General features: G+C 67.7%; 49 protein-coding genes, 3 rRNA genes, 1 pseudogene and 2 riboswitches (2 of these 55 cut by a window edge). Of the genes and pseudogenes, 31 read left to right on the top strand and 22 right to left on the bottom strand.

Annotated features, from left to right (window positions below):
* The 3 genes in view from JOE53_RS08080 to JOE53_RS08070 are tightly spaced (at most 38 nt apart) and all read right to left on the bottom strand, a layout consistent with a single transcriptional unit that may run on beyond the window.
* Positions 1-831 carry the 5' portion of an ABC transporter ATP-binding protein gene (locus tag JOE53_RS08080; protein WP_204947366.1) on the bottom strand. It extends 216 nt beyond the left edge of the window, so the window shows 831 of its 1,047 coding nt (coding positions 1-831); its start codon is at positions 829-831; the stop codon falls past the left edge of the window.
* Positions 828-2,357 (bottom strand): ABC transporter permease, encoded by a 1,530-nt coding sequence (locus JOE53_RS08075; protein WP_082784285.1) that lies wholly within the window; start codon positions 2,355-2,357, stop codon positions 828-830. Before JOE53_RS08075 ends, JOE53_RS08080 begins: the two co-directional genes overlap by 4 nt.
* Positions 2,358-2,395: 38 nt before the next feature.
* Complete coding sequence (locus JOE53_RS08070; RefSeq protein ID WP_204947365.1) at positions 2,396-3,454, bottom strand: iron ABC transporter substrate-binding protein; 1,059 nt, start codon at positions 3,452-3,454, stop codon at positions 2,396-2,398.
* A gap of 116 nt (positions 3,455-3,570) precedes the next feature.
* Here JOE53_RS08070 and ychF point away from each other — a divergent pair, with 116 nt between their 5' ends.
* Entirely contained in the window at positions 3,571-4,644 is a 1,074-nt protein-coding gene (gene ychF / locus JOE53_RS08065; RefSeq protein WP_204947364.1) for a redox-regulated ATPase YchF, read from the top strand.
* Positions 4,645-5,109: 465 nt separating this feature from the next.
* Here ychF and JOE53_RS08060 read toward each other — a convergent pair.
* Positions 5,110-5,586 (bottom strand): annotated as a pseudogene (locus JOE53_RS08060) (helix-turn-helix domain-containing protein); the annotation flags it as partial.
* A gap of 812 nt (positions 5,587-6,398) precedes the next feature.
* Here JOE53_RS08060 and JOE53_RS08055 point away from each other — a divergent pair.
* The 5 genes from JOE53_RS08055 to JOE53_RS08035 all read left to right on the top strand — a co-directional run bounded on the left by JOE53_RS08055 (position 6,399) and on the right by JOE53_RS08035 (position 13,957).
* Positions 6,399-7,921 (top strand): 16S ribosomal RNA (locus JOE53_RS08055).
* Positions 7,922-8,308: 387 nt separating this feature from the next.
* Positions 8,309-11,415: ribosomal RNA gene (locus tag JOE53_RS08050) — 23S ribosomal RNA — on the top strand.
* Between the two features lie 107 nt (positions 11,416-11,522).
* A 5S ribosomal RNA gene (rrf, locus tag JOE53_RS08045) occupies positions 11,523-11,639 on the top strand.
* The 16S, 23S and 5S rRNA genes sit together here, the layout of an rRNA operon.
* Positions 11,640-11,711: 72 nt before the next feature.
* Entirely contained in the window at positions 11,712-12,920 is a 1,209-nt protein-coding gene (locus JOE53_RS14715; RefSeq protein ID WP_233449514.1) for a hypothetical protein, read from the top strand.
* Positions 12,920-13,957: an HAD-IIA family hydrolase gene (locus JOE53_RS08035; protein WP_204947363.1), complete on the top strand. Its 1,038-nt coding sequence runs from the start codon at positions 12,920-12,922 to the stop codon at positions 13,955-13,957. The genes JOE53_RS14715 and JOE53_RS08035 overlap by 1 nt, the downstream gene beginning before the upstream one ends.
* A gap of 102 nt (positions 13,958-14,059) precedes the next feature.
* Here the strand turns inward: JOE53_RS08035 and JOE53_RS08030 are convergent, their stop codons facing one another.
* Entirely contained in the window at positions 14,060-14,416 is a 357-nt protein-coding gene (locus JOE53_RS08030; protein WP_233449513.1) for a hypothetical protein, read from the bottom strand.
* A 73-nt stretch (positions 14,417-14,489) separates the two neighbouring features.
* Between JOE53_RS08030 and JOE53_RS08025 the strand changes: the two genes are divergently transcribed.
* Positions 14,490-15,176: an alpha/beta fold hydrolase gene (locus JOE53_RS08025; RefSeq protein WP_204947362.1), complete on the top strand. Its 687-nt coding sequence runs from the start codon at positions 14,490-14,492 to the stop codon at positions 15,174-15,176.
* A 195-nt stretch (positions 15,177-15,371) separates the two neighbouring features.
* Complete coding sequence (locus tag JOE53_RS08020) at positions 15,372-15,515, top strand: hypothetical protein (RefSeq protein ID WP_157533899.1); 144 nt, start codon at positions 15,372-15,374, stop codon at positions 15,513-15,515.
* Positions 15,516-15,568: 53 nt separating this feature from the next.
* Here the strand turns inward: JOE53_RS08020 and JOE53_RS08015 are convergent, their stop codons facing one another.
* A complete protein-coding gene (locus tag JOE53_RS08015) occupies positions 15,569-17,047 on the bottom strand; it encodes a DHA2 family efflux MFS transporter permease subunit (RefSeq protein WP_204947361.1) in 1,479 nt (492 codons plus the stop codon).
* 107 nt (positions 17,048-17,154) lie between these two features.
* On the opposite strand from JOE53_RS08015, the gene JOE53_RS08010 reads away from it, so the two are divergent.
* On the top strand, positions 17,155-17,808 hold the full coding sequence (locus tag JOE53_RS08010; protein ID WP_204947360.1) for a DUF1345 domain-containing protein: 654 nt from the start codon (positions 17,155-17,157) through the stop codon (positions 17,806-17,808).
* Positions 17,809-17,857: 49 nt separating this feature from the next.
* The gene (locus JOE53_RS08005; RefSeq protein WP_204948197.1) at positions 17,858-19,762 is read left to right on the top strand and encodes an ABC transporter ATP-binding protein; all 1,905 of its coding nucleotides are present in this window, start codon (positions 17,858-17,860) and stop codon (positions 19,760-19,762) included.
* Positions 19,763-19,768: 6 nt separating this feature from the next.
* Here JOE53_RS08005 and JOE53_RS08000 read toward each other — a convergent pair whose 3' ends face one another.
* Genes JOE53_RS08000 through JOE53_RS07970 form a run of 7 tightly spaced genes read right to left on the bottom strand, consistent with a single transcriptional unit; the run spans position 19,769 to position 26,688 of the window.
* A complete protein-coding gene (locus JOE53_RS08000) occupies positions 19,769-19,969 on the bottom strand; it encodes a hypothetical protein (protein WP_204947359.1) in 201 nt (66 codons plus the stop codon).
* Positions 19,970-19,994: 25 nt separating this feature from the next.
* Entirely contained in the window at positions 19,995-20,957 is a 963-nt protein-coding gene (locus JOE53_RS07995) for a glycosyltransferase family 2 protein (RefSeq protein ID WP_204947358.1), read from the bottom strand.
* Positions 20,954-22,132 (bottom strand): cysteine desulfurase family protein, encoded by a 1,179-nt coding sequence (locus tag JOE53_RS07990; protein WP_204947357.1) that lies wholly within the window; start codon positions 22,130-22,132, stop codon positions 20,954-20,956. The genes JOE53_RS07995 and JOE53_RS07990 overlap by 4 nt, the downstream gene beginning before the upstream one ends.
* Positions 22,133-22,143: 11 nt before the next feature.
* On the bottom strand, positions 22,144-23,028 hold the full coding sequence (gene nadC, locus JOE53_RS07985) for a carboxylating nicotinate-nucleotide diphosphorylase (RefSeq protein ID WP_204947356.1): 885 nt from the start codon (positions 23,026-23,028) through the stop codon (positions 22,144-22,146).
* Complete coding sequence (nadB, locus tag JOE53_RS07980; RefSeq protein ID WP_204948196.1) at positions 23,022-24,614, bottom strand: L-aspartate oxidase; 1,593 nt, start codon at positions 24,612-24,614, stop codon at positions 23,022-23,024. The genes nadC and nadB overlap by 7 nt, the downstream gene beginning before the upstream one ends.
* An 8-nt stretch (positions 24,615-24,622) precedes the next feature.
* Positions 24,623-25,945, bottom strand: coding sequence for a quinolinate synthase NadA (gene nadA, locus JOE53_RS07975; protein ID WP_204947355.1), 1,323 nt, complete (start codon positions 25,943-25,945; stop codon positions 24,623-24,625).
* Positions 25,942-26,688 carry an NUDIX hydrolase gene (locus JOE53_RS07970; protein WP_204947354.1) on the bottom strand — a complete coding sequence of 249 codons (747 nt, stop codon included), beginning with the start codon at positions 26,686-26,688 and terminating at the stop codon, positions 25,942-25,944. The genes nadA and JOE53_RS07970 overlap by 4 nt, the downstream gene beginning before the upstream one ends.
* A gap of 149 nt (positions 26,689-26,837) precedes the next feature.
* Between JOE53_RS07970 and JOE53_RS07965 the strand changes: the two genes are divergently transcribed.
* The 4 genes from JOE53_RS07965 (at position 26,838) to gcvP (ending at position 32,702) form a co-directional block, all read left to right on the top strand.
* The gene (locus JOE53_RS07965) at positions 26,838-28,022 is read left to right on the top strand and encodes a MarP family serine protease (RefSeq protein ID WP_204948195.1); all 1,185 of its coding nucleotides are present in this window, start codon (positions 26,838-26,840) and stop codon (positions 28,020-28,022) included.
* 57 nt (positions 28,023-28,079) lie between these two features.
* Positions 28,080-28,186: riboswitch (glycine riboswitch) on the top strand.
* Between the two features lies 1 nt (position 28,187).
* A riboswitch (glycine riboswitch) is annotated at positions 28,188-28,289 on the top strand.
* Between the two features lie 53 nt (positions 28,290-28,342).
* Positions 28,343-29,452 (top strand): glycine cleavage system aminomethyltransferase GcvT, encoded by a 1,110-nt coding sequence (gene gcvT / locus JOE53_RS07960; protein WP_204947353.1) that lies wholly within the window; start codon positions 28,343-28,345, stop codon positions 29,450-29,452.
* Complete coding sequence (gcvH, locus tag JOE53_RS07955; protein ID WP_039415831.1) at positions 29,449-29,832, top strand: glycine cleavage system protein GcvH; 384 nt, start codon at positions 29,449-29,451, stop codon at positions 29,830-29,832. Before gcvT ends, gcvH begins: the two co-directional genes overlap by 4 nt.
* 56 nt (positions 29,833-29,888) lie before the next feature.
* Positions 29,889-32,702 (top strand): aminomethyl-transferring glycine dehydrogenase, encoded by a 2,814-nt coding sequence (gene gcvP, locus JOE53_RS07950; RefSeq protein ID WP_233449911.1) that lies wholly within the window; start codon positions 29,889-29,891, stop codon positions 32,700-32,702.
* A 134-nt stretch (positions 32,703-32,836) separates the two neighbouring features.
* Here the strand turns inward: gcvP and JOE53_RS07945 are convergent, their stop codons facing one another.
* Positions 32,837-33,775 (bottom strand): hypothetical protein, encoded by a 939-nt coding sequence (locus JOE53_RS07945; protein ID WP_271171014.1) that lies wholly within the window; start codon positions 33,773-33,775, stop codon positions 32,837-32,839.
* 274 nt (positions 33,776-34,049) lie between these two features.
* Positions 34,050-34,838: a CPBP family intramembrane glutamic endopeptidase gene (locus JOE53_RS07940; protein ID WP_204947350.1), complete on the bottom strand. Its 789-nt coding sequence runs from the start codon at positions 34,836-34,838 to the stop codon at positions 34,050-34,052.
* A gap of 155 nt (positions 34,839-34,993) precedes the next feature.
* Here JOE53_RS07940 and JOE53_RS07935 point away from each other — a divergent pair, with 155 nt between their 5' ends.
* From JOE53_RS07935 to JOE53_RS07925, 4 genes are all read left to right on the top strand, one after another.
* Positions 34,994-36,781, top strand: coding sequence for an ABC transporter family substrate-binding protein (locus JOE53_RS07935; protein WP_061681423.1), 1,788 nt, complete (start codon positions 34,994-34,996; stop codon positions 36,779-36,781).
* Positions 36,782-36,938: 157 nt separating this feature from the next.
* Positions 36,939-37,745, top strand: a complete 807-nt coding sequence (locus JOE53_RS15240) for an ABC transporter permease family protein (protein WP_233449512.1) — start codon at positions 36,939-36,941, stop codon at positions 37,743-37,745.
* A 12-nt stretch (positions 37,746-37,757) separates the two neighbouring features.
* Entirely contained in the window at positions 37,758-38,444 is a 687-nt protein-coding gene (locus tag JOE53_RS15235) for an ABC transporter permease (protein ID WP_271171013.1), read from the top strand.
* Positions 38,444-39,502, top strand: coding sequence for an ABC transporter permease (locus JOE53_RS07925; RefSeq protein WP_204947349.1), 1,059 nt, complete (start codon positions 38,444-38,446; stop codon positions 39,500-39,502). The genes JOE53_RS15235 and JOE53_RS07925 overlap by 1 nt, the downstream gene beginning before the upstream one ends.
* A 12-nt stretch (positions 39,503-39,514) precedes the next feature.
* On the opposite strand, the gene JOE53_RS07920 is transcribed toward JOE53_RS07925, so the two are convergent.
* A complete protein-coding gene (locus JOE53_RS07920; RefSeq protein ID WP_135949037.1) occupies positions 39,515-40,123 on the bottom strand; it encodes a PH domain-containing protein in 609 nt (202 codons plus the stop codon).
* 62 nt (positions 40,124-40,185) lie between these two features.
* On the opposite strand from JOE53_RS07920, the gene JOE53_RS07915 reads away from it, so the two are divergent.
* Both JOE53_RS07915 and typA read left to right on the top strand, forming a co-directional pair.
* The gene (locus JOE53_RS07915; RefSeq protein ID WP_039415815.1) at positions 40,186-41,928 is read left to right on the top strand and encodes an ABC transporter ATP-binding protein; all 1,743 of its coding nucleotides are present in this window, start codon (positions 40,186-40,188) and stop codon (positions 41,926-41,928) included.
* Between the two features lie 99 nt (positions 41,929-42,027).
* A complete protein-coding gene (gene typA, locus JOE53_RS07910) occupies positions 42,028-43,935 on the top strand; it encodes a translational GTPase TypA (RefSeq protein WP_036284930.1) in 1,908 nt (635 codons plus the stop codon).
* 15 nt (positions 43,936-43,950) lie between these two features.
* Here the strand turns inward: typA and JOE53_RS07905 are convergent, their stop codons facing one another.
* The gene (locus JOE53_RS07905) at positions 43,951-44,292 is read right to left on the bottom strand and encodes a DUF2200 domain-containing protein (RefSeq protein ID WP_204947348.1); all 342 of its coding nucleotides are present in this window, start codon (positions 44,290-44,292) and stop codon (positions 43,951-43,953) included.
* Between the two features lie 60 nt (positions 44,293-44,352).
* On the opposite strand from JOE53_RS07905, the gene JOE53_RS07900 reads away from it, so the two are divergent.
* The 7 genes from JOE53_RS07900 (at position 44,353) to ddaH (ending at position 49,445) form a co-directional block, all read left to right on the top strand.
* Positions 44,353-45,051 carry an AzlC family ABC transporter permease gene (locus tag JOE53_RS07900; RefSeq protein WP_204947347.1) on the top strand — a complete coding sequence of 233 codons (699 nt, stop codon included), beginning with the start codon at positions 44,353-44,355 and terminating at the stop codon, positions 45,049-45,051.
* A complete protein-coding gene (locus JOE53_RS07895) occupies positions 45,048-45,362 on the top strand; it encodes an AzlD domain-containing protein (RefSeq protein ID WP_036314955.1) in 315 nt (104 codons plus the stop codon). The genes JOE53_RS07900 and JOE53_RS07895 overlap by 4 nt, the downstream gene beginning before the upstream one ends.
* Positions 45,363-45,371: 9 nt before the next feature.
* Positions 45,372-45,788 carry a hypothetical protein gene (locus tag JOE53_RS07890; RefSeq protein ID WP_061681431.1) on the top strand — a complete coding sequence of 139 codons (417 nt, stop codon included), beginning with the start codon at positions 45,372-45,374 and terminating at the stop codon, positions 45,786-45,788.
* Between the two features lie 9 nt (positions 45,789-45,797).
* Positions 45,798-46,118: a ferredoxin gene (gene fdxA / locus JOE53_RS07885; protein ID WP_036314968.1), complete on the top strand. Its 321-nt coding sequence runs from the start codon at positions 45,798-45,800 to the stop codon at positions 46,116-46,118.
* Positions 46,118-47,227 carry a succinyldiaminopimelate transaminase gene (dapC, locus tag JOE53_RS07880; protein WP_204947346.1) on the top strand — a complete coding sequence of 370 codons (1,110 nt, stop codon included), beginning with the start codon at positions 46,118-46,120 and terminating at the stop codon, positions 47,225-47,227. Before fdxA ends, dapC begins: the two co-directional genes overlap by 1 nt.
* Before the next feature lie 98 nt (positions 47,228-47,325).
* Complete coding sequence (locus JOE53_RS07875; RefSeq protein ID WP_005053689.1) at positions 47,326-48,621, top strand: citrate synthase; 1,296 nt, start codon at positions 47,326-47,328, stop codon at positions 48,619-48,621.
* 62 nt (positions 48,622-48,683) lie between these two features.
* The gene (ddaH, locus tag JOE53_RS07870; protein WP_005053687.1) at positions 48,684-49,445 is read left to right on the top strand and encodes a dimethylargininase; all 762 of its coding nucleotides are present in this window, start codon (positions 48,684-48,686) and stop codon (positions 49,443-49,445) included.
* Between the two features lie 114 nt (positions 49,446-49,559).
* Here the strand turns inward: ddaH and ppk2 are convergent, their stop codons facing one another.
* Positions 49,560-50,345, bottom strand: coding sequence for a polyphosphate kinase 2 (gene ppk2, locus JOE53_RS07865; protein ID WP_005053685.1), 786 nt, complete (start codon positions 50,343-50,345; stop codon positions 49,560-49,562).
* Positions 50,346-50,391: 46 nt separating this feature from the next.
* Positions 50,392-51,345 carry a 2,3,4,5-tetrahydropyridine-2,6-dicarboxylate N-succinyltransferase gene (gene dapD / locus JOE53_RS07860; RefSeq protein ID WP_204947345.1) on the bottom strand — a complete coding sequence of 318 codons (954 nt, stop codon included), beginning with the start codon at positions 51,343-51,345 and terminating at the stop codon, positions 50,392-50,394.
* 44 nt (positions 51,346-51,389) lie between these two features.
* Here dapD and dapE point away from each other — a divergent pair, with 44 nt between their 5' ends.
* The 3 genes from dapE to JOE53_RS07845 all read left to right on the top strand — a co-directional run bounded on the left by dapE (position 51,390) and on the right by JOE53_RS07845 (position 53,954).
* Positions 51,390-52,466, top strand: coding sequence for a succinyl-diaminopimelate desuccinylase (gene dapE / locus JOE53_RS07855; protein ID WP_005053680.1), 1,077 nt, complete (start codon positions 51,390-51,392; stop codon positions 52,464-52,466).
* Positions 52,448-53,692: a hypothetical protein gene (locus JOE53_RS07850; RefSeq protein ID WP_204947344.1), complete on the top strand. Its 1,245-nt coding sequence runs from the start codon at positions 52,448-52,450 to the stop codon at positions 53,690-53,692. The genes dapE and JOE53_RS07850 overlap by 19 nt, the downstream gene beginning before the upstream one ends.
* Positions 53,693-53,780: 88 nt before the next feature.
* On the top strand, positions 53,781-53,954 hold the full coding sequence (locus tag JOE53_RS07845; RefSeq protein WP_005053677.1) for a DUF3117 domain-containing protein: 174 nt from the start codon (positions 53,781-53,783) through the stop codon (positions 53,952-53,954).
* An 87-nt stretch (positions 53,955-54,041) separates the two neighbouring features.
* Here the strand turns inward: JOE53_RS07845 and JOE53_RS07840 are convergent, their stop codons facing one another.
* Positions 54,042-54,683 carry an O-methyltransferase gene (locus JOE53_RS07840; RefSeq protein WP_005053675.1) on the bottom strand — a complete coding sequence of 214 codons (642 nt, stop codon included), beginning with the start codon at positions 54,681-54,683 and terminating at the stop codon, positions 54,042-54,044.
* A 74-nt stretch (positions 54,684-54,757) separates the two neighbouring features.
* Here JOE53_RS07840 and JOE53_RS07835 point away from each other — a divergent pair, with 74 nt between their 5' ends.
* Positions 54,758-55,135, top strand: coding sequence for a Sec-independent protein translocase family protein (locus JOE53_RS07835; RefSeq protein ID WP_005053672.1), 378 nt, complete (start codon positions 54,758-54,760; stop codon positions 55,133-55,135).
* A 10-nt stretch (positions 55,136-55,145) separates the two neighbouring features.
* Here the strand turns inward: JOE53_RS07835 and JOE53_RS07830 are convergent, their stop codons facing one another.
* Both JOE53_RS07830 and JOE53_RS07825 read right to left on the bottom strand, forming a co-directional pair.
* The gene (locus JOE53_RS07830; protein ID WP_005053669.1) at positions 55,146-56,336 is read right to left on the bottom strand and encodes a P-loop NTPase; all 1,191 of its coding nucleotides are present in this window, start codon (positions 56,334-56,336) and stop codon (positions 55,146-55,148) included.
* Positions 56,333-56,747, bottom strand: the 3' portion of a protein-coding gene (locus JOE53_RS07825; protein WP_005053667.1) for a DUF1003 domain-containing protein. Its footprint extends 125 nt past the window's final position; the window shows 415 of its 540 coding nt (coding positions 126-540); its start codon lies beyond the right edge, outside the window — the gene reads right to left on this strand; its stop codon occupies positions 56,333-56,335. Before JOE53_RS07825 ends, JOE53_RS07830 begins: the two co-directional genes overlap by 4 nt.

Genomic DNA, 56,747 nt, shown 5'->3' with positions numbered 1-56,747 from the left:
CACCATGGCGACGCTCGTCGAGGCGCCGTCGGAGAAGTCGGCATCCACGGTGAGCGTGCCGAGCGGGCAGCGGAACCCACCGGTCGCGGTCTTCGCGCCCGCAAGCAGGACCGTGTCGCCGAGCAGACGCGCCACGGATGCGGAGACAGGACGCGAGAACACGTCCGCGCACACACCGGCCTGCTGCAGCCGTCCGTCGTCGAGGACGGCGACGGAGTGCCCGAAGGCGAGTGCCTCTTCGGGGTCGTGGGTCACGAGGACGCTCGTGACCTGCGCCCGCGTCAGCGCATCGACGACCTGTGTGCGCACCTGCGCGCGCAGTTCGGTGTCGAGCGCGCTGAAGGGCTCGTCGAGCAGAAGCACGCGCGGGTGCGGGGCGAGAGCGCGAGCGAGAGAGACGCGCTGCTGCTGACCCCCGGAGATCTCGTGGGGATAGCGCTCGAGGAGCTCGGGCTCGATGCCGGCGAGCGCTGCGGCGGCCGCGACCGCACCGGCGCGCTCGCCGCTCGCTGAGCCCCGGAGCCCGAAGGCGATGTTGCGTCGTGCGGTGAGGTGCGGGAAGAGAGCGCCGTCCTGCGCGACGTAGCCGATCCGTCGCCGATGCGGGGACAGGTGGCGTGTCGCCGTGGCGGCGACCTCGTCGCCCAGACGGATCTCGCCGGCCGCGATGCGCTCGAACCCGGCGATCGCGCGCAGCAGTGTGGACTTGCCGCTTCCCGACGGGCCCACGATCGCGAGTCTCTCCCCGTCGGGGACGGACAGGTGCACGCCGGCGAGTACGAGATCCCCACCGAGGCGCACACCGGCATCCGTGACCGTCAACGAGGTCATCGATCGCTCCGCCGTCGGGCATCGGCGAGAAGGAGGGCGACGCTCGGGACCGACAGCACGATGAGCATGATCGCATACGGGGCACCGGCGACGAAGTCGGCGTTCGAGGTCTCCGACCAGAACTGGGTGGCGAGGGTGCGCGTTCCGCTGGGTGCCAGCAGGAGGGTCGCCGTCAGCTCGTTCGCGCAGCCGAGGCCCACGAGGGCCAACGCCGCACCGAACGACGATGCCATCAGCGGCGCCGTCACCTCGACCGTCGCCGCGAACCGCGTGCGGCCGAGGGTCTGCGCTGCTTCCTCGAGGCGCGGGGGCACCTGCGCCAAGCCGCTGCGGAGGCTCACCAGTGCACGGGGGAGGAACACGATGACGTAGGCCGCGATGACGGTTGCGGGAGTCTGGTACAGCCCGGGCACGACGCGAAGAGTCACCGTGACCAGCGCGAGCGCGACGATGATCGTCGGCAGGCTGCTGGCCAGGTACATCGCGCCCTCGATGCCGCGGGCGAGGCGGCTGGGGTGCCGCACGCTCAACCAGGCGCAGGGGAGGGCGACGACGGTCGCGGCGAGCGCTCCGCCGCCCGACAGCAGAAGGGTCTGGGTGAGTGCCGGCAGCAGATGGATGCTCTGCCAGCCCTCGGGGCGCAGCGCCCACCGCAGCAGGCTCGCGCCGGGAATGCCGACGGCGAGGATCAGGATGCCGCTGAGCGCCGCCGTGACGGGGATCGCCGCCCGACCCAGCCGGTAGGGGACGGCGGGCCGCGCGGCGCCGCGTCCGATCCGCGCGTACCGCAGCCGACCGCGAGCGCTCGCTTCACCGACGAGCAGCACGAGGCAGAGGGCCGCGAGGACGACGCCGAGCGCGTTGGCTGCGGGGCCGGCGAAGCTGGACTGGAACTGGCTGACGATCGCCGTGGTGAAGGTGTCGAAGCGCAGCAGCGCGAAGGCGCCGTACTCGGCGAGCAGGTGGAGCGCGACGACGAGTCCGCCGCCGAGGATCGCCACGCGCAGTTGGGGGAGGACGACCCGCCAGAAGGTTGCGAGCGGACTGAGTCCGAGCGAGCGGGCCGACTCCTCGAGCGCCGGATCGAGGCGTCGCAGCGTGGCCAGGGCCGGGAGGTAGACGAGCGGATAGTAGGCGCCGACCGCGATCAGCACTCCACCGCCGAGTCCCTGAAGAGAGGGCACGGCGGAGATCCAGCCGTATCCGCCGACGAAGGCGGGCATCGCCAACGGGGAGGCGAGCGCGATCGCCCAGATCTTCCGGCCGGGCAGGGCCGTGCGTTCCACGGCCCAGGCCGCGCCGACGCCCACCGCGACGCACAGCGGCGCGGCGAGAACGAGCAGACCGAGGGTGTTGGCGAGCAGCTCGCCGACCCGGGGGCGGAACACCTGGGTGCTCAGCTGCGACCAGCCCTCCGAGATGGCGACCCACACGACGAAGCCGACGGGGACGAGCAGCAGCGCCGCCGCGATGACGGCGAGCGCCAGCAGCGGCACCGGCGTGGTGAGCACGCGGTGCCGCTGCACGGGTGGGCTGACCGCAGGGCGGTCGGCGGTGGCGAGGCTCAGATCAGCCCCGCGGCCGTCATGAGGTCGGTGACCTTCTTGCTGTTCAGCGTCGAGGGGTCGATCGCCGGCGGCTGCAGAGAGCTCAGCGGCGGCATAGCCGGGTTGGAGGCGACGTCGCTGCCGATCGCATACTCGAAGCTCGTGCCGTCGCGGAGAACCTGCTGTCCGTCCGGGCCGGTGATGAAGGCGAGGAACTGCTGCGCGGCGGCGGCGTCCTTGCTCGAGGCGAGCACTCCTCCGCCCGAAACGCTGACGAACGCCCCCGGGTCCTGGGGGCCGAAGTAGGCCAGTTTCGTGTTGGCGCTGTTCTCCTTCGTCTTGGACTGATCGATGAACCAGTAATAGTGGTAGATCACGCCGAGCGGGATCTCGCCGGCGTTGACGGCCTTCATGACGGTGCTGTTGCCCTTGTACGCAGAGGCGTTCTCTTTCATGGCGGTGAGCCACGCGGTCGTCGCGTCCTCGCCCTTCTCCTGCAGGATGGCGGAGACGATCGCCTGGAAGTCCGCTCCGGTGGGCGACGCCGCCCACCGTCCCTTCCACTCCGGCTTCTGCAAGTCCATGATCGATGTCGGCAGCTGGTCTGAGGAGATGAGTGACGGGTTGTAGACCATCACCGTCGACCGTGCTGCGATCCCTGTCCAATCGCCACTGGCGGGGCGGTACTGCGTGGGGACGTTTGCCAGCGTCGCGGCGTCGACCGGGGCGAGCAGCCCCGCGTTCTCGACGAGGGACATGGCGGGGGAGTTCTCGGTGAGGAAGACGTCGGCCGGTGAGGCGGACCCCTCCTGAACGATCTGGTTTCCGAGCTCGGAGTCGCTGCCGTTACGCAGAACCACCTCGATGCCGGTCTTCTTCGTGAAGGCGTCCGCCCACGCTTGGGTGAGTTCTTCGTGCTGCGCGTTGTAGACGGTGATCGACGTGCCGCTGAGGCTGGACGAATCCGTGGAGGAGGACGCGCCGGGCGCGGTGGAACCCGCGCAGGCGGACAGACCCAGCGCGGCGATGACGAGAACGGATGCCGCCGCGAGGCGGCGAGGGACAGTCACAGGCATAACGGCACTCTCTTTTGAAGATAGGTAACCCTTACTTTACTCGGGAGTCTGATGTGGTGACGAACCAGGGCGGCGCGGGAGAGGAGGGTGTGCTCAGCCCCGTAGACTTGACCCCCGTGGCTCTTACCATCGGAATCGTGGGTCTTCCCAATGTCGGCAAGTCGACTCTGTTCAACGCACTGACGAAGAACCAGGTGCTCGCTGCGAACTATCCGTTCGCGACGATCGAGCCGAACGTCGGAGTAGTGAACCTTCCCGATCCGCGGCTGGACAAGCTCGCTGAGGTCTTCGGCAGCGAGCGCACCCTTCCGGCCGCCGTCTCGTTCGTCGACATCGCGGGCATCGTGCGCGGCGCGAGCGAGGGCGAGGGCTTGGGAAACAAGTTCCTGGCGAACATTCGTGAAGCCGATGCCATCGCACAGGTGGTGCGCGGCTTCGCGGACTCCGACGTGGTGCACGTGGACGGCAAGGTCGACCCGGCATCCGACATGGAGACCATCAACGCCGAGCTCCAGCTCGCCGACCTCGAGACGCTCGAGAAGGCGATCGTCCGCTACGAGAAGGAAGTGCGCGGCAAGAAGCTCGACCCGGCCGTTCTCGAAGCCGCCGTCGCGGCGCGTGACGCACTGCAGCGCGGCGTGCTGCTCTCGGCATCCGGGATCGACCTCGCCCCTATCAAGGAGCTGGGCCTGCTCACCGCGAAGCCGTTCATCTTCGTCTTCAACGTCGATGAGGCGGTGTTGACGGATGCCGCCCGCAAGGCCGAGCTGGCCGCGCTCGTCGCGCCGGCGAAGGCGGTGTTCCTCGACGCGAAGATCGAGTCGGAGCTGATCGATCTCGACCCCGACGAGGCGGCGGAGCTGCTTGCCTCCACCGGGCAGGACGAGTCGGGCCTCGACCAGCTGGCGCGCATCGGTTTCGACACGCTCGGGCTGCAGACGTACTTGACGGCGGGTCCGAAGGAAGCGCGGGCGTGGACGATCGGCAAGGGGTGGAAGGCGCCGCAGGCCGCCGGGGTGATCCACACCGATTTCGAGAAGGGCTTCATCAAGGCCGAGGTGATCTCGTTCGACGACCTCGTCGCGCTCGGGTCTGTCGCCGAAGCGCGCGCGAAGGGCAAGGCGCGCCTGGAGGGCAAGGACTACGTCATGCAGGACGGCGACGTCGTGGAGTTCCGCTTCAACGTCTGACCCGGGACGGATCAACTGCGACGACACCGCCGCTGCCGGTCGTGAGCGCATGAACTCCGCCGCACCGGCGCCCGATGTCGGTCAGCCGCGCGCGGGAGTGACCTGGGCGCTCCTCGGCGGGTCCTCCCGAAGATTTCGGCGTGGGGGTGGCGGGTCGCGTTCGGGCTGGGTGCGCTCGCGGGAGTCATGACGTTGGTTCTCGCCCGACGGATGCCGAGCGAGCGAACGCGTCCTGCGGCGGCGGGGCTCGCGGATCTGTTTCGTGACGGCTGGCGACCGTTGTTGTGGGTCGTGCTGATGACGTCGGGTGGCACGGCGGCGTTCTACACGTTCACGGTGACGGTGCCGTCCGTGTCGCGTGAGGCGGCGTTCGCTGCCGGAGGGTCGGATGCCGAGCGCGCGAGCACGACGGCCATCCTCATCGCGATGATCGTCCTGATGCTGCTCCAGCCCGTGGGCGGCGAAGGCGCGCCAGCCGCCGCCATCAGGGATCCGGCCTTGCTTCTTGATGTCGACGTGGATCAGCTGGCCCGGTCTTGCGACCTCGTACCGCTTCGGCGTCGGCTTGCGGACTGGCAGCCCGGTGGCCTGATCGATGTTCACGAGCTTCGGCATCCCATACCTGGCCAGCACCCGGCCGACCGTCGAGCGGGCAAGGCCCAGGTGATACGCGATCCGGTGCGGACCCCACCGGCGGGTGAACCGCAACGACACGATCCTCCGTTCCGTCTTCCGCGGGAGCCGGTTCGGCGAGGTCTGCGGCCTGAAGCTGCGGTCCGTCAACGGCAGCCCGGCCCGATACCGGTCGACCCACCGTTTCGCCGTCGCGGGCGAGCACTGGAACCGTTCCGCTGCCCGCCGCAACGACCAGCCCCGATCCACGACGAGGACAGCAAGACGACGACGCCCTACCGGCGTCAAAGGCGCGTTAGCGTGAGACACGAAGACCTCCGTGGTCAGGATGCGAGTGTGGTAACCCACATCCTGCCCGGAGGTCTTCGCCTACCTCACCCGTTCACAACCTCCCGGGGAAGTACATCTAGGACTCGGAGCTACGGCGGTTCCGTCGTGCGGATGGCGCCGCAGATCACACACGACCATGCGACGAGGAATCGCTCGTCGTCCAGAATCTCGAAACCGAGGCGGTCGCCGCACAGAGGGCACCGTGGGCCTGCATCGGGGAGCATGCGCATGGAGGCAGTATCTCGCCGGAAGGAAGGAGGTGGTCAGGTAGCCTGGCAGCGCGACACGCCCGGGACGCGGGTGTGATTTGCTCGATGGTGTCGTGGCGCGTAAGTTATTACTTGTTCGCCCCACAGGGAAGAGCGAAGGGCCGGAAGGTCTTGCCCCCTCAAGTGGAGAACGTAATCCCGTCCCGAACCTCTCGGTAGAGAGAAGAAGGCTTCTGGTCTAGGATGGGAATCCTCTCGCGGAGGACGTCGTCGGTCGCCACTGTGGATCTGAGATCCCGAAGCGCCGACTTGACAAGCTGCGCGAGATGGATAAGATTGTGAAGTTGCCCTGCGGGCGAGGCTGGAAGGCTGAGCTGCGGGAGCGTCCGATCCTTGAGAACTCAACAGCGTGCACTTGTCAAATGCCAAATTACCTCGTCCCTGCCTTTTGGTGGGGTGAGATTCCTTTGGATCAAGTCCGGCACTTTGGTGTCGGCATTATGGATTGTCAGTGATGGCATCCTTTTGGTCAGTTTCGAACTCGCTGCATTGTCGTTTTCCCGATGGTGTATGCATTTTTTCTTTTTGGAGAGTTTGATCCTGGCTCAGGATGAACGCTGGCGGCGTGCTTAACACATGCAAGTCGAACGGTGAAGCCCAGCTTGCTGGGTGGATCAGTGGCGAACGGGTGAGTAACACGTGAGCAATCTGCCCCTGACTCTGGGATAAGCGCTGGAAACGGCGTCTAATACTGGATACGAACCGTGGAGGCATCTTCAACGGTTGGAAAGATTTTTTGGTCAGGGATGAGCTCGCGGCCTATCAGCTTGTTGGTGAGGTAATGGCTCACCAAGGCGTCGACGGGTAGCCGGCCTGAGAGGGTGACCGGCCACACTGGGACTGAGACACGGCCCAGACTCCTACGGGAGGCAGCAGTGGGGAATATTGCACAATGGGCGCAAGCCTGATGCAGCAACGCCGCGTGAGGGATGACGGCCTTCGGGTTGTAAACCTCTTTTAGCAGGGAAGAAGCGAAAGTGACGGTACCTGCAGAAAAAGCGCCGGCTAACTACGTGCCAGCAGCCGCGGTAATACGTAGGGCGCAAGCGTTATCCGGAATTATTGGGCGTAAAGAGCTCGTAGGCGGTTTGTCGCGTCTGCTGTGAAATCCCGAGGCTCAACTTCGGGTCTGCAGTGGGTACGGGCAGACTAGAGTGCGGTAGGGGAGATTGGAATTCCTGGTGTAGCGGTGGAATGCGCAGATATCAGGAGGAACACCGATGGCGAAGGCAGATCTCTGGGCCGTAACTGACGCTGAGGAGCGAAAGGGTGGGGAGCAAACAGGCTTAGATACCCTGGTAGTCCACCCCGTAAACGTTGGGAACTAGTTGTGGGGTCCATTCCACGGATTCCGTGACGCAGCTAACGCATTAAGTTCCCCGCCTGGGGAGTACGGCCGCAAGGCTAAAACTCAAAGGAATTGACGGGGACCCGCACAAGCGGCGGAGCATGCGGATTAATTCGATGCAACGCGAAGAACCTTACCAAGGCTTGACATATACGAGAACGCTGCAGAAATGTAGAACTCTTTGGACACTCGTAAACAGGTGGTGCATGGTTGTCGTCAGCTCGTGTCGTGAGATGTTGGGTTAAGTCCCGCAACGAGCGCAACCCTCGTTCTATGTTGCCAGCACGTAATGGTGGGAACTCATGGGATACTGCCGGGGTCAACTCGGAGGAAGGTGGGGATGACGTCAAATCATCATGCCCCTTATGTCTTGGGCTTCACGCATGCTACAATGGCCGGTACAAAGGGCTGCAATACCGTGAGGTGGAGCGAATCCCAAAAAGCCGGTCCCAGTTCGGATTGAGGTCTGCAACTCGACCTCATGAAGTCGGAGTCGCTAGTAATCGCAGATCAGCAACGCTGCGGTGAATACGTTCCCGGGTCTTGTACACACCGCCCGTCAAGTCATGAAAGTCGGTAACACCTGAAGCCGGTGGCCCAACCCTTGTGGAGGGAGCCGTCGAAGGTGGGATCGGTAATTAGGACTAAGTCGTAACAAGGTAGCCGTACCGGAAGGTGCGGCTGGATCACCTCCTTTCTAAGGAGCACTGCGCTCTTCGGAGTGACAGAGCCCTGATCAGAGCGAATGTCTCTGCAGGGAGCTCATGGGTGGAACATTTGATGGGGTGTCGGGGATTGAGTTTCTGGTGAGTACGGCCTTCGGGTTGGGAAAGCTGGGGGTGATTGCGTCGGCACATGCACGCTGTTGGGTCCTGAGGGACCGGATGCGCTTTCATCTTCGGATGGGGAGCAGACGAACCTCAGGACTCTTTCTGTTGCCGGCTGGTGCTGGTGCGGGGAGGGTACCGCCCGTACTTTGAGAACTACACAGTGGACGCGAGCATCTTCGAGATGATTTTTCATCTCGTGAAGATGATCTTAAAGATCATTAGTCAATTTTGATTGACGATTCGAACTCATGTGATTTCAAGTCTTTAAGAGCAAACGGTGGATGCCTTGGCATCTGGAGCCGAAGAAGGACGTAGCAATCTGCGATAAGCCTCGGGGAACTGATAAGCAAGTTTTGATCCGAGGGTGTCCGAATGGGGAAACCCCGCCAGGGCGCGTGCGTACCTGGTGACTCCCGCCTGAATATATAGGGCGGGTAGAGGGAACGTGGGGAAGTGAAACATCTCAGTACCCACAGGAAGAGAAAGCAACCGCGATTCCGTTAGTAGTGGCGAGCGAAACCGGAACAGGCTAAACCTAGCGTGTGTGATAGCCGGCAGGCGTTGCACGTTGGGGGTTGTGGGACTTTTCAGACATGTCTGCCGATGTGTCGGCGTTACAAGAAGGTATAGACGAACCGCATTGAAAGGCGGGTCATAGAGGGTGCCAACCCCGTAGTCGAAATGCTTCTCTTGGCGCGAAGAGTATCCCAAGTAGCACGGGGCCCGAGAAATCCCGTGTGAATCTGTCAGGACCATCTGATAAGCCTAAATACTCCCAGATGACCGATAGCGGACAAGTACCGTGAGGGAAAGGTGAAAAGTACCCCGGGAGGGGAGTGAAATAGTACCTGAAACCGTTTGCTTACAAACCGTTGGAGCCTCCTTAGTAGGGGTGACAGCGTGCCTTTTGAAGAATGAGCCTGCGAGTTAGCGATACGTGGCGAGGTTAACCCGTGTGGGGTAGCCGTAGCGAAAGCGAGTCTGAATAGGGCGATTCAGTCGCGTGTCCTAGACCCGAAGCGAAGTGATCTATCCATGGCCAGGCTGAAGCGACGGTAAGACGTCGTGGAGGGCCGAACCCACTTAGGTTGAAAACTGAGGGGATGAGCTGTGGATAGGGGTGAAAGGCCAATCAAACTTCGTGATAGCTGGTTCTCTCCGAAATGCATTTAGGTGCAGCGTTGCGTGTTTCTTGCCGGAGGTAGAGCTACTGGATGGCCGATGGGCCCTACAAGGTTACTGACGTCAGCCAAACTCCGAATGCCGGTAAGTGAGAGCGCAGCAGTGAGACTGTGGGGGATAAGCTTCATAGTCGAGAGGGAAACAACCCAGACCACCAACTAAGGTCCCAAAGCGCGTGCTAAGTGGGAAAGGATGTGGAGTTGCCTTGACAACCAGGAGGTTGGCTTAGAAGCAGCCACCCTTGAAAGAGTGCGTAATAGCTCACTGGTCAAGTGATTCCGCGCCGACAATGTAACGGGGCTCAAGCACGCCACCGAAGTTGTGGCATTGACATTTTTGGTAGGCCTTCGTGGTCCAGCCGTGTTGATGGGTAGGAGAGCGTCGTGTGGCCAGCGAAGCGGCGGTGTGAACCAGCCGTGGAGGCTACACGAGTGAGAATGCAGGCATGAGTAGCGAAAGACGTGTGAGAAACACGTCCTCCGAAAGACCAAGGGTTCCAGGGTCAAGCTAATCTTCCCTGGGTAAGTCGGGACCTAAGGCGAGGCCGACAGGCGTAGTCGATGGACAACGGGTTGATATTCCCGTACCGGCGAAGAACCGCCCAAGCTAATCCAGTGGTGCTAAGTGCCCGAATCCTGTCGTATCGATCCCTTCGGGGTGAGAGCTTCAGGGCTAGCGCACGACCCCATGCTGGTGCGGTTAGCGTATTAACAGGTGTGACGCAGGAAGGTAGCCCAAGCCAGGCGATGGTTGTCCTGGTGCAAGTGCGTAGGCCGAGTCATAGGCAAATCCGTGACTCGTTACGGCTGAGACACGATGCGGATAAAAAGTGGGTGATCCTATGCTGCCAAGAAAAGCATCGACGCGAGGTTCTAGCTGCCCGTACCCCAAACCGACTCAGGTGGTCAGGTAGAGAATACCAAGGAGATCGAGAGAATCGTGGTTAAGGAACTCGGCAAAATGCCCCCGTAACTTCGGGAGAAGGGGGGCCATCCGCTTATATGAGCTTGCCTCAAAAAGGGTGTGGTGGCCGCAGAGACTAGTGGGTAGCGACTGTTTATTAAAAACACAGGTCCGTGCCAAGTCGCAAGACGATGTATACGGACTGACGCCTGCCCGGTGCTGGAAGGTTAAGAGGACCGGTTAGCCGCAAGGCGAAGCTGAGAATTTAAGCCCCAGTAAACGGCGGTGGTAACTATAACCATCCTAAGGTAGCGAAATTCCTTGTCGGGTAAGTTCCGACCTGCACGAATGGCGTAACGACTTCCCAACTGTCTCAACCGCGAACTCGGCGAAATTGCACTACGAGTAAAGATGCTCGTTACGCGCAGCAGGACGGAAAGACCCCGTGACCTTTACTACAGCTTGGTATTGGTGTTCGGTGTGGCTTGTGTAGGATAGGTGGGAGACTGTGAAGCGGTGACGCTAGTTACCGTGGAGTCGTTGTTGAAATACCACTCTGGTCACTCTGGATATCTAACTTCGAACCGTGATCCGGTTCAGGGACAGTGCCTGGTGGGTAGTTTAACTGGGGCGGTTGCCTCCCAAAAAGTAACGGAGGCGCCCAAAGGTTCCCTCAACCTGGTTGGCAATCAGGTGGCGAGTGTAAGTGCACAAGGGAGCTTGACTGTGAGACTGACAGGTCGAGCAGGGACGAAAGTCGGGACTAGTGATCCGGCAGTGGCTTGTGGAAGCGCTGTCGCTCAACGGATAAAAGGTACCTCGGGGATAACAGGCTGATCTTGCCCAAGAGTCCATATCGACGGCATGGTTTGGCACCTCGATGTCGGCTCGTCGCATCCTGGGGCTGGAGTAGGTCCCAAGGGTTGGGCTGTTCGCCCATTAAAGCGGTACGCGAGCTGGGTTTAGAACGTCGTGAGACAGTTCGGTCCCTATCCGCTGCGCGCGTAGGAAATTTGAGAGGATCTGACCCTAGTACGAGAGGACCGGGTTGGACGAACCTCTGGTGTGCCAGTTGTTCCGCCAGGAGCACCGCTGGTTAGCTACGTTCGGGATGGATAACCGCTGAAAGCATCTAAGCGGGAAGCCGGCCTCAAGATGAGATTTCCATACCTTCGGGTGAGAGGCTCCCAGCCAGACTACTGGGTTGATAGGCCGGATGTGGAAGCGTGGCAACACGTGAAGCTGACCGGTACTAATAAGCCGATGACTTGATAACACACCGTTTTGGTGCTTGCGTCCACTGAGTGGTTCTCGATGTACGGTCGAGAACACACACAAACATCATTTTTGATCGTTGTGTGCTTGATGAAACATCAATAGTGTTTCGGCGGCCATAGCGTGAGGGAAACGCCCGGTCACATTCCGAACCCGGAAGCTAAGCCTCACAGCGCCGATGGTACTGCAGGGGGGACCCTGTGGGAGAGTAGGACACCGCCGGACTTCTTTTCAGGAAATGGCCACCCAACGCTGGGTGGCCATTTCCCGTTAACACGACTGAAAGGAACTCCTTCGATGGCACAGGAGCGCGATCCCGAGAACCCGGATGCGACACCCGAGCGCCGCCGGAGGTCTTCCGATGGAACCTCGTCGGCACGATCGGGCGCTGGCCCTCGCGACGGCCAGCGTCCGCGCGATGGTGAGCGTAAGCCGTACGTCAAGCGTGACGGTGAGCGTAAGCCGTACGTGAAGCGTGACGGTGAGCGTAAGCCGTACGTGAAGCGTGACGGTGAGCGTAAGCCGTATTCGCCTCGCGATGGTGAGCGCAAGCCGTACGCTCCTCGCGATGGTGAGCGTAGGCCCTACGTGAAGCGCGATGGCGAGCGGAAGTCGTTCGCTCCTCGCGACGGCGAGCGTAAGCCGTACGTGAAGCGCGACGGTGAGCGTAAGCCTTACGCACAGCGCGATGGCGAGCGCAAGTCTTACGCACAGCGCGGTGGCGATCGAACCTCCCGTGTGCCCGGTCGCAGTTCCCGGCCGCCGCAGGGCTCGGAGCGTCGCACGGGCCCCACGGGGCCGCAGCTGCCCGACGATGTCACACCCCAGGACCTGCCGGCGTCCGCGCGCAATGAGCTCAAGACGCTGTCGAAGGAGAACGCCGAACAGGTCGCCCGTCATCTGGCCATGGCGGCGCGCCTCATCGACGATGACCCCGAGCGCGCACACGCGCACGCCCTCGCCGCGTCCCGTAGCGCCGGCCGTATCGCCATCGTGCGGGAGACTGTGGCGATCACCGCGTACGCGCTGGGCGACTTCGCTCTCGCCGTGCGCGAACTGCGCACATATCGCCGCATCTCCGGCCGTGACGACCAGATCGCTCTCCTCGTCGACAGTGAGCGCGGGGTCGGCCGGCCCGATCGCGCCCTCGAGGTGGGGCGCGCGGTGGATCGCTCCACGTTGACGACGGACGTCCGGGTCGAGCTGGCGATCGCCATGTCGGGCGCGCGGCTCGATCTCGGCGAGACTGAACGCGCACTCAGCGAATTGGACATCCCGGAGCTGGATCCCGATCGGGCCTTCTCGTGGAGTCCGGGTCTGTTCGCCGCCCGCGCCGCGGTGCTCGAAGAGCTCGGGCGCCTCGACGAGGCCCAGCAGTGGCAGCGACGCGCCGAGGTGGCCGCGGAGGCTATCGGCGCCGTCGATGCGGATCTCGAGGTGATCGAGGTCGACGAGATCGACGAGATCGACGAAGCCTCCTCTCCGGTGGAGGAGGTGACCGACTGATGGCGCTGTTCTCGAAGCGCACGGCGCCGACTCCGCTCGACGGTGTCGATGTGGTGCTCGCAGACCTCGACGGGGTCGTCTACGCCGGTCCGGGCGCCCTCCCGTATGCCGTCGACAGTCTGAATGCCGCCGCCGCCTCGCGACGTCTGGGGTACATCACCAACAACGCGTCGCGCCGGGATGCCGTCGTGGCGGAGCACCTCCGCGCTCTCGGACTGACATCGACACGTGCCGAAGACGTGGTGACCAGTCCGCAGGCTGCGATGCGGTTGCTACGTGGGCGCGTAGCTCCGGGTTCGACGATCCTCGTCGTCGGGGGAGACGGACTCGTGTTCGAGATCGAGAAGGCGGGCTATGTCGTGACCCGCAGCGCCGACGACGCGCCCGCTGCCGTCGTCCAGGGGTTCGCACCCCAGGTGGGGTGGGAGCAGCTCGCCGAGGCTGCATACGCCCTGGCCACACCGGAGGATTCCGGGGGCATCCCATGGATCGCGACGAACACGGATTGGACGATCCCACAGGCACGTGGGATCGCGCCGGGCAACGGCACGCTCGTTTCCGCCGTGCACACGGCCGTCGGCCGGCTTGCCGTCGTCGCCGGCAAGCCCGAGCGTCCGATCTTCGATGAGGCGGTCGACCGCTTCGGTGCGCACAGGGCGCTCTTCATCGGCGACCGGCTCGACACCGACATCGCCGGCGCTCAGGCAGCCGGCCTCGCCTCGGTGCTGGTACTGACCGGGATCGACCGACCCAAGCACGTGCTCGCCGCTCCGCCGACGGCGCGGCCCACCTTCATCCTCGGCGATCTGCGGGAGTTGCACGAGGAGTACCCGGAGACGGTCGTCCAGGGAGAGGTGACCTCCGTCCGTGATGCGGCCGTGCGGATCGACGGCGCCGACATCCACGTCGTGTCGGAAGGGTCCCGTCCGATCGATCTCGTACGCGCGGGCGCCGCAGCCATCTGGGCCACCGGGCGCGCCATCTACGGGTTCCGCGTGCCAGAGCGGCTGTACGCGGATCCCTTCCACCGCCCGTGAACTTCTGTTCTCACTGACCGCGCCGAGAAGGCCCGTGCACGCTCGCGGAAAGTCGTCGACAAGGCGGCAAAGAAGCTCGGCGTCTGAGACGCGGTGCCCGCCTCACTCCCAGCCGAAGGTGTTGAACCACTCGGCGCGAGCGGCGGACTCGGCGACATCCTCGGTGCCGCGAAATCGGTCATGGGAGCCCAGGCGGCCGTCGACCAACGGCACGAAGGCATCGCACCCGAGGCACCGCGCCCGCCCATCGGGAAAACCGGCGGCGGGGGAGTCGTCTGCCAGGCGTGGCGCGCTGATGGCCTCGGTACCGGAGGCCGGGCACGTCGGCGGGTCGGCGTCGACGTCCGACCACATCTGCGACGTGCCGACGCGGTTGTGCAGTCCCGCATGCCCGGACGCTCGCGTGCACAGGGCGCTCCCTCGCCGGTTGCGGCACCACCGTGCCGTGGGATACGTCACCGTTCCAGCTTAGGCATCCTCGCGGGGACGGAGATGCTCCGTGCATACTCGCCGCCGCCTAGGATGGAGGATCGTGACCGAGAACCTTCGACAGATCTTCGATGCCGACGTTCGCGACATCAGCTACCTCGATGAGGGCACCGGCCCCGCCATCGTCCTGCTGCCTGAGGCGGGGCTGGACTTCGCCTACTTCGGCGCTCTGGCGAGCATCCTCGTCGAAGAGGACTTCCGGGTGGTGCGCATCGCCGCGCGACGCTCCCACGCGCAGACGTTGCACGAGCTCGCCCAGGACGTGGTCGACGTCCTGGAGCACCTGGGCATCTCGGAGGCATGGATCGGCGGGCACGGATTCGGCGGCGCTGTCGCGCGGACCGTCGCGATCGACCATCACGAACGAGTGAGCGGGGTGCTGCTGCTGGGTGTCACGCGTGACGCTCCGTACGGTGAGGATTTCGACGCGGAGGTACGCGCCGTGTTCGGGGACTCGTTCTCGCCGCAGACCGATGTGCGTCAGATGCAGGCGGATGCGCTCGCGGCGACGGACGGCGCGGCCTGGCAGCCCGTCGCGGATGCCACGCCCGTGCTCGTCGTCCAGGGATCCGCGGACCGCGTCACGCCGGTCGAGGGCGGAGAGTTGCTGCGTGAGGCCGCGCCGGGGCTGGTCAGCGTGAAAGCGGTCGACGGCGCCGGCCACTTCTTTCCCCTGACCCACCCCGGCGAGACGTCGTGGTTCATCGAGGACTACCTCGACTGGGACTGAGAGCCGTCCCGCTCAGGCGGTCGGGCCGTCGTGCTGCCCATCGCCGATCTCCTCGACGAGCTTTCCCGTGAACGCGGCGTGGTCGGCGGGGGAGATCATCACCGCCGTGACGCGGTATCCGTCACCGCCTGCCAGGGTGCGGTCAGTTCGCCGTCCTCGAGGCCGCTCGTCGCGACAGCGACGTATGATCGACGGATGACCACCTCTCACCAGCCCCAGGTCGCTGTCGACGACGACGCTTCGAGCGCTCAGGGTGCCATCACGCTTCTTCCGCTCGTGGACGCGAGCGTCGACGCATCCGCATCGTGCTGCGGTGGCGGGTCCTGCAGTATCGGCTGAACGTCCCGAGCTCTGCCGTCCGATTCGCGCAGGGTCGCCGCGCGTCAGCTCGCTCAGTGCGCGGGTGGCCCGTCCGGTACGTCATCCGGCTTTCTGATGAGGAAAGCACTGATCAACAGGGGCGTGCCGATAATCGCCGCGAGCAGGAACGCCGCTCGGGCACCTGCAGCTCCGGCGGGCGCCTCGGCCACTCCGCTCCGCGCCGCCGCCGCAGCCGCAGACGACATCACAGAGATCAGCAGGGCGATCCCGGCCGCACCGGCGACCTGCTGGATGGTCGAGACCATCGCGCTGCCGTAGGAGTAGAACCGCGGCTCCAGCGAGCCCAAGGATGCCGTGAACAAGGGTGTGAACGACATCGCCAGTCCGATCGACAACAGCGTCTGGGTGACGACGAGGATCCACACGGGGGTCGATTCGGTGAGGAGCGTGAAGCTCCACAGGATCGTCAGCACGACGATGGTGCCGGGAAGCAGAAGCACGCGGGTGCCCCAGCGATCGTAGATGCGCCCGATGACCGGGCCGAGAAGACCCATCGCAAGTGCGCCCGGCAGGACGACGAGACCGGACGCACTCGCCGACAGCCCCAGCGTGTTCTGCAGGTACAGCGGGAGAGCGGTCAGCGTCCCGAAGAATGCCAGCGACATCACCGCGAAATGCGCGACCGAAAGGGAGAAGTTGCCCGAGCGGAAGATCCGCAGATCCAGGAGCGCCTCATCGCGCTTCTGGAGCATCAGCTGACGCCAGGCGAACAGGCCGAGGGCGACGAGTCCGATGCCCAGCGCGACGACGAGAGTCGTGGTCGCCGCCTCCGCGGCGGCGACATCCGTCCCGTGGCCACCGATCTGGCTGAGCCCGAAGACCACCCCGCCGAACCCGACGGCGGACAGGAGCACGGAGAGGATGTCGATCGGCGTGTGCGTGCTGTCTCCCAGATTGTGGATCCAGCGCACCCCCACGACCAGGGCCACCAGCGCGATCGGAAGGACGATCGCGAAGATCCACCGCCACGTCAGATTGTCGAGCACGATGCCCGCCATCGTCGGTCCGATGGCGGGGGCCAGCGAGATCACCACGCTGACACGACCCATCATCCGCCCGCGCAGGTGCGGGGGGACGACAGTCATGAGCGTCGTCATGAGCAGCGGCATCATGATGGCCGTCCCCGACGCCTGGACGACACGGGCCGCGACGAGTACTTCGAAGCCCGGGGCGATCAGCGCGATCAGCGTGCCCGCGGAGAACAGACCCATCGCCGTCGCGAACATCGCCCGCGTCGTGAACCGCCGCAGCAGGAAGCCGGTGGTGGGGATCACGACCGCCATCGTCAGCATGAACGCGGTGGTGAGCCACTGTGCGGCGACCGCGGTGATGCCGAGGTCGCCGATCAGGTGCGGGATCGCGACGCCCATCGTCGTCTCGTTCAGGATCGCCACGAAGGCGGCGGCCAGCAGCAACCAGATGACGCGGTTCTCCTTGGCTCCGACCTGAGCGGGCGCATCAGGCGCGGTGGCGGTGTCGGGCGAGGTCATCGGGCTCCTGGGTGTCGTCGGGACGCGTTCCCGGCGTGCGGGGCGACTGTCCACTGTAACGGGAGGGTCGGACACGGCATTCCCGGTCGCGGTGGGAGCATCGAGGCATGAGCTCTCGTCGTCATCCGTCGCGGGTGGCCGTCCGCGGCCCCCTCTCCCTCTCCGTCGGGGTCGTGGTCGCCGTCGTCGCGTCGGTCGGTGCCGGGCTCTCCGTCGGTCTTCTCGCCGGCTGGGCCGTCGTGGCCGCGATCAACGTGGTGTGGCTGCTGAGCGTGGTCTGGCCGATGGATGCCGAGCAGACGCGCTCGCACACGACGAGCGTCGACCCGGGCCGGCCGGTCGCGCGCCTGATCGCACTCGCGGGCAGCGTCGCAAGCCTCGGCGGCGTGGTCGCGGTGCTGATCGGGAGTAGGAGCAGCGGGCAGGCCCGCGCGTTCCTCGTCGCGGGGGTGGCGATCGCGGCCGTGGTGAGCTCGTGGGCGCTCATCCAGGTCGACTACATGCTGCGCTATGCGCGCGTCTACTACGGACGCGTCGCCGCGGGGATGGCGGGTGGCATCGACTTCAATCAGGACGATGCGCCGACGTACTCCGACTTCGGCTACTTCTCGGTCGGCCTGGGGATGACCTACCAGGTGTCCGACACGAATGTGTCCGCGAATGAGATCCGGCGCATCATCGTCGCGCAGACGCTGTTGGCCTACCTGTTCGGGGCCGTCATCCTGGCATCGGTGATCAATCTCGTCGCCGGCCTCGGCTGAGCCGCCGCCCCCTCCGGCACGGGGTTAGAGTGACCCGGTGAGTATGGGCATGGGGGGAATGGGGCCGGGTGGTCGTGCGGCGGCATTCCGCGGCGTGGACGAAGGCGCGCAACGGCGACTGAACGCACAGGCCCCGGCGATTCCGAACCTGGGTGCTCGGGTCATGGGCCTGTTCCGCCCCTACCGCCTGCGCATCCTCGTGACCGCGGTGATGGTCGTCGTCGGCGCGGCGATCGGCGTCGTGCCGCCCCTCATCGTGCAGCGGATCTTCGACGACGCGCTGTTTCCCACAGACGGCGCGCCGCCGGATCTCGCGCTTCTGCTGCGCTTGGTGCTCACGATGATCGGACTGTTCCTGTTCTCCGCCGTGCTCGGCGTCACGCAGACCTGGCTCACCTCGACGGTCGGGAATCGTGTCACGGGAGACCTGCGGGTCCGCCTGTTCGATCACCTGCAGGCGATGGAGCTGGGCTTTTTCACCCGCACGAAGACCGGGGTCATCCAGTCGCGGCTGCAGAACGACGTCGGCGGCGTCTCGGACGTCCTGACCAATACGGTCACCAGCATCCTGGGAAACACGGTCACGGTGATCTCGGCGCTCGTCGCCATGATCCTCATCGACTGGCGGCTGACCGTCATCGCCGTGGTCATGATGCCCGCGCTCGTGCTCGTGCAGAGGCGGGTGGGGCAGGTGCGGGCCCGTATCGCGGGGCAGACGCAGGAGTCGCTCAGCGAGTTGACCAGCATCACCCAGGAGACGCTGTCGGTGAGCGGCATCCTCCTGTCCAAGGCTTTCAACCGCCAGCGAGCGGAGTCAGAGCGCTACCGCGCCGAGAACCTCAACCAGGTGCGTCTGCAGGTGCGACGAGCCATGAGCGGCCAGGGCTTCTTCGCTGTCGTGCAGGTCATCATGGCGTCGGTGCCGGCGGTCATCTATCTGGTGTCGGGCTATCTCATCGCGGGCGGAACCGGCGCGATCACGGCCGGCGCCGTCGTCGCCTTCACCACGGTGCAGGCGCGCCTGCTCCAACCGCTCATGGGGCTGATGCGTGTGGCGCTGGATCTGCAGACCTCCCGGGCCCTGTTCGCGCGCATCTTCGAGTACCTCGACTTGACGCCGGCCATCGTCGACGCTCCCGACGCGATCGACGTCGCGCGCGCCCCCGGGCCGATCGGACGGGTCGAGTTCCGCGACGTCGTCTTCCGCTATCCGGATGCCGCGGGCGACACCCGCCCGACTCTCGACGGAGTGTCCTTCGTCGCCGAGCCCGGCCAGCACATCGCTTTCGTGGGGCCGTCCGGCGCGGGCAAGACCACCATCGTCTACCTTGCTCCGCGTCTGTACGAAGCGTCCGAGGGCGCCGTCGTCTTCGCCGGGCGGGATGTGCGGGGACTCACCCAGGACTCGATCGTGGAGAACGTCGGCATCGTGTCACAGGAGACCTACCTGTTCCACGCCACCATCGCCGACAACCTCCGCTACGCGAAGCCCGATGCCAGCGACGAGGAGCTCGTGGCGGCGTGCACGGCGGCGAACATCCACCACGCGATCGCGAACTTCGAGCACGGCTATGACACGGTCGTCGGCGAGCGCGGCTATCGGCTCTCGGGCGGCGAGAAGCAGCGGATCGCGATCGCGCGCGTACTGCTGAAGGATCCACCGGTGCTGCTGCTGGACGAGGCCACGTCGGCTTTGGACACCGTCTCGGAACGGGTCGTGCAGGAAGCGCTGGACAATGTGGCGCGGGGGCGCACGACCATCTCCATCGCACACCGGCTGTCCACCGTCGTCGGTGCCGATGTCATCCATGTCGTCGAAGCGGGGCGCATCGTGGAGTCGGGAACCCATTCCGAACTCCTCGCCCAGGGCGGACTCTATGCGGAGCTGGCCCTCGAGCAGATGGCGGCTGCGACGATCGAGGGCCTGGAGGCGCAGGCGCGGGAACAGGCCTGAAAGAGCTCAGGCCGGTTTGTTCCCGCCTTCGGACCCGATCGCGTCCGTGGGGTACGGGATCGGCTCGTTCTCGGCGATCGCCTTCGGCTTCGGGTCGATGAGCTCCTCCGTGGAGAGGGCTGCGAGCTCGTCGATCTCGGCACGGATCGCGGCGAGATCGGGACCCGTGGGGCGGTCGGGGAGGTGAGCGGCGTCGGAATCGGTCATCCGCTCAGGATATCTCCGGCTCGTCTCACCACAGTTCAGCCGCGCTGCGCAACCGGGCCGCGGCGTGGTCGAGTTCGATGGACTCGGCATCCGCGCGATCATGGAGCACGCGGATGAACGTGCCGAGCGTGCGTCGGTAGGCGTCGTCGGGGCTGTCTTGCGCGATGCGAACGAGCGGAGGGACGTCCATCTCCAGAATGAGACGGATGCGGGCGCGGACGGCGGCGCGCTGGCCGGCGCCGTCGAGCACGGCGATACCGCCGCTGAGGGCGTCGAGGTAGTCCTCGAGCACAGGGAGCAGATTCTTGTTCTGCGTGATGGAGGAACCATCGGCGCGCTCTCGCCAGTGCACGACGACGTCGGGGATGACGTCGATGGCGCGCGCGGCGGTGTAGAGACGCTGCGCGACCAGCTGATCCTCGTAGAGCTTGCCCTCGGGAAAGCGCAGCCCCGCCCGCCGCCAGAGCTCCACCCGGCTGAGCTTCGACCAGGCCACGACGTTGCCGGAGACCTCGGGATGCGCGGCCAGCGTCGTCGCGAGCCGCGGCGGATCGGTGGCGGCGCGAACCCACGGTTGCACGGGGCCGGGACGGTAGGTGCCGGCCTCATCGGCGCGCAGCCGCACGTAGGCGCCCACGACGACGTCGCTGCCAGAGCGCGTGAGCGTGTCGACGAAGCGTTCCAGTGCGCGCGGGGTGAGCACGTCGTCGGCATCCAGGAATCCGACGAACGGTGTCTCGACGAGCTCCAGCCCGGTGTTGCGGGCGGCCGACAGACCGCGCGCGACGGGATGGCTGACGACATGGAAACGATCGTCGGATGCCGCCGCCGCCGCAAAGACCTCCCCGGTCGCGTCGAGGGATCCGTCGTCGACCAAGATGGCGCGCCAGCTCGTGAGCGTTTGGGTGCGGAGGGAGTCGACGGCCTCGTGCGCGTAGGCGGCGACGTCGCGTCCGGGGACGATGACGGTGACGACGGGTGTGCTCACGGCCCCGATCGTACCGCCGTCACCGATGCGGCGACCGCGTCCGCGGCGGCATCGAGCAGCGCTGCGGCCCGCTCCTCGTCGCCGGCCCCGAAGTCATGGCCGAAACTGAAGCGCACGGCGGTCTGGGCGAGCTCCGGGGTGATGCCCAGCGCGAGCAGCACATGGGACGGCTCGTCCCTTCCGGCGGCGCACGCGGAGCCGCTGGAGGAGACGACGCCACGGCGTTCGAGCTCGAGCAGCACCGACTCGCCGCTGGTTCCCGCGAAGGTGAAACTGGCCAAGGAGGGCAGGCGACGCACGGGGTGACCGGTGAGCTGAGAGGAGGGGACGAGGGCCAGCACGCGGGCGGTGAAGCGGTCGCGCAGCGCGCCGACGCGTGCCGCTGCGGCGAGGCGCTCGCGCTCCGCGATCTCCAGGGCGGTTGCGATCGCGACCGCGCCGGCGACGTTCTCGGTGCCGCTGCGCCGCTCGCGCTCCTGGCCGCCGCCGTGGAGCAACGGTTCCAGAGGCACGCGGCCTCGGATCGCGAGCACGCCGATGCCCGGGGGAGCTCCGATCTTGTGTCCGGCGACCGACATCGCATCGGCTCCGGTGTCGGCCAGCGGCAGCCAGCCCGCCGCCTGTACGGCGTCGACGTGCAGCGCGACGCCGGCCGCGCGCGTCACCGCGGCGATCGCGCCCAGATCCTGAACCGTGCCGACCTCGTTGTTCGCGTAGCCGATCGACACGAGCGCGGTCTCGGGGCGAAGCGCCGCGGCGATGTCCGCGGGCGCGACGAGGCCCGTCGCGTCCACGGGCAGCCGGGTGATGCTCGCCCCGTGCACACGATCCAGGTACCCGCAGGAGGCGAGGACGGCTTCATGCTCGATCGGCGTGGTGATCACGTGCATCGGAGCGCTTCGTCCGCGGCCGCGAAGCAGCGCCGTGCCGATCGTGATGCCCTTCACCGCCAGGTTGTCCGCTTCGGTGCCACCCGAGGTGAAGACGATGTCGGCGGGGCGCATGCCGAACACGGCGGCGACGCGCCGCCGCGCATCCGAGAGGACGGATGCCGCGGCCTCACCGACGGTGTGGTGGCTGGACGGGTTGCCGAAACGCTCGCCGAGGAAGGGCAGCATCGCCTCCCGCACTTCCGGACGCACCGGCGTGGTGGCAGCGTGATCGAGATAGAACACGGCTCCTCCGGTCAGGCTCCGACGTCGGCGCCCGACACGCGCGCGTCCAGGCCGAGGTCGAGCGCGCGTGCGGAGTGCGTCAGGGCGCCCACCGAGATCACGTCGACACCGGTGGCGGCGATGTCGGTCACGGTGCGCAGACTCACTCCGCCCGACGCCTCGATGGTGGCGCGTCCGGCGACGAGCGCGACGCCCGCGCGGAGGTCGTCGAGGGTGAAGTTGTCGAGCATGATCGTGCCGACACGCGCGGTGCCGTCGCCGGCGGCGAGGACGGGTTCGATCTGCTCCAGTCGATCGACCTCCACCTCGACATGCGTCGTGTGGGGGAGCGCCGCCAGCGCACGGCGCAGCGCGCCCGTCAGATCACCGCCGTCGGCGGTCAGCACCGCGAGATGGTTGTCCTTGGCCATCACTGCGTCCGACAGCGAATAGCGGTGGTTGTGGCCGCCGCCGCTGCGGACGGCGTGACGTTCCAGTGCCCGCAATCCCGGAGTGGTCTTGCGCGTGTCCGCGATGCGCGCGCCGCTGCCTGCGACCGCGTCGACGTAGCGGGCGGTGAGCGTGGCGATGCCGCTCATGCGCTGCACGAGGTTGAGGCCCACCCGTTCAGCTGTCAGCACGCCTCGTGCCGGCCCGCTGACGGTCGCGAGCACATCACCCGCTCCGAAAGCGGCGCCATCGGAAACGGCCAGGTCGACGGTGATGTCCGCGTCGGTGAGGGTGAACGCTGCCGCGAACACGTCGCCGCCGCTGAAGACACCGGGCTCGCGCGCGACCAGGTCGGCCGTGGCGGCGGCATCCGCCGGGATCAGATACTCGCTGGTGACGTCGCCCCACGGCGCGTCCTCCTCGAGGGCGGCGATGACCACGCGCTCGATCTGGCGTGGAGTCAGCATGCCGACGCCTGGAGCTCGGGCAGAGCCGGGACGGACGGTGAGCCGGTGTGCATGTCGTCGCGGCGCGCGTGCGCTCCCACCGAGGCTGTCCGCGCGAGCGCGGCATCCACCAGGCAGGCCGCGACGAGCAGCAGGTTGGCGTCCTCGAAATCGGCCTCCCGGTGCGGCGGGTGCTGCGCGGCCCGCCAGCCGTCGATCACGGACGCGGCGTGGCGGAGCCCCGCCGCATCGCGCACGAGTCCGGCGTGCTCCCACATCAGCATCTGCAGCGCCGTTCGGTGCCACGGCGTCGCATCGGCCGTGCTCGGATCGCCGACGACGGCCGTCGTCGCACGGGAACCGCCGACGACCGGCCAGGTTGCGGAGTCGGTGTCGCCCACGATCGCGTCACCGGCACGGGCGCCGAACACGGCGCCCTCCAGCAGCGAGTTGGAGGCGAGTCGGTTCGCGCCGTGCACGCCGGTGCGGGCGACTTCGCCCACCGCATACAGTCGCGGGACGCTCGTGCGTCCGTACAGGTCGGTGGCCACGCCGCCCATGAGGTAGTGCGCGGCCGGCGTCACCGGAATCGCCTCCTGCGACCAGTCCAGCCCGCGTTCGCGCACGGCGGCGTCGATCGTCGGGAAGCGGCGTCGCAGGAAGGCAGCCGCCTTCTTGCGCGCCGAGCCCGTACCGGCGGCTTCGAGGCCCAGGCCGGTCGCGTCGAGGAGCACCGGCTCGCCGCCCTGCTCGTCCATCACCGCGGCGATCGCGCGGGCGACCACATCGCGGGGCGCGAGCTCGGCATCGGGGTGGATGTCGAGCATGAAGCGCCGCCCCTCCTGGTCGCGCAAGACCGCACCTTCGCCGCGGACGGCCTCCGAGACGAGGAAGGGCTCGGCGCCGTCGACCGACAGGACGGTGGGGTGAAACTGCACGAACTCCAGGTCGCACACATTCGCGCCGGCGCGTACGGCCGCGGCGATGCCGTCGCCGGTGGCGACGGCGGGGTTGGTGGTGTGCGCGTAGAGCTGACCGACACCCCCGGTCGCCAGCACGACGGCATCCGCCGGGATCCGATCGCGCCGCGTGTCACCGACCAGGAGGTCGACGCCGCACGCGCGAGCGTCGCTGTCGAGGATCAGATCGACGAGGAACGCGTGCTCGATGACGCGGGCCCCGCTGGCGCGCACGCGTGCAACGAGCGCCTTCTCGATCACGCTCCCGGTCGCGTCGCCCCCTGCGTGGAGCACCCGCGGGTAGGAGTGTGCGGCCTCCAGTCCCTTCACGAGAGCGCCATCGCTGCCGCGGTCGAACGCGACGCCGAGCTCGATGAGTTCACGGATGCGCTCGGGCCCTTCGCTCACCAGGACGCGGACGGCGGCGGGGTCGCTGAGCCCCGCGCCCGCGACGAGCGTGTCGTGCTCGTGTGCGGCGACGCTGTCGTCGTCGAACATGACGCCGGCGATGCCGCCTTGGGCGTAGCGCGTGTTGGCGTGTTCGAGCACGTCCTTCGTGACGAGGGTCACCCGGCATCCGGATGCCGCGGCGTGCAGCGCCGCGGTGAGCCCCGCGATCCCCGAGCCGACCACGACGACGTCGGGCACGTCGACGCTCACGGCTTGGCCGCCAGCATCCGCTCGAGGGCGACGCGTGCGGGGTCGGCGACGTCGGCGGGCACCGTGATGCGGTTCACGACGTCGCCGGCGACGAGGCGCTCGAGCACCCAGGCGAGGTAGCCGGGGTGGATGCGGTACATCGTGGAGCAGGGGCACACCACCGGGTCGAGGCAGAAGATCTCGTGCTGGGGGAACTGCGCCGCGAGACGCTGCACGAGGTTGATCTCGGTGCCGATCGCGAAAGTCGTTGGTTCGGAGGCGGCGGCGATGGCCTTGCGGATGTAGTCGGTCGATCCCGCCTCGTCGGCCGCGTCGACGACGGCCATGGGGCACTCCGGGTGGACGATCACGCGCACGTCGGGGTGCTCGGCGCGGGCCTTGTCGATCTGGTCGACGGTGAAACGGCGGTGCACCGAGCAGAACCCGTGCCAGAGGATCACCCGGGCGCCGTCCAGCTCGTCGGCGCTCGAGCCGCCGAGAGGCTTGCGGGGGTTCCACATGGGCATCTGCGCCAGGGGCACGCCCATCGCCTTCGCCGTGTTGCGTCCGAGGTGCTGATCGGGGAAGAACAGGACGCGACGCCCCCGTGCGAACGCCCATTCGAGCACGGTGCGCGCGTTCGAGGACGTGCAGACGATGCCGCCGTGTCGGCCCACGAACCCCTTGATCGCCGCCGAGGAGTTCATGTACGTAACTGGGACCACCGGGACGAGGCCGTCGGCGTCGGGGGCCGTCAGATCGCCGTAGATGTCTTCGAGCTGCTCCCAGCACTCCTCCACGTCGTCGATGGAGGCCATATCGGCCATAGAACAGCCGGCGGCGAGGTTGGGGAGGATCACGGCCTGCTCCGGGCGGGAGAGCAGGTCCGCCGTCTCGGCCATGAAGTGCACGCCGCAGAACACGATGGCGTCCGCGTCGGGGTGTTCCAGCGCCGCGTTCGCGAGCTGGAACGAGTCTCCGACGTAGTCGGCGTGCGTGACCACCTCCTCGCGCTGATAGAAGTGGCCGAGCACGACGACGCGCTCGCCGAGGGCAGCCTTGGCCGCGCGGATGCGTGCGTGCAGCTCGTCCTCGGATGCCGCGCGGTACTCCGCGGGAAGTTCGCCCTGACGGGGCGCCCCGGTGGGGATGACGTCGCCCATCGACGAGCCGGGTCCGTATCCGGGGCGCGCGTCGAAGTCCCACGGTCCGGCCGCGAGATCGGTGTTGCAGGTCTCGGCCGTCGAGGCGCCCGAGACGATGGCCTGGATGCCGTGGTCGACGCTGGGGTCGATCTCGTCGCCGGGACGGGGCTGGAGGGTGAGGAAGGTGGCGCTCATATCGTGACCTCTTCGGGAAGGGCGGATGGTGCGGACGCGGCGCCGCCGTCGCGGTCCGGGTCGGGTGGAAGGGGCCCGCGGTCGGCGAGCTCCACATCGTGGTTGTAGCGATACAGACGTGCGGGTCGGTGGCTGCCGGTGCGAAACGCGTCGGTGGGGATCAGCGTCGCCGAGTTCTCCACCTGACGACGGAAGTTGGCGGGGTCCAGATCACGTTCGAGGATCGCCTCGTACACCTCGCGCAGATCCGACAAGGTGAACAGCTCCGGCAGCAGCCCGTGCGCGATCCGGCTGTAGCCGACCTTGTTGCGCAGCCGCCACAGCGCGTAGTCGACGATGTGGTTGTGGTCGAACGCGAGGGCCGGCAGGTGCGCCGCGTCGAACCACCTCACGTTGTGGGCGTCCTCGGGCAGCTGGGCGCCTTCGCGCAGCAGTGCCCAGTAGACGATGGACACGACGCGCCCGGGCGCGCGGCCGACGTCGCCGAACGCGTAGAGCTGTTCGAGGTAGCTCGGAGCCAGTCCGGTCGTCTCGGCGAGGGTCCGCGACGCGGCTGCCTCCAGGTTCTCCGCGGCATCGAGCCAGCCACCCGGAAGCGCCCAGAGACCGTCGTGCGGGTCGCGCGTGCGACGCACCAGCGGCAGGACGACGGCGAGCCGTCCCGACTCGTCGCGGCGCAGGCTGAAGATGACCGTCGAGACGGCCACGCGAATCGAATCGGTGGGGGAACTTGTTCTTGTCATGATGACCATAACCTCGTCGTCGATCTTAGAGTCATCCGGACTCGAAGGGCAAACCGGCAGCGCCGCCGAAAATCCCGTCGGCGCCCGACCGGCAGCATTCGTGCAGGAATCGCGGAGCCGCAGCGGCTACGGTGAGCGCGGAGGTCCCCGTGCTGATCGTCGACATCATCGCCGTCGTGGCGCTGCTTCTCGCCCTCGCGTCGGGTCTGGCGCGCGGCTTCTTCGCCAGCCTCGGCAGCGTCATCGGGATGATCGGCGGCGCGGCCGCCGCTCTCTGGCTGCTGCCTCTGGTGACCCCGTGGCTGTCCGCCGTCGTCCCCTCCGGAGGCTGGCGCACCGCTGCGCTCGCCGCCGCCGCGATCGGGCTCGTCGTCGTCGGAACCGCGGCCGGCGCCGCCATCGGAATGGCCATTCGTCGCGGCGTCGACCGCGCGCGACTGCGCGGACTCGAGCGTTTCCTCGGCGGCGTGCTGACCACCGTGGCCGCCGCGTTGGCTCTCGTGCTCGTCTCCTCGGGGCTTGCGACCGCGGGCATCCCTTACGTGTCGTCGGCGGTCGTCTCCTCGCGCGTCGTCGGTGCGCTGCAGGCGATCACGCCGCCGCCGGTCCAGGACGCGCTGGCCCAGGCGCGTGGTGCGCTGCTCTCGGACGGCCTGCCGCGGCTGGAGGCGGCGATCGGCGCGCTCGTCACACCCACCGATCCGCCGATCAGCCTCGACGACCCCGCGCTGCAGAACGCTGCGGCATCCGTGGCCCGGGTGAGTGGCACCGCCTACGCGTGCGGGGTCTCGATGACGGGATCGGGCTTCGTGGCCGCGCCGGGACTGGTCGTGACGAATGCCCACGTCGTTGCGGGAGTGGACACGCCCGTCGTGGAACTGCCCGGTGGTCGTGCGGGAGAGGGGCGCATCGTCCTCTTCGATCCGGTGAACGACCTCGCCGTGCTCTCGATCGGCGGCCTGCCGGCGACCCCGCTCACCATCGCCGACCCCGCTGCCGCCGGAACGCAGGCGGCCGTGCAGGGATACCCGCACGGCGGCCCGTTCACCAACGTGTCGGCGGGGATTCTGTCCGTGTCGTCGGTGCCCGTGCCCGACATCTACGACTCGTCGGTGAATCCGCGGGAGATCTACGCCTTGCAGGCCGACGTCCAGCCGGGAAACTCCGGCGGCCCGCTGCTGGATGCCGCCGGCGACGTCGTTGGCGTGGTCTTCGCCCGCGGCGCGGACGGCGAAGGGCGTGGCTATGCGACCACGACGACCGTGCTGCGCCCGGAGCTGGATCGGGTCACGGCCGACTCGCCGACCGTCGCATCGGGACGCTGCACGCGCTAGCCGCTGATGTGCGTCGAGCCAGGCGCTATGCTGACAGGGCAACTGAAGACAGGCCGCATGACGTGTGCGGGAGAGCCCCGGCATCCAGCGTTTCTCGAGGATCCGGGCACCGAAGGAGCAAGCCTCCCCGCCAATCTCTCAGGTCCGCGTACCGCTCGCGTCCGGCCGCTCTGGAAAGCGATCCCGCAGTGGGGGATCCGCCGACGGTGAAAGCCGGTTCCGCGCAGGCGGGCCCGGCGAAACTCTCAGGCCGATGACAGAGGGGGAGTTCCCGGCTGCCGGTCCCGGCATCCGCCCGCCCGATGTCCCGGGGAGAACTCATGTCAGACCTCCGCACCACCGCACTCGCCGATCGCCATGCTGCGCTCGGCGCCTCGTTCACCGACTTCGGTGGCTGGAACATGCCCGTGCGCTACACGTCCGATCTCGCCGAGCACCACGCGGTGCGAACGGCCGCCGGACTGTTCGACATCTCGCACATGGCGGAGTTCCTCGTGACAGGTTCGGGGGCCGCGGCCTTCCTCGACTACGCGCTCGCCGGGCGGATCTCGACCATGACGGTCGGCAAAGCGAAGTACTCGCTTCTGCTCGACGAGAACGGCGGCGTGATCGACGACGTCATCGTCTACCGCACGGGCGACGACCGGTTCCTCGTCATCTCGAACGCCAGCAACCGCGCGCTCGTCGCGGAGGCGTTCGTTGCCCGGTCCGCACACACGCCCGCTGTCGTCGAGGACATCTCCGACCGGACCTCTCTGATCGCGGTGCAGGGTCCGCGTGCTCGCGAGATCGTGGAAGCGACCGCCGGCATCGCCGACGTCGAGCCCGCGCTCGCCGACCTCGGCTACTACGCCTGGTCGCAGGCGCGCTTCCAGGACCAGCCGCTGTTCATCGCCCGCACCGGATACACCGGTGAGGACGGCTTCGAGCTGATGCTGTCGAACGCGCTCGCCCCCGCGCTCTGGGATGCTCTGCTCGCGGCGGGGGAGCCGCTCGGACTCGTCCCCGCGGGACTCGCCGCGCGTGACACCCTCCGTCTCGAAGCGGGCATGCCGCTGCACGGCCATGAGCTGTCGACCGCGATCCTGCCCGCCCAGGCGAGGCTCGGGCGCGTCGTCGCCGCCGACAAGGACGAGTTCGTCGGCAAGGCCGCCGTCGCGGTGGCCACCACCGACCGGCCCGTGCTGGTCGGTCTCGTCGCCGAGGGCCGTCGCGCCGGCCGCGCCGGCTACGCCGTGGTGGATGCCGACGGCAACGTAGTGGGTGAGATCACGAGCGGTGCGCTGAGCCCGACGCTCGGACACCCCATCGCGATGGCCTTCGTGCCCCCGAGTTTCGCCGACCCCGGCACCTCGCTCTTCATCGACGTGCGGGGCACTCTGATCCCCGCGACCGTGACCGCTCTGCCTTTCTACCGGAGGACCGCATGACCGACCTGACCACCCTCAAGTACACCGAAGAACACGAGTGGGTCGCCCTCGAGGGCGATGTCGCGACGGTCGGCATCACCGACTACGCCGCGGACAAGCTCGGCGACGTCGTCTACGTCGACCTGCCCGCGGTGGGCTCCACCGTCACCGCGAACACGGTGTGCGGCGAAATCGAGTCCACGAAGTCGGTCGGTGAGCTCTACGCGCCGCTGTCCGGCGAGATCGTCGCCGTCAACGACGCCGTCGTGGACGACCCGTCCCTCGTCAACAGCGGGTCGTTCGAAGGCGGATGGCTCGTGAAGATCCAGGTCGATCCCGCCGATGTCGACGCCCTGCTCGATCGAGCTGCCTACGTCGCACTCACGGGCGGCGAGGAGTGAATACGGCGCCCTTCCGCGATCGGCACATCGGCACGGACGCCGCCGCCCAGGCGGAGATGCTGCACGTGCTCGGCTACGAGAGTGTGAACGCCCTCGTCGAGCGGGCGGTCCCGGCATCCATCCATGCCGCACCCGTCGCCGACAGTGCGATCCCTTTCGCCGCCACCGAGGCCGAGGCGCTCGCAGAACTGCGCGAGCTCGCCTCGCAGAACCGCCCGGCGCGCGCCATGATCGGGCTCGGCTACTACGACACGCTCACGCCGTCCGTCATCGCGCGCAACGTCTTCGAGAACCCCTCCTGGTACACGGCCTACACCCCTTACCAGCCGGAGATCTCGCAGGGTCGGCTCGAGGCCCTCATCAACTTCCAGACAATGGTCACCGATCTCACCGGTCTCGCCACGGCCAACGCCTCGATGCTCGACGAGGCGACCGCCGTCGTGGAGGGGATGCTCGTCGCCCGCCGCGCCTCGAAGGCGCAGAGCCCCGTGTTCCTCGTGGATGCCGACGCCCTGCCCCAGACGAAGGCCCTGCTCGTTCATCGTGCGGCGGCTCTCGGCATCGAGATCGTCGAGGCCGACCTTGCCGCCGATGGTGTGCCCCTCGACGCGGCAGGCGCGTTCGGCGCCTTCGTGCAGTACCCCGGAGCCTCCGGACGCGTGTGGGACCCGTCCGCCGTGATCGGCGCCGTGCAGGCGCAGGGCGGCCTCGTCGTGGTCGCGGCCGACCTGTTGGCGCTGACGCTGCTGCGCTCGCCGGGCTCTCTCGGCGCCGACATCGCCGTGGGCACCACGCAGCGCTTCGGCGTGCCGATGGGCTTCGGCGGCCCGCACGCCGGATACATGGCCGTCAGGTCCGGTCTCGAGCGCCAGCTGCCGGGACGGCTGGTCGGCGTTTCGATGGATGCCGAGGGCCGCCCGGCCTACCGCCTCTCGCTGCAAACGCGCGAACAGCACATCCGTCGCGAGAAGGCGACCTCCAACATCTGCACGGCGCAGGTGCTGCTGGCCGTCATGGCCTCGATGTACGCCGTCTATCACGGTCCGCACGGACTGCGTCGCATCGCCGACGAGGTCACCGGCAAGGCGCACCTGCTGCGTGACTGGCTCGTGGAGGCCGGCAACGAGGTGCTGCACGAGGACTTCTTCGACACGCTCGTGGTGTCGGTTCCGGGCCGGGCCGGTGAGGTCGTGGGTGCGGCGCGCGAGCGCGGGTTCCAGCTGTGGTTCCGCGACAGCGACACGGTCGGCATCTCGGTCGACGAGGCCACGACGGTCAGCGAGCTCCATGCGCTCGCCCAGGTTTTCGGAGGACGCGCACAGCGCGCCTTCGGGTGGGCCACCGGAAGCGGTGCCGCGTCGCTGCCGGAGTCGCTGCGGCGCGCGGACGAGTTCCTGACGCACCCCGTCTTCCACGCTCACCACTCGGAGACCGCCATGATGCGCTACCTCAAGCAGCTGGCCGACCGGGACTATGCGCTCGATCGCGGCATGATCCCGCTGGGGTCCTGCACGATGAAGCTCAACGCGGCGACCGAGATGGCGGCGGTGTCGTGGACCGAGTTCTCCCGCGTTCACCCGTTCGCTCCCGCCGACGACGTCGCGGGGTACCTGGTGCTCATCGAGCAGCTGGAGTCGTGGCTGGCGGAGATCACCGGGTACGACGCGGTCTCCCTCCAACCCAACGCGGGTTCGCAGGGCGAGCTGGCGGGACTGCTCGCGATCCGCGGCTATCACCACTCCCGCGGTGACGAGCAGCGCGATGTGTGCCTCATCCCCTCGTCGGCCCACGGCACCAATGCGGCATCCGCCGTCCTCGCCGGCATGCGGGTCGTCGTCGTCGCGTGCGACGAAGCCGGCAACGTCGACCTCGGCGACCTGCGCGCCAAGATCGCCCCACACGCAGAGGCGCTCGCCGCTCTGATGATCACGTACCCCTCGACGCACGGCGTGTACGAGCAGGACGTCGTCGACATCACCGCCGCCGTGCACGACGCCGGCGGTCAGGTGTACGTCGACGGTGCCAACATGAACGCGCTGGTCGGCTTCGCCCGGTTCGGCGACCTGGGCGGAGACGTCTCGCACCTGAACCTGCACAAGACGTTCGCCATCCCGCACGGCGGCGGCGGGCCGGGCGTCGGCCCGGTGGCCGCGAAGGCGCACCTCGCGCCGTTCCTGCCGTCGCACCCGCTGGCGCAGCGCGCCGAGCACGCGGGCGGGTTCGTCTTCGACGGCGGACCGATCTCGGCGGCGCCGTATGGCTCGGCATCCATCCTGCCGATCTCGTGGGCCTACATCCGGATGATGGGCGCCGAGGGGCTGCGGGAGGCGACCGGGGCGGCGGTGCTCGCGGCGAACTACATCGCCGTGCGCCTGCGCGACCACTATCCGGTGCTGTACGCGGGGGAGGGCGGGCTCGTCGCCCACGAGTGCATCCTCGATCTGCGGCCGCTGAAGGAAGCGACCGGTGTGAGCGTGGACGACGTCGCGAAGCGGCTGATCGACTACGGCTTCCACGCGCCGACGATGTCGTTCCCGGTGGCGGGAACGCTGATGGTCGAGCCGACCGAATCCGAGGACCGCGGAGAGCTCGAGCGGTTCATCGAGGCCATGATCGCCATCCGGGCCGAGGCGGATGCCGTGGCGTCGGGTGCCTGGCCCGCCGATGACAATCCGCTGGTGAACGCGCCGCATACGGCGGAGGCGGTGATCGCGGGGGAGTGGACGCATCCGTATCCGCGCGAACTCGCCGTCTACCCCGTGCACAGCCTGGTGCGCACGAAGTACTGGCCCCCGGTCCGTCGGATCGACAACGCCTACGGCGACCGCAACCTCGTCTGCGCCTGTCCGCCCGTGGAGGCCTTCGCCTAGCCCCGAGCGGCCCGCGCGGTCTCGCGGTCCGTGTGGCCCGCGAGACACACGTTCCGCACCGAGACACCGATGCACACCCGGTGTCTCGGTGCGGGGGCGGTGTCTCGCGGACGGAACGGACGGAGCGGGTGCGGTCACGGCAGGCCGCGGAGCGCGCGGTCGAGCGAACCCAGCAGCCCGAGATCGGGCTGTCGAACGAGAGGCAGCCCCGCCGACAACAGGATCGCGCGGAGTTGGCTCGGGGCGATCACGTCGGCCCACGTCCAGTGATGGACCGTGTGGACGCCGCGTCGCATCAGCCGCGCGTCCCGAGCACGCCGTTCGCCGAGTGCGACACGAGCGTCGCCCAAGGCGCCGCTGTACTTGATGTCTCCGTCGGCCTCTCCCGCCACGAGATGGTCGTTGCGCAGCCATGCGAAGTCGACGCGGTCGTCCTCTCCCGGCTCCGGACCTCGCACCCATCGCTGCATCTCCGGCACAGGAAAACCGAGCGCCTCGATAACCGTCGCGCTCACGGACTCCAGCGGTGACTCGGCAACCGCCGACGCGCGGTCGAACACGTCACGTGCGCGACGGCGACCTCGCGAGGACGGGTGAGTCTCGCTCATCGCCCGCATGCAGCAGGTGGTGAGGTGCGGATCGGCCCGGAGTGCGGCATCGGCCGTCGCACGGGCGACAGCGGGATGCCGTAGTCGCGCGGCATCCACCGCAATTTCGGCACCTGTCGCGACGAGCACTCCGCTCACCTCGTCGCACTGTGGCGGGCGTTCGGCGGCGTGCAGCCGGATCTCCCCGACAGCGTGCGTCGCTCGTGAGCCGAGGGCGACGGCGTGGACGTGCGGCGGTTCGCCGAAGACGGGGAGCCCGCGAAGTGCGGCCGCGGACTCTCGAACGAAGACGACGTCGGGGTAGACCCGCACGGCCGCATGGACGCGAGCGAGGTAGCGATCCCAAGGCGGCAGATCCCGCCACAGTTGCGCCGGGGCGTACACCCCGCGCATCACGCGAACGAGTTCCCCGCGCCGCACCGCGCGATCGACGTGCGGCTCGCCGCCTCGCGTGATCAACGGCACCGGGCACTCTCGGACATCTGGCGTAGCGATCGCGGTTGGCATGTCGCCATTGCACCCGGTGATGAGTTGCCGCCTCCGCTGCTCACCGCTTTCGGTGGGAGCCGCCACCGTCTCTCGATGTGGGGAGGAACCCCCGCTCGCCCCGCGAGACACGGTCCGTGCACCGAAACACCGGTGTGCAGCGCGTGTCTCGGTGCGCGGCGCGTGTCTCGCAGACCGGGCGGTGGTCGGTGCGGGCCGGGCGGTGGCCGGCGCGGGAGCGTAGGGGGGTGGGTCAGGCGAAGACGGCGGGCCACCAGGCGGCGGCCAGGGGATAGCCCACGAAGGCGATGACGTCGATGAGGGTGTGCGCGATCACCAGGGGCATCACGCGGCCCCAGCGCTGATAGACCCACCCGAAAACGATGCCCATCGCGATGTTGCCGGCGATCGGTCCCCACCCTTGGTAGGCGTGATATGCGCCGCGCAGCGCAGCTGTGGACAGGATGATCGTCCACGTCCCCCATCCGAGCCGCCGCAGACGGTCGAACAGGTAGCCGATGAAGATGACCTCTTCGGTCAGGCCGGCACGCACGGCTGCCAGCAGCAGGAGCGGAATCGTCCACCACGAGGAGTCGAGTGGTGCGGCGTCGACCTGCACGGTGATCCCCAGCGCGCGACCGGCGACGTAGAGGCCGAGACCCGGGATGCCGATGACGGCGACCAGCAGCACGCCCGCACCCAGATCCCGCCCGAGAACCCGGAAATCCAAGCCGATGCGACGGAACGCCGAGATCCCGGGCTCCCACAGCAGGTAGATCGCCAGTGCGATGGGGGCGAACGCGAAGAACTGGGCCAGGAACTGGTTGAGAACGTCCCAGAACTGGGCGGCGTTCGCGCCCGGGTTCAGCGAGGTCGACTGGTCTGCCAGGGCCTGGTCGCGCGTCAGCGCCTGGACGAGCGCGAGCACCGAGGACAGCGCCGAGCGCCCGACCGACAGAGCGAGCACAATGCTGATCTCCCACCACAACCGGGCGCGCGTGCCCCTCAGTCTTGGCAGTTCGGCGGCCTCGGAATCGCTCACCTTGTCAGATTGCCATATCGGCCCTGAACTGAGTTAAGGGTCTGTAACGTTTTCCCTAACGGTTTTGATCGACGCTGATCAGAACTTATGGTTTCGGTATCCGCGCCGTGGGTGTTTCACCTGCCTGCGCATCCATCCCTTACCCAGGAGGAAAATTGAAGAAGTCACGCTGGGGAGCACTTGTCGCGGTCACCGCGGCCGGCGCCCTCGCCCTGACGGGCTGCACGGCCGGCGGCGGCGGCAACGCCACCAACGCTGCGCCGACCGGTGGCACCGTCACGATGGCCATCGTGAACGACCTGACGTCGCTGAACAGCAACACGCCGCAGGGCAACCTGGACACCAACGGGCAGTACGTCTACCTGACCACGGGCGGGTTCTTCTACCCGGACAACAGCTTCAACCTCGTCAAGGACGAGTCGTTCGGCACGTACGAGAAGACCTCGGACGACCCGCTGACCGTGAAGTACACGCTCAAGAAGGACCTCAAGTGGTCCGACGGCGAGCCGATCACGGCCGACGACATGGTGCTCGCGTGGGCGATCGCCTCGGGCCACTACGATGACGCGACCACCGACGCGGACGGCAACGTCACGGGTGGCACGCAGTACTTCCAGATCGCGGGTTCGACGGCGGGCATCAACTCGACCGACTTCCCCGAGGTGGGCGACGACAACACGTCGATCACGCTGAAGTACTCCGAGCCCTACGTGGACTGGGAGATCTTCAGCCCCATCGCGCAGCCCGCGCACGTCGTGGCCAAGAAGGCCGGCCTCTCCTCGGCCGCTGACCTGACGAAGCTCCTCCAGGGTCTGCCCAAGGGCGACCCGAAGGCTCCCGTCGCCGCGAACGACACCCTGAAGAAGGCTGCGGACTTCGTCAACACGGGCTACGACATCACGTCGTTCCCGACCGACAAGGACCTGCTGGTCACCTCGGGCCCGTGGGTGCTCTCGGCGTGGACGCCGGGTCAGTCGCTGACGTTCGAGCACAACCCCAACTACAAGGGCAACCTCGCGCCGAAGATCGACAAGCTCGTCATGCGTGTCATCGGCGACGCCGCCGCGCAGGTCACGGCTCTGCAGAACGGCGAGGTCGACCTCGTCTACCCGCAGGCATCCGCCGACACGAAGAAGTCGCTCGAGGCCGTCTCGGGTGCTCAGGTCATGACCGGTGACCAGGTCTCCTACGACCACCTCGACCTGAACTTCGGCTCGGAGGTGTTCAAGGACGCGACCGTCCGCGAGGCCTTCCTCCTGACGGTTCCGCGTCAGCAGATCCTCGACGCGATCGTGACGCCGGTCAACCCCGACGCCAAGGTCCTCGACTCGCAGATCTGGCTCCCGAGCCAGTCGGAGTACGCGACCACCGTCGCCCAGAACGGCTCGGACAAGTACGACCCGTCCAAGCTCGACGACAACATCGCGAAGGCCAAGGAGCTCCTCGCCGGCAAGACGCCGACCGTGAAGATCCTCTACAACACGAAGAACCCGAACCGCGTGGACGAGTTCCAGGCGATCCAGTCCTCCGCGGCCAAGGCCGGCTTCCAGGTCGTCGACGGTGGCGACCCCAAGTGGTCGACCCTGCTGTCGGCTGGCAACTACGACGCGTCGCTGTTCGGCTGGATCTCCCCGGGCATCGGCACGGCGCAGATCCCGCAGCTGTTCTCGACCGACGGTGGTGGAAACTACAACAAGTTCACCGCTGCCAACGACGACGCGATCGCGTCGCAGACCACGGTTGACAAGGACAAGCTGACGCAGCTCCTCCTGAACATCGACAAGACAGCGTTCACCGAGGGCTACGGCCTGCCCCTCTTCCAGGCGCCCGGCATCTACGGCGTCTCCAGCAAGCTGGACGGCGTCAAGTACATGGGCAACCAGACCGGTCCGATCTGGAACAACTGGGAGTGGTCCGTCAAGCAGAGCACCAACACCAAGTAGTACCCACGCCAGGGTGGCGTCTACGGTAGATCCCGAAGGCGCCACCCTGGCCCCTGTCTGTCAACCGATGGGCGAGGCGATCGCAACCCGATGCCGCCCGCCCGTCGCACGTCGAAGTGAGTGACCTTTGGTCGGTTTCATTCTCCGTAGGGTCGGTGTGTCGATCCTCATCCTCCTCGCGGCATCCTTCGTGATGTTCAATCTCGTCGCGCTGTCGACGGATCCGCTCGAGGACCTCCGCTCTTCCAACAACCCCAACAAGCAGCAGCTGATCGAAGCGCGAATTCAGCTCGCCAATCTGGACGTCGCGCCTCCGCTTCGCTGGGCGATGTGGGTCGGCGGCGCCGCCAAGTGCCTCATCCCCTTCGCGAACGCCTGCGACCTGGGCACCACCTTCCAGGGCGCCCCCGTCACCGACGTCCTGCCGATCGCGATGGTGTCCACCATCCAGATGGTCACGGCGGCCCTGCTGCTGGCCATCCTCTTCGGCATCTCGACCGGAATCCTCTCTGCGCTGCGTGAGAACAGCGGCTTCGACGTGTCGTTCACCGTCCTCAGCCTGTTCCTCTACTCCCTGCCGTCCTTCCTGGCCGCCGCGCTTCTCAAGAACTTCGTCGCCATCGGCTTCAACGACTTCCTGCAAGACCCTGTCATCCCCATCGTCGTCGCGGTGATCGTCGGGATCGTGGTGGCATTGATCGTGCAGGCGGTCGTCGGCGGTGACACCCGCCGTCGCCTCACGTCCGGGGGCACGAGCTTCGTGCTCACCACGGGCCTGCTCATCTACATGAGCGTCACCGGCTGGTTCCTCACGCCCGGGTTCGGCGCGGTCGGCGTCATCGTGCTGAGCGCAGGTGCCGCCCTCGGTGTGACCGTGCTGATCGCCGGCATCCACCAGCGCCGCGCGTTGCTGACGGCCGGCATCGTCGCCGTCGCCGGAATCATCAGCTACTTCGCGCTGTAGGGTCTGTTCGACGTGTCCACGTTCGCCACCATCGGCATCCTCTTCGTCGTGGCGCTGGCGGTCGGCTTCGCGGCCGGCTTCTTCGTCGGCGGAGACGACCGCGCCCAGAACATGCGCATCGGTGTTCTGGTCGCCGTGATCATCAGCGTCATCATCCTCATCGACCGCTTCATGCAGTCCTTCCCCGGCTACATGGAGGACATGAACGGACGCCCGATCGCGACCGTCGGCTCCTCGACGCCGGGATACGCTCCCGACAACATGTGGCGCGTCGGTCTGGACGTCTTCTTCCACCTGCTGCTTCCGACGATCTCGCTGCTGACGATCTCGTTCGCGGGGTACACGCGTTATGCCCGCGCCGGCATGATCGAGGTGCTCAGCCAGGACTACGTGCGCACCGCTCGCGCCAAGGGCATGCCCGAGCGGGTGGTCGTCGTCCGACACGCATTCCGCAACGTGCTGATCCCGATCACGACGCTCGTCGCGACCGACCTCGGCGGGCTGCTCGGTGGGGCCATCATCACGGAGTTCATCTTCGCGATCCCCGGTATGGGTGCGCTCTTCCAGCGCTCGCTGGGTCCCGGTGACCTGTACCCGGTGATGGGCTACTTCATCGTCATCGCCTTCATGGCCATTCTGTTCAACTTCCTTGCCGATCTCGCGTACGCGGCACTCGACCCGAGAGTGAGGGTGCGCTGATGTCCAGCACCATCTCCGAAACCCCCGGCGACGTCGAAGAGCGCTCGATCAGTCAGAGCCGGATCATCTGGCGCCGTTTCCTCTCCCAGAAGGTCGGCCTCATCGCCGCCATCGTCCTGCTGGCGGTCGTGGCCTTCGCCACGAGCGCCGTCGGGCTCGGCCCGATTCCCGGCTGGTGGAAGTACAACTGGTACGACCTGTCGAACAGCGTCAACGGCGGAGAGCCGACTCTGAGCCTGTTCCCGTTCTCGCTCGGCGACCACCCCTTCGGTCAGGACCGCATCGGGCGCGACTATTTCGCGATGACCATGCGCGGCATCCAGAACTCGTTCGTGGCCATGGTGCTGATCACGGGCATCGCGCTGATCGTGGGTGTCACGGTGGGCGCGATCGCGGGCTACTTCCGCGGCTGGGTCGACGCGGTGCTCATGCGCCTGACCGACGTCTTCATCGTGATCCCCGCCATCGTGATCGCCGCCGTCGTCGGTAACTGGGCCGGCGCGGTCGGCGTATGGGTCCTGGGCTCCATGCTCGGGTTCTTCAGCTGGATGGTGATCGCGCGTCTCGTCCGCGGTGAGTTCCTCTCGCTGCGCGAACGGGAGTTCGTCGAGGCTGCCCGCGTGGCCGGCGCCTCCGATGCCCGCATCATCTTCCGGCACATCCTTCCGAACGCGACCGGTGTGATCATCGTGTCGGGATCGCTCCTGGCAGCCGGCGCCATCCTGCTCGAGGCGGCGATCTCGCTTCTCGGCTACGGCATCCGCTCTCCTGACGTCTCGCTGGGTCTGCTCATCGGTGTCAACCAGTCGGCCTTCACCGTGCGGCCGTGGTTGTTCTGGTGGCCGGCGCTGCTCATCGTCACGCTGGCACTGTCGGCGAACATCTTCGGCGATGCCCTCCGCGAGGCCTTCGACCCGCGCAGCCGTCGGTTCTCCCGTCGTCGCACGAAGGAGCGCGCCGACGGTGTCGAGCCCGATGTCGCCGCTCCGACGAGCCTGATGGATGCCGCGGCGCAGAACCCGCGCACCGGCACGCCGACCCTGCAGGATCCGGAGTAAGACCGGATGCCGTCAGAGGTTCAGCAGCGCCGGAACGGTCGCCGCGGCCAGCAGCAGGCTCAGCGCGAGGGCGGTGACGTGCACGTGCACGCGGGCGCGGTCGCTTCCCGCGCGGCCCAGGGGGATGGCCTCGCTCTCCACGAGCCGATGCCATGCTCCCCGGATGATGTACGCGGCGTCACCGGAATCGGTTCCGAGGGCGTCGGACTTGCGCAGGACGCCGCCCCTCTGGTCGGGTCCGAGGCTGTCACGGCCTCCGCGCGGCATGGTGAGTGCGCCGGCCGCGGGCGCCGCAGACGATCGATATCGACGCGAGGGCGTCACCACGGTCAGCGCGAAGCGGGTGTCGATGTCGACGACCATCGTCCACGGGACGGTCGTGGTCGCGTAGGGGTTCACGAGCGTGATGGACTGCTCGTCCCAGACGATGCGCGGACGCCAGAACAGCTCGCCCACCAGCAGCGCGATCAGCGCCAGCGGCACCAGAGCCCACAGCTGCTGCGTCGACCGGGTCGCGCCGAGCAGAACCACCAGCGCCGCGCCGGCGGTCACAGCCACCCATGCGCCGATCGCGATCACGGTGTTCGTGGTCGATCGGTACAGGCGCACGTCATCTGTCATTACCCCATCGTCGCATTCCGGACCACGAGTCCGTTCGCACGCACAACAGAAGGAAACCGCCGATGAGAACCTCCCGCGGCATGCTGCCCACCACCGAGGCGCACCAGCCGGACAGCGGTCCGGTGCTCGAGGTCACCGACCTCAACGTCGACTTCGGCGTCGACGGGTACTGGGTGCCCGCCGCCCGCCACGTCTCCTACTCGATCGCCGCCGGCGAAGTGCTCGCCATCGTGGGTGAGTCCGGGTCGGGAAAGAGCGTCTCGTCGATGTCGCTGCTGGGCCTGCTGCCGAAGAACTCCCGCGTGAGCGGCAGTGCGAAGCTGGCTGGCCGCGAGCTCATCGGCATGAAGCCTCGGGAGATGCAGGAGATCCGCGGCAATCAGATCTCGATGATCTTCCAGGAGCCCATGACGGCGCTGAACCCGGTCCTGACGGTCGGGTTCCAGATCGTGGAGACGTTGCGCCAGCACTTCGGCGTGTCTCCGGCGGAGGCCAAGGCGCGGGCCGTCGAGCTTCTGACGCTGGTCGAGCTTCCCGACCCGCAGAAAGCCTTCGACTCGTACCCGCACCAGCTGTCCGGCGGCCAGCGTCAGCGCGCGATGATCGCGCAGTCGCTGTCGTGCGACCCGCTGCTGCTGGTCGCGGACGAGCCGACGACCGCGCTCGATGTGACCGTTCAGGCGGAGATCCTCGAGCTCATGCGAAAGCTCCAGGACCGTCTCGGCTCGGCCATCCTGCTGATTACGCACGACATGGGCGTCGTCGCCGACATGGCCGACCGCATCGTCGTGATGCGTCAGGGCGACATCGTCGAGACCGGCACGGTCGCGAGCGTCTTCGCCGACCCGCAGCATCCGTATACGAAGGCGCTGCTGTCGGCGGTGCCGCGCATCACCACCGAGGATCTGCAGGCTCCCGATGCTGCCACCCCGTCCACTCCCGTGGTGGTGTCGTTCGACGACGTCGCGATCGAGTATCCGAAGCGCGGTCGGGTGCCGGCTTTCCGTGCGGCCGACCACATCGACCTGAAGATCTACCAGGGTGAGGTGCTGGGCCTGGTCGGCGAGTCCGGCTCGGGCAAGACGACGATCGGTCGCGCCACGATCGGTCTGCTGCCCATCCACTCCGGACGCCTGACCGTGGCCGGAATGGATATCTCGAAAGCGAACCGCGAGCAGCTGCACGCCCTCCACCACGAGGTGGGCATCGTCTTCCAGGATCCGTCGAGCTCGCTGAACCCTCGGATGACCATCGGCGATTCGATCGCCGAGCCGATCAAGCTGTCCGAGAAGATCAAGGGCGCGCCCCTCGACAAGCGCGTGCGAGCGCTGTTGGACTCCGTGCGACTGCCGCGCGATTATGCATCTCGTTACCCGCACGAGCTCTCCGGTGGGCAGAAGCAGCGCGTGGGCATCGCCCGCGCCCTCGCTCTCAACCCGAAGGTCCTGGTCGCCGATGAGCCCACGAGCGCCCTCGACGTCTCCGTGCAGGCCACGGTTCTGGAGCTGTTGAAGGATCTGCAGCGTGAGCGCGGGTTCGCCTGCCTGTTCATCAGCCACGACCTCGCCGTCATCGATGAGCTGGCCGACCGGATCGCGGTCATGCGCCACGGCGCTCTCGTCGAGGTCGGCACCCGCGACCAGATCATGCGTCGCCCGCAGCAGGCCTACACCAAGCGTCTTCTGGCAGCCGTGCCGGTGCCCGACCCCGACATCCAGCGTGAGCGCCGTGACAAGCGTCTGGCTGATCTCGCCGCCGGTGTGGACGCCGATGAGACACCGGGGGATGCCGCCGCGCACGCCTGATCGAGCGGCGCGGGGCGCGGCGGAGGACGCCGCAGCATCCGGCTTGTAGAATGGGAGGCGCTCTGCTCGGAGCGTCTCCCTTTCTCGTTAGGTCATTTCATGGCGCACGCCCTCCGTCCGGATCTCCGTAACGTCGCGATCGTCGCGCACGTCGACCACGGCAAGACCACGCTCGTGGACGCGATGCTCCGTCAGACCGGTTCCTTCGGTGAGCATGCGCACGTCGAAGAGCGCGCCATGGACTCGAACGACCTGGAGCGTGAGAAGGGCATCACGATCCTCGCCAAGAACACGGCGATCACCTACAACGGCATCCACACCGAGGTTCCGGTGACGATCAACGTCATCGACACCCCCGGCCACGCCGACTTCGGCGGCGAGGTCGAGCGCGGCCTGTCGATGGTCGACGGTGTCGTGCTGCTGGTCGACGCGTCGGAGGGTCCGTTGCCGCAGACCCGCTTCGTGCTGCGCAAGGCGCTGGAGGCGAAGCTGCCCGTGATCCTGCTGGTCAACAAGACCGACCGTCCCGACGCCCGGATCGCGGAGGTCGAGGAGGAGGCCCACGACCTGCTGCTGGGTCTGGCCGGCGACCTCGTCGACGACGTGCCCGACCTCGACGTCGATGCTCTCCTGGACGTGCCGGTGGTCTACGCGTCCGGTCGCGCCGGCGCCGCGTCTCGCAACCGGCCCGCCAACGGCGAGCTGCCCGACAACGAGGACCTCGAGCCCCTGTTCGAGGCCATCCTCGAGCACGTCCCCGCTCCCGCCTACGACGACGAGGCGCCGCTGCAGGCCTGGGTCACCAACCTCGATTCCTCGCCGTTCCTCGGCCGTCTGGCCCTGCTCCGTGTCTTCAACGGCACGCTGAAGAAGGGGCAGACCGTCGCCTGGGTGCGTCACGACGGCTCGCACACCAACGCGCGCATCACCGAGCTGCTCAAGACCCGTGCTCTCGAGCGCTACCCGGCCGAATCTGCCGGCCCCGGTGACATCGTCGCCATCGCCGGCATCGAGGACATCACGATCGGCGAGACGATCGCCGACCCCGAAGACGTGCGGCCGCTGCCCGCGATCACGGTCGATGACCCGGCCATCTCGATGACGATCGGCACCAACACCTCGCCCCTCATGGGCAAGGTGAAGGGTCACAAGCTCACGGCGCGCATGGTCAAGGACCGTCTCGATCGGGAGCTGATCGGCAACGTCTCGCTGAAGGTCGTCGACATCGGACGCCCCGACGCCTGGGAGGTGCAGGGTCGCGGTGAGCTCGCCCTGGCGATCCTCGTCGAGAACATGCGCCGTGAAGGCTTCGAGCTGACCGTCGGCAAGCCGCAGGTCGTCACCAAGCGCGGCGAGGACGGCAAGGTCAAGGAGCCGTTCGAGCACCTCACGATCGACGCCCCCGAAGAGCACCTCGGTGCCATCACGCAGCTGATGGCCGCTCGCAAGGGCCGCATGGACACTATGACCAACCACGGCACCGGCTGGGTGCGCATGGAGTTCGTCGTCCCCTCGCGCGGTCTGATCGGCTTCCGCAGCGAGTTCCTGACCATCACCCGCGGCACCGGCATCGCGAACGCGATCTCGCACGGCTACGACGACTGGGCGGGGCAGATCACCACCCGCCAGAACGGGTCGATCGTCGCCGACCGTCAGGGTGTCGTGACACCGTTCGCCATGATCGCGCTGCAGGAGCGCATGAGCTTCTTCGTGCAGCCGACCGAAGAGGTCTACGAGGGGATGGTCATCGGCGAGAACTCGCGCGCCGACGACATGGACGTCAACATCACGAAGGAGAAGAAGCTGACGAACATGCGCTCGTCGACGTCCGACTCCTTCGAGTCGATGACGCCGCCGCGCGTGCTCACGCTGGAGGAGTCGCTCGAGTTCGCGCGCGACGACGAATGCGTCGAGGTGACCCCCGAGAAGGTGCGCATCCGCAAGGTCGTGCTCGACGCGACCGAGCGCGGCCGCGCGGCATCCCGGGCGAAGCGCCAGGACGGCTGAGCGCCGCGGGAAGCCTCATGCCCGCAGAATCTTCTCGAGTGGGCGACCTCGCGCGACCTCGTCGACGAGTTTGTCCAGGTAGCGGATCTTCTGCATCAACGGATCTGCGATCTGCTCCACTCGCACACCGCAGATCACACCCGTGATCTGCGCGGCGCCGGGATGCAGCCGCGCACCCGCGAAGAAGTCACGGAAGTTCGTCTGCGCGGCGAAGTGATCCGCGAGTTCCTGGGCGCTGTATCCCGTCAGCCATCGTGTGACGGCCTCGACGTCGTCCGCTGAGCGGCCCTTACGCTGCACCTTCTGGACGTAGAGCGGGTAGACGCGGGCGACGGGCATGTCGAAGATCCGCTCCATGACGGGCACCCTACTCGCCCGCAGGCGTTCGCGGGCAGACGAACTGTCAGGATGGTGGGCATGGATGCCGCAGCTGAGGCCCGAGAGGCCGTGCGTCGCGCGCGGCGCGAGGCCGTCGGCGTCGCCGTCGCGACGAGCGCATACGGTGTCTCGTTCGGCGCTCTGGCTGTGGCGTCCGGCCTCGACGTCTGGCAGACGTGCGTGCTGAGCCTGCTCATGTTCACGGGGGGATCGCAGTTCGCGTTCGTCGGTGTCATCGGCGCGGGAGGCATCGCCGCCGCGCCCGCGGCGATCGCCTCCGCCGCGTTGCTCGGCGTCCGCAACGTCGCCTACGGGCTGCGCATGGCTCCGGTGGTCGGGCGCGGCTGGCGCCGTCTCGTGGCGCCCCACGTCACGATCGACGAGTCGACGGCGGTGGCGCTGGCCCACAGCGATCCTGCGGCGCGGCGTGCGGGCTTCTGGATCACGGGCGTCGGCATCTACGTCGGATGGAACCTCTCGACGCTGGGTGGTGCGCTGCTCGGCGACGTCTTCGGCGATCCTCGTGTCTACGGGCTGGACGCGGCCGCGGCTGCGGCCTTCCTTGCGCTGCTGTGGCCGCGTCTGCGTCGCCGTCAGGCGATTGCAGTCGGCGTCGCCGCCGCCGTCGTCGCCACGGTTCTCACGCCCGTCCTCATGCCCGGCGTACCCGTGCTGGTCGCCGCCGTGGTCGCCCTCGCCGTCGGGTGGACCAACGCGTTCGCGGGCCGCGCATCATGACGATGTGGACGGCCGTGCTGGCGGCGTCGCTCGCGTGCCTGGCGCTGAAAGCCCTCGGGTACGCGATTCCCGCGCGATGGTTCGGCTCGGCTCGCGCGGAACGCTCGATCGACCTGCTGACGGTCGCGCTGCTGGCCGCACTGGTCGCCGTGCAGACGCTGGGCGCCGGCCCGCAGATCGTCGCCGATGCGCGCGTGCCGGCGATCTTCGTCGCCGCGGGGCTCCTTACGCTCCGCGCCCCCTTCCTCGTCGTCGTGGTGGCGGCAGCGGTCGTTGCGGCCGCGCTCCGGGCGCTGGGGTGGGCGACGTAGAATCACGGCGTGAGAATCGCACGGATCGGGAGCTGGGCCGTCGCCGCGGTGATCGGCCTCCTCTATGGAGCTGCCGGGACCATCGGTCAGTCCGCACAGTGGGGGGTTCTCCCACTGGGGCTGATCGTGGCCGTCGCCGGCACCGGTGCTCTGCTGCTCGCGGTACGACTGCTGACCGGCGACCGCTGGGCGGGGTTGGCGACCGGTCTCGGTGTCATGCTGACGACGTTGGTGCTTTCGGGTCGGGGCCCGGGCGGGTCGGTCGTCGTGCCCGCTCCCGCCGATGGTGAGATCTCGACCGGAGTGATCTGGACGCTGGCCGTTCCGGTGATGGTGGCCATCGTCGTGGCCTGGCCGCGCCTGGCGCCTCGGGCGTCGGCCTCCGGAGCGTCGTCGCTCGACGATGACCCGGCGAGCACGAACTAGACTCGACACGTGACATATGTGATCGCGTTGCCCTGCGTGGATGTGAAGGACCGTGCCTGCATCGATGAATGCCCCGTCGACTGCATCTACGAGGGCGAGCGCTCGCTCTACATCCACCCGGACGAGTGCGTGGACTGCGGCGCGTGTGAGCCGGTCTGCCCCGTGGAGGCGATCTACTACGAGGACGACCTGCCGGCCGAATGGCAGGACTACTACACCGCCAACGTCGAGTTCTTCGAGGACATCGGCTCGCCCGGCGGTGCCGCCAAGGTCGGTGTGATCGCCAAGGATCACCCCGTGATCTCCGCGCTTCCTCCGCAGTCGCACTGATGGCCGTCCGCGATCTCGACGACTATCCCTGGGATGCCGTCGCTCCCTTCGCCGCGCGAGCGCTGTCGCACCCGGGGGGCATCGTGGATCTGTCCATCGGGTCTCCCGTCGATCCGACGCCGGATGTCGTCGCCGAGGCGCTGCGTGCCGCGACGGATGCTCACGCCTACCCGCAGACGGTCGGCACCGCGGCGCTGCGCGGCGCCATCACCGCGTGGTACGACCGCCGTCGCGGGGTTCCCGGTCTGAGCGTCGACGAGGTCCTGCCGACGGTCGGTTCGAAGGAACTCGTCGCCCTCCTCCCGTTGCTGCTCGACCTGTCCGCCGGAGACATCGTCGTGCACCCGCGGGCCGCCTATCCCACCTACGAGGTGGGGGCCAAGCTGGTGGGTGCGACCCCGTTCGCCGCCGACGATCCCGCGCAGTGGCCGGTGGGCACGCGCCTGGTCTGGCTGAACACGCCGGGAAACCCCGACGGGCGGGTGCTCGACGTCCACGAACTCCGTGCCGCCGTCGCGCGTGCACGGGAGCTCGGCACCGTGATCGTCAGCGACGAGTGCTACGCGGAACTCGGCTGGGACGGGCCCTGGGCCCACGCGCCGATCCCGAGCATCCTCGATCCTCGCGTCGTCGGAGACGACCGGCGCGACGTGCTGTCGGTGTACTCGCTCAGCAAGCAGTCGAACCTCGCGGGGTACCGTGCCGCGTTCCTCGCCGGTGACGGCGATCTGGTGTCGCGCCTGCTGACGGCGCGCAAGCACCTCGGTCTCATGCTTCCCGGTCCTGTGCAGAGTGCCATGACGGCGGCGCTGGCAGACGATGCACACGTGGCTGCGCAGCGCGAGCGCTATCGCGCCCGGCGTGAGGTTCTACGGCCGGCACTCGTGGAAGCGGGATTTCGCATCGACAACTCCGAGGGCGGCCTCTACCTCTGGGCCACCGAAGGCGTCGATGCCTGGAAGACCATGGACCGCCTGGCCGATCTCGGCATCCTGGCCGGGCCGGGACACTTCTATGGGCAGCACTTCCCCGAGCACGTCCGCTTCTCCTTGACGGCGACCGATGAGCGGATCGCTGCAGCAGCGGAGCGCCTGGTGACCGTCTCGTAGGTTTCCTCCTACGAATTGCCCGTTCCTTTGCGCGCGATCTGCGTTGGACCGCGCGCCCAGTAGGCTGTAAAAGACCCCACCCACCGCAAGGAGGCTTCGTGAGCGACGCGGGACACCCCCAGAAGGCCACCGTCACCGTCGGTGACCGCACCGCCGAACTGCCGATTCTCTCCGGCACCGCGGGCGCACCCAGTGTCGACTTCTCGACCTTCACGAAGCAGACGGGTTACACGAGCCTGGACTACGGCTTCGTGAACACCGCGGCGACCAAGTCGGCGATCACTTTCATCGACGGCGACCAGGGCATCCTGCGATATCGCGGCTACCCGATCGAGCAGCTCGCGAAGAACAGCACGTACCTCGAGGTCGCCTGGCTGCTGCTGTACGGCGAGCTTCCGACGGCGGATGAGCTGGGGGAGTGGGACGACAAGATCCGTCACCACACGCTGCTGCACGAGGACCTCAAGCGCTTCTTCTCCTCCCTCCCGCACACCGCCCACCCGATGTCGGTGCTATCGGCGGCGACGGCGGCGCTGTCCACCTACTACGAGGGCCAGTCCGACCCCAACAATCCCGAGCACGTCGAGCTCAACACCATCCGCTTGCTGGCGAAGCTGCCGGTCATCGCGGCGTACGCCCACAAGAAGAGCATCGGTCAGGCGTTCCTCTACCCGGACAACTCACTGAGCTTCGTCGACAACTTCCTGCGGCTGAACTTCGGCAACCTCGCGGAGACGTACCAGGTGAACCCGGTGACCTCCCGGGCGCTCGAGCGTCTGCTGATCCTGCACGAGGACCACGAGCAGAACGCGTCGACCTCGACGGTGCGTTTGGTCGGATCGACCGGCGCCAACCAGTTCTCCTCGATCTCCGCGGGCATCAACGCTCTCTACGGCCCGTTGCACGGTGGCGCGAACGAAGCCGTGCTCGACATGCTCGCGCGCATTCAGGACTCCGGCGAAAGCGTCCAGCGCTTCGTCGAGCGCGTGAAGAACAAGGAGGACGGGGTCAAGCTGATGGGCTTCGGTCACCGCGTCTACAAGAACTACGACCCGCGCGCGAAGCTCGTCAAGGAGTCCGCCGACGAGATCCTCGCCGAGCTGGGCGTTCACGATCCGCTGCTGGATCTCGCCCAGGAGCTGGAGCAGGTCGCCCTCGAGGACGACTACTTCAAGGAGCGTCGCCTCTACCCCAATGTCGACTTCTACACGGGGGTCATCTACAAGGCGATGGGCTTTCCCACGCGCATGTTCACGCCGCTGTTCGCGATCGGGCGCCTGCCCGGCTGGCTGGCCCACTGGCGTGAGATGCAGTACGACCCGCAGACGAAGATCGGGCGTCCCCAGCAGCTCTACGTGGGCGCGGGCGAACGCAACTATCCCGGGGCTGTCTGACCGACGCGGCATCCGCGCGCCACGTGCGAAGCGTGCACCGGGCGATCCGCTAGGGTCGAGCCATGTCGCGTCTGCTCGTTCGTCGTCCGTCTCCGCGCCTCGCCGACGGCGAGGTGACGCATATCGGGCGGACCTCGGTCGACCCCGCGTTGGCGCAGCGCCAATGGGAGGCGTACGTCGACGTCTTCCGCTCGCGCGGATGGGAAGTCATCGAGATCGACCCGGCCGATGAGCAGCCCGACGGGGTGTTCGTCGAGGATGCCGTCGTCGTCTTCGGTGATCTCATCGTCCTCTGCCGCGCCGGCGCCGAGTCGCGGCGCGGCGAAGCCCCCACGGTGCGCGATGCCGTGGCCGCCACCGGACTGGAGACGGCGGAGATCGTCGCGCCCGGCACCCTCGACGGCGGTGACGTCCTGAAGATCGGCTCGACCGTGTACGTCGGTGCATCTTCGCGCACCAACGCCGACGGCATCGCGCAGCTGACGGCGCTGCTGGCGCCGCGGGGATGGCAGATCGTCGCCGTTCCCGTCGAACGGGTCCTCCACCTCAAGAGCGGCGTGACCGCGCTGCCCGACGGGACCGTGGTCGGCTTCGAGCCCCTCGTCGACGACCCGGCCGCCTTCGCGACGTTCGAAGCCGTGCCCGAGGAGCACGGTACGGCTGTCGTCGTCCTCGGCCCCGACGAGGTGCTGATGTCCTCCGATGCTCCCGAGACCGCGGCCCGCTACGAGGCGCGTGGACTGCGGGTCGTTGCGACGCCCATCACCGAGTTCGAGAAGCTCGAGGGCTGCGTCACGTGCCTGTCGGTGCGTATCCGCGACTGAGCGGCGCGTCCGGCTCTCGGGCCGTCGCAGTGGCTTCGGATCTGCGCAACAGAATCGGATCGCGCGGGGCGCGGCATCCGATTCTGTCGCCGATCTCCGATTCTGTGCGCGTGATCAGCCGATGAGCGTCGCGGCGTAATCGGGGACGTAGTTCTGCAGCTCGCGCGGAGGGCGTTCGTATCCGCCGGATGCCGGGCGAGCCGGGATCGCGATCGGCGCGCGCTCGACCTCCTCGTAGGGGATCTGCGAGAGCAGGTGATGGATCATGTTGATGCGGCCGCGACGCTTGTCCTCGTTGTCGACCTCGAACCACGGCGACTCCGGGATGTCGGTGTGCACGAACATGGTGTCCTTCGCGCGCGAGTAGTCCTCCCACTTGGTGATCGACAGGACGTCGTTGGGGGAGAGCTTCCAGCGTCTCATCGGGTCGTCGTTGCGGGAGCGGAATCGCTTTTCCTGTTCGACGTCCGAGACGCTGAACCAGTACTTCTTCAGCAGGATGCCGTCTTCCACAAGCATCCGCTCGAAGATTGGCACCTGGTGCAGAAACCGGTGGTACTCCGCGTTCGTGCAGTACCCCATCACGTGCTCGACACCGGCGCGGTTGTACCAGGACCGGTCCATCAGCACGATCTCGCCGGCCGCGGGGAGGTGGGCGATGTAGCGCTGAAAGTACCACTCGCTCTTCTCACGCTCGGTCGGCGTCGGAAGCGCCACGACGCGCGTGACCCGAGGATTGAGGTACTGCGAGACCCGGCTGATCGTCGATCCTTTGCCGGCGGCGTCGCGTCCTTCGAAGATCACCACGATGCGTGCTCCGGTGCTCTGCACCCACGCCTGCATGTCGACCAGCTGCGCCTGCAGTCGTTTCAGTTCGCGTTCATACGTCGCCTTCGGCATCCGGTCGCTCATGACCAGATGCTATCCGTCCCCGCCGCCGGCGTCCTCAGGCGTGCAGAGCCTCGTTCAGCGTCACGCCGACGCCCTCGCGGCGGACGGCCTCGACGGCACCCGTGAGCGAGTTGCGGCGGAAGAGCAGGCTGTTCTGGCCCGACAGCTGAGCGCCCTTGACGATCGGGCGCGATCCATCGTGCAGCGGGGGTTCGTTGGGGAGCACGATCTTGGATCCGGCGGTGACATAGAGCCCGGCCTCGACGATGCAGTCGTCGCCGAGCGAGATGCCGATGCCCGCGTTCGCGCCGAGGAGCGTGCGGGCGCCGATCGATACGCGGTGCGTGCCGCCGCCCGACAGCGTGCCCATGATCGACGCGCCGCCGCCGATGTCCGAGCCGTCGCCGATGACGACGCCCTGGGAGATGCGCCCTTCGACCATCGAGGAGCCCAGCGTGCCGGCGTTGAAGTTCACGAAGCCCTCGTGCATGACCGTCGTGCCGGGGGAGAGGTAGGCGCCCAGCCGCACCCGCGAGGCGTCGGCGATGCGCACGCCCGGAGGGGTCACGAAGTCGAGCAGGCGGGGAAACTTGTCGAGGCTGTGCACCTGGATGCCGGCGCGCTGCAGTGCCGGGCGGAGGCGTTCGGCGTCGTCGGGGTGCATCGCGCCCGCCGTGGTCCACGCGACGATGGGAAGGTGCGCGAAGATGCCGTCGAGGTTCACGTCGTTGGGGCGGACGACCCGGTGAGACAGCGCGTGCAGACGGAGATAGGCGTCGGGAGTGGACGCCGGTGCGGCGTCGAGGTCGATCGAGACCGTGACGATCTCGACACGCGCCGCGCGACGCGCGTCGGGTCCCGCATACTCGGCCCGTGCCGCCGTGGCGGACGCCGTGTCGGCGTCGTCGCCGGTGCCGGTGTGGACCTCCGGGAACCAGGTGTCCAGGATCGTGCCGTTCTCGCTCGTCGTCGCGAGGCCGATGCCCCATACCGTCCGCTGTTCGCTCATGCCCTCCAGGCTATCGAAGCCGAACCCCTCGATAGACTCGCCCCATGCCCGTGCTCGACCTCACCGCCTCCTCCGTCGACCTGACCCGAGCGATCTGCGACATTCCGAGCGTGTCGGGCGACGAGGCGACCCTCGCCGACGCGATCTTCGCTGTGATCTCGCCGCTGGAACACCTCGACGTCTATCGCGACGGCGACACGATTGTCGCGCGCACCCACCTCGGGCGCGCGCAGCGCGTGGCGATCGCGGGCCACATCGACACGGTGCCGATCAACGCGAACCTGCCCACGCGCGACATCGAGATCGACGGCGAGCCCTATCTCTGGGGTCGCGGGACCGTGGACATGAAGGGGGGCACGGCGGTGCAGTTGAAGCTCGCCGCCGAGCTCGTCGATCCCCGGGTCGACATCACCTGGCTCTGGTACGACAACGAGGAGGTCGCCTCGGACCTCAACGGTCTCACGCGTCTGGCGCGCACGCGCCCCGACCTGTTCGCCGCCGACTTCGCGATTCTGGGGGAGCCGTCCAACGGGCAGGTGGAGGGCGGGTGCAACGGCACCCTGCGCGCCGTCGCCCGCACCCGTGGCGTCCGCGCCCACAGTGCGCGCTCGTGGATGGGGGAGAACGCCATCCACGGAGCGGCGCCGATCCTGGCACGCCTGGCCGAGTATCGCCCGCGCGAGATCGACGTCGACGGGCTCGTCTATCGCGAAGGGCTGAACGCCGTGCGCATCTCGGGCGGCGTCGCGGGCAACGTCATCCCCGACCTGTGCGAGGTGGAGGTCAACTTCCGCTTCGCGCCCAGCCGCAGCGTCGCGGACGCCGAGGCTCACGTGCGCCGCGTGCTGGACGGGTTCGATGTCGAGATCGTGGATGCCGCGGCGGGCGCACGCCCGGGACTGGACGCACCGCTCGCACAGGAGTTCCTCGCCGCCGTGGGGGCTGAGGCGCGCCCGAAGTACGGCTGGACGGACGTCGCGCGGTTCTCCGCTCTGGGGGTGCCCGCAGTCAACTACGGACCTGGCGACCCGCTCTTGGCCCACCATGACGAAGAGCGGGTGCCGTTCGCCCAGATCGAGGGCGTCGAGCGGAGCCTGCGGGCATGGCTGAACGGGCGCTGACGGCCGAGGCGGCGCCCCTCGGAGGTGCCGGATCGCTCGGCCGGCTCCTCGCCCTGCGCCCCGCCGTCGCGGTCGCCATCGTCTACACCGCAGCTCGCCTGATCACCACGGCGTTCCTGCTCATCGCGGCCGAACTGTCCGGCCCGACGTCGCGTTTCGGGGCAGACGCCACGATCGGAACCCTGTCGATGGGCTGGGACGCGCAGTGGTATTGGGTCGTCGGCAGTGCGGGCTACCCCGCACACCTTCCCGTCGATGCGACTGGAGCGGTCACGCAGAACGCGTGGGCCTTCATGCCCGTCTATCCGGCGCTCACGCGGGTTCTGTCGGTCGCGTTCGCGGAAAACTACCCCCTCGCCGCCGTTGTCCTCGCCATCGTCGCCGGGTACGGGGCCTGCCTCGTGTTCTTCCACCTCCTCCGTGAGAAGCTCACGGCGGACACGGCGCTGTGGGCGGTCGCGCTGCTCGCGGCATCCGCTCTGGCGGCGCTGTTCCAAATGGGCTATGCGGAGTCGCTGTTCCTGCTGTGGCTGTTCCTGGCCCTGTGGCTTCTCGTGCGGCGCCGGTTCGTGTGGCTGTACCCGTTGATCGTCGCCATGGGGTACACGAGACCCGGCGTGCTCGCATTCGCGCTCCTGCTCGGCGCCTACGGTGTCGTGCGGTGGCTGCGCCGGCGCGACGACCCGCTGCCGACCGTGCAGGTGGTGCACATCGTCGCGCTCGGCGTTCTCGCGGTGGCGGTGGGCTTCTCGTGGCAGGTGATCGCCGGCGCCGTGACGGGCGATCCGGCTGCGTACATGGAAACCGAGCTGTCGTGGCGGCGCGGGTGGATCGGCGAGGGCGGTTTCGTGCCCTTCGACGGGTTCGTTCAGGGAGCTGCGCTCTGGTTCCGCCTCTGGGGGCTCCCCGAGAGCGTCGCGTACGTCGCACTTGCGGCGGCCGTCGTTGCGGTCGCCGCGGTGATCGCCTTCGAGCCGCACGTGCGGCGCCTCGGGCCCGAGATGCGGCTCTGGTCAGCCAGCTACGTGCTGTACCTGCTGGTGGTGTTCTTTCCGCAGTCGAGCATCTTCCGCCTGCTCCTGCCTCTCGCGCCGCTCTACGGAGCCATCGCCGCTCCGCGGCATCCCGTCTGGCGCTGGGGGGCGCTCCTGGTAGGACTCATCGGCCAATGGTGGTGGATCTACCAGATGCTGGCGATCGGGAACTCGTACACCCAGATCCCCTGATCGCGACCCTCCGGCACGCCGCGTGCGGCCGGTGTCTCGGCATACCGATAAACTTGACAGGTAGTCCGACGACGAAAAGGAGCCCGCGATGGCAGCCATGAAGCCGCGAACCGGTGACGGACCGATGGAGGCCGTGAAGGAGGGGCGCCTCATCATCGTCCGTGTCCCCCTCGAGGGCGGCGGACGACTCGTCGTCTCGGTCAATGACGAAGAGGCCAAGGAACTTCACGGCGTGCTCGGCGACGTGGTCGGCGCAGCCTGACGATCTCCCACGGTGACAAGGGTCGGTCTTTGGACCGACCCTTTTCCGTGTCCGGGGTGCGCCGATGGTCCGCCCCCGCGCGGAGGATCAGCGCAGCTCGGAGGGGACCGTCGTCAGCTGCAGGAGGCCCTCGCCCACGATGGAAAGCGCACCGAGTACCGCCGGCGAGGACTGGGTCTCCTGGATCAGCGTGCGAAAAGCCGTCGTCACAGCGTCGCGTCGCACGGGGTCGGCGATCGCGCCGCCGGCGAGCACCCGAGGAATGAGCACGGTTCCCCCGGCGCGCACGAGGCGCAGGCCGTGCTCGACGTGGTCGATGACGCTCTCCGGATCGGCATCCACGAGCACGATGTCGTAAGACGCCTCGTTCATCCGGGGCAGTACATCGCTGGCGAGGCCCGTGATGAAACGGGCGCGAGCGGGCAGTACTTTCGCGTCGGCGAATGCCGTGCGCGCCGCAGCCAGGTGCTCGGGCTCCTTGTCGATGGTGGTGAGAGTCGCGCGGGGTGCGCCGTGCAGCAGCCAGAGGCCGGACACCCCCGCACCCGTGCCGATCTCCACGACGTTCAAGGCCGCCGTCGCTGCGGCGATCACCGCGATCTGGGCTCCCACCGCCGGGCTGATCGGGGCCGCGCCGAGTTCGAGCGCATGCGCGCGGGCACGCTCGATCGCCTCGGGTTCGACGGTGACGTCGTCGACATACCTGCGGATCGCGTCCTGATCGGCCATGTGTTGTTCCTCCACCGCCCAGCGTACGGGGCGGTCGGCGTCGTATCCGACAGGCGCACGGGTAACCTGGAGGCATGTTCTTCGGCCTCGACTGGGACAAGCTCGTCCTGCTCCTGATCGTGGCCGCCCTCCTGGTCGGACCCGAGCGCCTCCCGCAGTACGCGGAGACCCTGGCGAAGTTCACGGTGCGCGCACGCGAGTGGCTGAGTGGTGCGAAGACGCGCGTGAAGGAGGAGCTCGGCGACGATTTCGACGACGTGGAGTGGCGTCGCCTCGACCCGCGTCAGTACGACCCGCGTCGCATCATCCGCGACGCACTCCTCGATGACGCGCCGGTTCCCACGGTTCGTGCCGCAGCGGTCGGAACAGCGATCGCCGCCACAGCCACGGCGTCGCCGCTGTCGACGTTCGATCCGGACGGTGTGGTCCCGTTCGACGACGAGGCCACCTAAGCGCGGAGCGTCAGCGCGGCGTGACCGGCAGCGACCTGCCGGCAAGGCCGCGGGGTGTCGCCGCGATCCGCTCGGCCAGCGCGGCGATCGCCCGTGCGGCGGCATCCTCGGGTCGTGAAACGACCACCGGAGCTCCCTCGTCGCCGCCGCGCCGCAGATCGACGCTGAGCGGAACGGAGGCGAGCAGCGGAACGACATGATCCGCCGAGGACAGGGACGCCGCCACCGCGTCACCACCACCGGCCCCGAATAGATCCAGGGTGCTGCCGTCGGGAAGCGTCATCGCCCCCATGTTCTCGACGACGCCGATCACCCGCTGACCGGTCTGCGCCGCCACGAGCCCGCTGCGCACGGCGACGTCGGATGCCGCGGTCTGCGGTGTCGTGACGACGAGCACGTCGGCGTGCGGCAGGAGCTGCCCAACGGAGATCGCCACGTCGCCCGTTCCGGGGGGCATGTCGATGAGGAGCACGTCGAGGTCGCCGAAGAATACATCGGTCAGAAACTGCTGCACCGTGCGGTGCAGCATCGGGCCGCGCCAAGCCACGGCCGCGGAGACGGGCTGGTCTCGCGGGAGGAACATCCCGATCGAGATCGCCTTCACCCCGAACGCGACGGGCGGCAGCATGAGGTCGTCGATGCGGGTGGGTGCGGGTGGGCGGCCCTCGGCATCCACGAGACCGAGCAGTCCAGGGATCGAGAAGCCGTGCACGTCGGCGTCGATCAGCCCGACGGCGAGCCCACGCTGGGCCAGGGCGACGGCGAGGTTCGCGGTGATGCTGGACTTGCCGACACCGCCCTTGCCGCTCGTGACCGCGATGACGCGCGTCAGGGCATCGGGACCGAACGGCATGGTCCGCGCGGCACGGCCTCCGCGCAGCCGAGCGGTCAGCGCCTGGCGCTCTGGCGGCGACATCACCCCGACGACGACTTCGACATCGGAGATGCCCGGCGCGGTGGATGCCGCCGCGCGCACGTCCCGCTCAATGCGGTCGGCGGCGGGACATCCCACGATCGTCAGGGCGATCTCCACACGGGCGCGCGCGCCGCTCACACCGACGCTGCGGATCATGTCGAGTTCGGCGAGCGGACGGCGAAGCTCCGGGTCGATGACCGCGCCGACGGCCCGCCGGACGGCATCCGTCCGCGCATCGCCCTCGGCACCGGTGGCGTCGCCGGCGCCTGCGAGAGCAGACGTCACGGCTGGTCGGCCTTTTCGCCGCGGTGGTCACGGTCCCGGGAGTCCTCCAATGACTCGAGCAGAGCCTTCAACTCCTGGCGCAGCACGTCGCGGGTGACGACGTGCTCGGAGACGTCCGTCATCGCCATGCGCAGTGCGACGACCTCGCGGGCGAGGTACTCGGTGTCGGCGAGATTGCGCTCTGCGCGCTGACGATCCTGCTCGATCTGCACCCGGTCGCGATCGTCCTGCCGGTTCTGGGCGAGAAGGATGAGGGGAGCGGCGTAGGACGCCTGCAGCGAGAGGATCAAGGTGAGCAGCGTGAAGTTGTTCTCCGCCGCGTCGAACTGCATCTCGCGCGGCATCGCGGTGTTCCACCAGAGCCATACCGCGACGAACACCGTAATGCCGATGAGGAACCCGGAGGTTCCC

This window comes from Microbacterium laevaniformans, from assembly GCF_016907555.1.
Lineage (GTDB): Bacteria > Actinomycetota > Actinomycetes > Actinomycetales > Microbacteriaceae > Microbacterium > Microbacterium laevaniformans.
Note: the sequence above shows the minus strand (reverse complement) of the source record. Positions and strands in the feature narration are given on the sequence as shown.

What these genes read in the sequence shown, in the direction of transcription:
- JOE53_RS08070 (WP_204947365.1), bottom strand. Translation starts at nt 3,454, where the DNA reads ATGCCTGTGACTGTCCCTCGCCGCCTCGCGGCGGCATCCGTTCTCGTC.
- JOE53_RS14715 (WP_233449514.1), top strand. Translation starts at nt 11,712, where the DNA reads ATGGCACAGGAGCGCGATCCCGAGAACCCGGATGCGACACCCGAGCGC.
- JOE53_RS08035 (WP_204947363.1), top strand. Translation starts at nt 12,920, where the DNA reads ATGGCGCTGTTCTCGAAGCGCACGGCGCCGACTCCGCTCGACGGTGTC.
- JOE53_RS08020 (WP_157533899.1), top strand. Translation starts at nt 15,372, where the DNA reads ATGACCACCTCTCACCAGCCCCAGGTCGCTGTCGACGACGACGCTTCG.
- JOE53_RS08015 (WP_204947361.1), bottom strand. Translation starts at nt 17,047, where the DNA reads ATGACCTCGCCCGACACCGCCACCGCGCCTGATGCGCCCGCTCAGGTC.
- JOE53_RS08010 (WP_204947360.1), top strand. Translation starts at nt 17,155, where the DNA reads ATGAGCTCTCGTCGTCATCCGTCGCGGGTGGCCGTCCGCGGCCCCCTC.
- JOE53_RS08005 (WP_204948197.1), top strand. Translation starts at nt 17,858, where the DNA reads ATGGGGGGAATGGGGCCGGGTGGTCGTGCGGCGGCATTCCGCGGCGTG.
- JOE53_RS08000 (WP_204947359.1), bottom strand. Translation starts at nt 19,969, where the DNA reads ATGACCGATTCCGACGCCGCTCACCTCCCCGACCGCCCCACGGGTCCC.
- nadC (WP_204947356.1), bottom strand. Translation starts at nt 23,028, where the DNA reads ATGCTGACTCCACGCCAGATCGAGCGCGTGGTCATCGCCGCCCTCGAG.
- nadA (WP_204947355.1), bottom strand. Translation starts at nt 25,945, where the DNA reads ATGAGCGCCACCTTCCTCACCCTCCAGCCCCGTCCCGGCGACGAGATC.
- JOE53_RS07970 (WP_204947354.1), bottom strand. Translation starts at nt 26,688, where the DNA reads ATGACAAGAACAAGTTCCCCCACCGATTCGATTCGCGTGGCCGTCTCG.
- gcvT (WP_204947353.1), top strand. Translation starts at nt 28,343, where the DNA reads ATGTCAGACCTCCGCACCACCGCACTCGCCGATCGCCATGCTGCGCTC.
- gcvH (WP_039415831.1), top strand. Translation starts at nt 29,449, where the DNA reads ATGACCGACCTGACCACCCTCAAGTACACCGAAGAACACGAGTGGGTC.
- gcvP (WP_233449911.1), top strand. Translation starts at nt 29,889, where the DNA reads ATGCTGCACGTGCTCGGCTACGAGAGTGTGAACGCCCTCGTCGAGCGG.
- JOE53_RS07925 (WP_204947349.1), top strand. Translation starts at nt 38,444, where the DNA reads ATGTCCAGCACCATCTCCGAAACCCCCGGCGACGTCGAAGAGCGCTCG.
- JOE53_RS07920 (WP_135949037.1), bottom strand. Translation starts at nt 40,123, where the DNA reads ATGACAGATGACGTGCGCCTGTACCGATCGACCACGAACACCGTGATC.
- JOE53_RS07915 (WP_039415815.1), top strand. Translation starts at nt 40,186, where the DNA reads ATGAGAACCTCCCGCGGCATGCTGCCCACCACCGAGGCGCACCAGCCG.
- typA (WP_036284930.1), top strand. Translation starts at nt 42,028, where the DNA reads ATGGCGCACGCCCTCCGTCCGGATCTCCGTAACGTCGCGATCGTCGCG.
- JOE53_RS07905 (WP_204947348.1), bottom strand. Translation starts at nt 44,292, where the DNA reads ATGGAGCGGATCTTCGACATGCCCGTCGCCCGCGTCTACCCGCTCTAC.
- JOE53_RS07900 (WP_204947347.1), top strand. Translation starts at nt 44,353, where the DNA reads ATGGATGCCGCAGCTGAGGCCCGAGAGGCCGTGCGTCGCGCGCGGCGC.
- JOE53_RS07895 (WP_036314955.1), top strand. Translation starts at nt 45,048, where the DNA reads ATGACGATGTGGACGGCCGTGCTGGCGGCGTCGCTCGCGTGCCTGGCG.
- dapC (WP_204947346.1), top strand. Translation starts at nt 46,118, where the DNA reads ATGGCCGTCCGCGATCTCGACGACTATCCCTGGGATGCCGTCGCTCCC.
- ddaH (WP_005053687.1), top strand. Translation starts at nt 48,684, where the DNA reads ATGTCGCGTCTGCTCGTTCGTCGTCCGTCTCCGCGCCTCGCCGACGGC.
- ppk2 (WP_005053685.1), bottom strand. Translation starts at nt 50,345, where the DNA reads ATGCCGAAGGCGACGTATGAACGCGAACTGAAACGACTGCAGGCGCAG.
- dapD (WP_204947345.1), bottom strand. Translation starts at nt 51,345, where the DNA reads ATGAGCGAACAGCGGACGGTATGGGGCATCGGCCTCGCGACGACGAGC.
- dapE (WP_005053680.1), top strand. Translation starts at nt 51,390, where the DNA reads ATGCCCGTGCTCGACCTCACCGCCTCCTCCGTCGACCTGACCCGAGCG.
- JOE53_RS07850 (WP_204947344.1), top strand. Translation starts at nt 52,448, where the DNA reads ATGGCTGAACGGGCGCTGACGGCCGAGGCGGCGCCCCTCGGAGGTGCC.
- JOE53_RS07845 (WP_005053677.1), top strand. Translation starts at nt 53,781, where the DNA reads ATGGCAGCCATGAAGCCGCGAACCGGTGACGGACCGATGGAGGCCGTG.
- JOE53_RS07840 (WP_005053675.1), bottom strand. Translation starts at nt 54,683, where the DNA reads ATGGCCGATCAGGACGCGATCCGCAGGTATGTCGACGACGTCACCGTC.
- JOE53_RS07835 (WP_005053672.1), top strand. Translation starts at nt 54,758, where the DNA reads ATGTTCTTCGGCCTCGACTGGGACAAGCTCGTCCTGCTCCTGATCGTG.